Here is a 47,500-nt window from a genome sequence, read left to right on the forward strand (position 1 = left end):
ATGGGGTTAGCGCAAGCGAAGCTCTTGATCGAAGCCCCGGTAAACGGCGGCCGTAACTATAACGGTCCTAAGGTAGCGAAATTCCTTGTCGGGTAAGTTCCGACCTGCACGAATGGTGTAACCATGGCCATGCTGTCTCCACCCGAGACTCAGTGAAATCGAATTCGCCGTGAAGATGCGGTGTACCCGCGGCTAGACGGAAAGACCCCGTGAACCTTTACTACAGCTTGGCACTGAACATTGAACCTACATGTGTAGGATAGGTGGGAGGCTTTGAAGGCGTGACGCCAGTTGCGCTGGAGCCGTCCTTGAAATACCACCCTTGTATGTTTGATGTTCTAACGCAGGGCCCTGAATCGGGCTCGCGGACAGTGCCTGGTGGGTAGTTTGACTGGGGCGGTCTCCTCCCAAAGAGTAACGGAGGAGCACGAAGGTTGGCTAATCCTGGTCGGACATCAGGAGGTTAGTGCAATGGCATAAGCCAGCTTAACTGCGAGACGGACAGGTCGAGCAGGTACGAAAGTAGGTCATAGTGATCCGGTGGTTCTGAATGGAAGGGCCATCGCTCAACGGATAAAAGGTACTCCGGGGATAACAGGCTGATACCGCCCAAGAGTTCATATCGACGGCGGTGTTTGGCACCTCGATGTCGGCTCATCACATCCTGGGGCTGAAGTCGGTCCCAAGGGTATGGCTGTTCGCCATTTAAAGTGGTACGCGAGCTGGGTTCAGAACGTCGTGAGACAGTTCGGTCCCTATCTGCCGTGGGCGTTGGATGATTGAAGGGAGTTGCTCCTAGTACGAGAGGACCGGAGTGAACGAACCTCTGGTGTTCGGGTTGTCACGCCAGTGGCACTGCCCGGTAGCTAAGTTCGGAATCGATAACCGCTGAAAGCATCTAAGCGGGAAGCGAGCCCTGAGATGAGTCATCCCTGACCCCTTGAGGGTCCTAAAGGGCCGTTGGAGACCACAACGTTGATAGGTGGGGTGTGTAAGCGCGGCGACGTGTTGAGCTAACCCATACTAATTACCCGTGAGGCTTAACCATACAACACCCAAGAAGTGTTCTGGGCCTTGTAGCGAATGAACGAACTACTTAAAAAATTCAGTGATAGCGACAAGCATCAAGCAACATCGTTATTCACGTCAGCTTTCCAAGATTGAAGAATTTGCCTGGCGGCCATAGCGCCGTGGAACCACCTGATCCCATGCCGAACTCAGAAGTGAAACGCGGTAGCGCCGATGGTAGTGTGGCATTCGCCATGCGAGAGTAGGACACTGCCAGGCACCAATTAAACAACGCTGTGAGACATCACGACGTTGGCCGAGAGGATGACACCTCGTTGAAGCGGCAGACAATTTAGCGAAAAGCTAACCAGACAGCGGAGCGGTAGTTCAGTCGGTTAGAATACCGGCCTGTCACGCCGGGGGTCGCGGGTTCGAGTCCCGTCCGCTCCGCCACTAATTTGAAAGGCCTTCCTGACTAGGAAGGCCTTTTTGCTATGGGCGGTTTTTCCCACTTACCCCAGATTTGCACACCAGAACCAACACCAAAGCCCGGTCTCTCGACCGGGCTTTGGTGTTTTTAGCGAATTAAACAGCCAATGTTTGGTTTTTACCTGCCAAGAGAGTGCCAGATAGCCTGCTATTTCCACCATTGTTGAGCCATGCGGGCTTCATTCGCGACTATTTGAACGAGTCTACAGGCGGCCAAATCAGGCTTCTATCGCCTGCTGGCTACAGGGCAGTGCCATATTGACCACCCCGTCTTCCATCTGGACGTCGATCTTGAATCCCAGCCGTTTGGCGAGGTTGACCATGCCGCGATTGCTCGGCATGGTCATGCCGGATAGCTGGCCAATCCCCTGCTCTTTGGCATAACGGATGATCTTCTCCATCATCAGTTTGCCGAGCCCCACCCCTTTCAAGTCCGATCGCACCAGAATGGCAAACTCGGCATCGCTCAGGTCCGGAGTCGAGATAGCGCGCACCACGCCGAGGATCTGATCCTGCAGCTCGCCATCTTGCCCCACTGCCACAAAGGCCATCTCCCGGTCGTAATCGATCTGGGTCATACGAGCCAGCTCTTCATGACCCAGTTCACCCACATCGGCGAAGAAGCGTTTGTACCTGTCTTCATCGGAGACTTGCAGCACGAACTGCTTGTGAGCCGGTTCATCTTCCGGCCGGATCGGGCGCAGCAGGATATGGCGCTGATCTTTAAGCCAGGCGCCTTCCTCCAGTTCGGTTGGATAGGGGCGGATCGCCAGTCGGTTGCTGGCCGGGAGGGCGGGGTCAGCCAGCGTGAGGCTGGCATCCAGCACCACCATCTCGGCGCCGCACGCTTGCAGCGGGTGCAGGTCCAGCTCCTGAATCTCCGGAAAGGCGAGCAATAGCTCGGAGAGCTGGCAAAGCACTTGGCCCAAGGCATCGATATCCAGTCGCTCCGGCGTGGCCTGTTCGCGGATCTTGCGGCTCTTGAGGGCACCGATGATCTGGTAACGAGCCAGCGCCTGATTGAGCGGTGGCAAGGCTGCTACCATCTCCTGCGGTTCGGCGCCTGATTCCCCCAGCAGGATGACGGGGCCAAAGATGGCGTCTTGCTGGATCCGCACCCGTAGCTCCAGGCCACCGCTGCGGCGGGCCATCCGCTGCACCAGCAAGCCTTCGATGCGGGCGCCCGGATCGTGTTGTCTGACCCGATCCAGAATGGCATCTGCGGCTTGCGCCACTTCGGCCGAGGTACGTAGGTTGAGCACCACCCCGTGCACGGCAGACTTGTGCAGGATATCGGGGGAGCGCAGCTTCACTGCCACCGGATAGCCGATCTGCTCGGCGGTCAGGGTCGCCTCGATGGCGTCGGTAACGATCCAGGTTGGCAGGGTCGAGAGGCCGGCAGCCTGCAAAATTGGATGCACCAGATGGGTATCCAGCCTCAGCTGTTTGCGCTCCTGCGCCTGACGTATCAGCTGTTGGCACAGCTCGACATTGAGCTGGTTGCCGTGTAGTGACGCCGGGGTTTCCATCAACTGCTTCTGGTTGCGGCGGTATTCCACCATGTGCATGAAGGCGGCCATGGCGCTTTCCGGCGTGCGGTAGGTCGGGAACCCCGCCTCGGTAAAGAGTTTGCGCCCTTCCTGCGCCGAGTATTCGCCCGCCCAGTTGGTGAGGATGTTGAAACGGCGCGCCCTGGGGTGCTGTTTCAGATGGGCGATAAGATGGCTGGCCAGCGGTGCGCTCGGTGCCGTGAGCGAGGGGGCGTGGATGATCAGGATGGCGTCGATACCATCCTCCTGCAACACGCTGTCCAGCGCGTCCTGATAGGTGGTAATGGTGGCATCGCTGCCAATGTCGAGCGGCGGGCGAGCCAGTTTGCCGCCGCGCTCCAGCAGCACATCCACCGCCATATTGGCCAGCCCGCGGCCGTTGGAGATGATGGCGAGCCGCTCCCCCTTGAGGGTCATGGAGTGGCTCAGGGTTTCGACCGCGGCGAACAGTTCGTGGGTATCCCGCACCCGCAGCATACCGGCGCGGCGGATGGCGGCATCATAGACATTGTCGAGGCCGTGTACCGGATCGTGGCGCCCGCTTTTCAGCACCAGGATCGGCTTGTTGCGCGAGGCTGCCCGCGCCGCCGAGAGAAAGTGGCGGGCGTCGTGCAACTTGTCCATGTAGATCAAAATGGCGCGGGTGACGCTGTCGCGGGAGAGTTGGTCCAGCAGCTGGCCGAAGTCGATATCGCAGTGATCACCCAGCGAGATGAAGGCGGAAAAGCCCAGTTCATGCTGCTTGGCCCAATCCAGAATGGTGGTGCTGACGGCGGCGGATTGCGAGAGAAAGGCGACCTGCCCCGGCTTAGCAGCGATGGGGGAAAAGCTGGCGTTGATCCCCTGGCCGGGCAGCAGCATTCCCATGCTGTTGGGGCCGAGCAGGCGAATGCCATATTGTTGGCAGACCCGTTTCAGTTCCAGCCGTTCCTCGGGAGAAAAGTCGGCGGCCAGTATGATGGCCGCCCCCGCGCCCTTCTGGCCGAGCGCTTCCAGCAACGGCAAGACCCGCTCCCGCCTGGTGCAGATGATGGCGAGATCCGGAGTCAGCGGCAGGCTGGCGATATCGGGATAGGCCAGCACGCCGGCGATGGCCTTGTTGCGCGGGGCGACGGGGAGGATGGGCCCTTTGAACTGGCCTGCCAGCAGGTGGCGCACGATCACATGACCCGCCTTGAGCGGGTCGGTCGAGGCGCCGATCACGGCGATTGAGTGGGGTTTGAACAGCCGATCCAGACCGCTTGCTTTCATGGGCACTCCCGACAGAAGGGGGAAGATACCAGTCTAATACGCCTTTGTTGCGGGTTCTGTGACCGGATCCTGATCACCGTTTGTTCAGGGCATTGGCACGCAGATAAAAGCGCAGTTCGCCTTGCACCCGGCGAATGGCTCCCAGGTGGCGTTCCTGTAGATAGATATCCTGCTCCCGATCGAGCGCCGTGCTGGGTACGCCCATGCTTTGCAGATACTCGTCAAACAGGGTTGAACCCTTGATCTCTACCAGATGCTGTTTCATGGCTCTCCTCCCTGCGCCTTGGCGTATGTTGATGAACGTCCAGTCTGCGATGACCAGCCAAGTTTGCCTATTGTCACTTTTGACACGAGATTTGACACGAGAGTGCTCACACATCTTTCAGAGAGGGCACAGTGGAGGCGCTGGCTGGCGTTATAGTATGGCGAGGAGCACGAGGCACGGATGGTGCAAGGGATGATCAGAGTCTGGTGGTGGTGCATGGCACTGTGGACGGTTGGCGTATCGGCAACCGAGCAGCCTATCCGCGCCTGGAATCTGCTGCTGGATCACCCCAACCCCGCCGTCGTCCAGTTGCTGCGGCTCTCCCTCGATCTCACCGTGCCCGAATATGGCCCCTACCAGCTGGTATCCAGCCCGCAGATGGAGCAGGGGCGGGCGGTGAAAGAGTTGCGCAGCGGCGAGCTGGTTCAGGTCGGCGTCTTTGCCCCGGATGGCGAGCGAGAGCGGGAGTTGCTGGCAATCCACATTCCGCTGGCCAAGGGGCTGCTAGGCTGGCGGGTGTGCCTCATTCGGCAGGGCGATGAGGGGCGATTTGCCGCGATCGGGTCGTTGGCAGACTGGCATCGCGCCGGGCTCTCCATCGGTCAGCACAGATCCTGGCCCGATACCCAGTTGCTGCGGGCTAACGGCCTCAAGGTAACGGTGGGCAATCTCTATGAGGCGCTCTTCAACATGTTGCGCAAGAAGCGCTTTGACTGCTTCCTGCGCTCGGTCATCGAGGTCGAGGATGAGCTCAGGCAGCATCCGGATCTCGCCATCGAGCCCCGTCTGGTGTTTCGCTATCCGCTGGCGCTGCTGTTCTTCGTCTCCCCCAAATACCCGGAGCTGGCGCAGCGCATCGAGCTTGGCTTGCAGCGGGCGCGGAAAACAGGGGATTTTGACCGGATCTTCGAGGAGGGATTTGGCAGCACCATTCGGCGGTTGAAACTGGATGAGCGGGTGCGCCTCGAGCTGCACAACCCCGACTTGCCGCTGCCCAGCCGCATCATGATGGCCGATCCGGCCCTTATCTATAATCCGGTGTCAGCGCAATGAGCCCTGATTCTGTGCGGTATCCCAGAAGGCGCGGATCAGCGGCTCTTCCAGTCGCTTCTTGAGCACCCCAATACCCACATCAAATGGCTTGAAGGCGGGCTTGAGGTCGATGATCCGCACCTTGTCGCCGAGCGGGCTGTGGTCGATCACCGCAGCCGGTACCAGCCCCACACCACAACCGAGCGCCACCATGGCGACAATCCCCTCGTTGCCCGCCACTTCGGCGTAGATGTTGGGGGCTATCCCCTTGTTGCGAAACCACTGATCGCTGCGTTTGCGGGCCAAGCCCTGCTCGGAGAGGATGACCGGCAGCTGCTCCCAGTCCGGCTCGCCCTGGCGGAACCACTGGTTCAGCTGGGGGGCATTGCGCGGCGCGATAAACACCAGCGGCACCAGTTGCAGGCTGGCAAATTCCAGCTTGGCGGGCAGCGCATCGGGGCGGGCGGCGATGGCGAGATCGGCTTCGTCGGCCAGGATCTTGTCTACCGCCAGCGCCGGGTCGCCGGTCTCCAGCTTGATCTCCAGCTGGGGATAGCGGCGGCGAAAGCGCTCCAGCACCTCGGGCAGCAGGAAGTAGCTGGCAGTGACCGAGCAGAACACCCGCAATCGCCCCTGCAGCGGTTCGTCGCTGCGTTTGAGCTCTTGCTTGAGCTGACGCCACTCCTGCAACAGGCCACCGCCAAACTCGCGCAGCTTCTCGCCGGCGGGGGTGAGCCGCACCGAACGGTTGTCCCGCTCGAACAGGATGCAGCCGGTCTCTTGCTCCAGCCGCTGGATGGCGCGGCTCAGGGTGGAGGGGCTGACCGCCATGGCATCGGCGCTCTTGCCGAAATGAAGGGAGTCGGCGAGGTGGAGAAACAGCTCGAGATTGCGAAGGTCCATTGATCACTTCCTGCTGCAGTCAGGGCATTGCGTCATGCCGAACACTCCTGTTCAGGCAACTGCACCCCAGATAATTCATCTGCGATATTGCTAAAACGGGAGCACCCATGGGGTGAAATTGCCGAGAATCATCTTTCAATTATTGCAACGTACTGTTTCGAATATATCAGTTCAGGCAATAAGTGTCCCGCGCTATAGTGGTTCAGACAACGCCGCTATCCGGCATGGAATCAATCGAACGGAGCAATCACCATGGCTAACTATTTCAACACCTTGAACCTGCGTCAGCAGTTGGCCCAGCTGGGCAAGTGTCGTTTCATGCAGCGCGAAGAGTTCGCGGACGGCTGCAACGTGCTGAAGGGCAAGAAGGTGGTGATTGTGGGCTGTGGTGCCCAGGGTCTGAACCAGGGGCTGAACATGCGTGACTCCGGGCTGGATATCTCCTACGCCCTGCGCAAGGCCGCCATCACCGAGAAGCGCGCCTCCTGGCAGAAAGCTACCGATAACGGCTTCGCGGTCGGCACCTATGAAGAGCTGATCCCGACCGCCGATCTGGTGCTGAACCTGACTCCGGACAAACAGCACTCCAACGTAGTGAAAACCGTGATGCCGCTGATGAAGCAGGGTGCCGCGCTGGGCTACTCCCACGGCTTCAACGTGGTGGAAGAGGGTCAGCAGATCCGCGCCGACATCACCGTCGTCATGGTTGCTCCGAAGTGCCCGGGGACCGAGGTGCGTGAAGAGTACAAGCGCGGTTTCGGCGTACCGACCCTGATCGCCGTTCACCCGGAGAACGATCCCAAGGGTGAAGGCATGGCCATCGCCAAGGCGTGGGCCTCTGCCACCGGCGGCGACCGTGCCGGGGTGCTGGAGTCCTCCTTTGTTGCGGAAGTGAAATCCGACCTGATGGGCGAGCAGACTATCCTCTGTGGCATGCTGCAGGCCGGTTCCCTGCTCTGCTACGACAAGCTGGTTGCCGAAGGGACCGACAAGGCTTACGCCGGTAAACTGATCCAGTTCGGCTGGGAGACCATCACCGAAGCCCTGAAGCAGGGTGGTATCAGCCTGATGATGGACCGCCTCTCCAACCCGGCCAAGCTGCGTGCCTTCGAGCTCTCCGAGCAGCTCAAGACCCTGATGCGCCCGCTGTTCGAGAAGCACATGGACGACATCATCGCCGGTGAGTTCTCCCGCGGCATGATGGCCGACTGGGCCGAAGATGACGTCAAACTGTTCACCTGGCGTGAAGAGACCGGCAAGTCTGCCTTCGAAAACGCCCCGGCGTTTGCAGGCAAGATTGCCGAGCAGGAGTACTTTGACAATGGTGTGGTGATGGTGGCCATGGTCAAGGCGGGTGTCGAGCTGGCGTTCGAGACCATGGTGGCTTCCGGTATTTATGAAGAGTCTGCCTACTATGAATCCCTGCACGAGCTGCCGCTGATTGCCAACACCGTTGCCCGCAAGCGTCTGTACGAGATGAACGTGGTCATCTCCGACACCGCCGAGTACGGCAACTACCTGTTCGCCAACGCCGCTGTGCCGTTGCTGCGCGAGCACTTCATGCCGACCCTGAAAGCGGGCGATCTGGGTGCCAGCAAGGCGGAAGGGCAGAGCGTAGATAACCTGGCGCTGCTGGCGGCCAATGAAGCGACCCGCAACCATCCGATCGAGAAGATCGGCCAGGTACTGCGTGGTTATATGAAAGACATGAAGCGCATCGCCGTTGGCGGTTAAGTCAGCATCGAGCTGGATGATGAAGGGGCGGGGATGACGATCTCCGTCGCCGGTCGGACTGGACACCCGACCAGCCAGCCAGAAAACCCAGCCCGACAGCCATAAATAAAAAAGCCCCGCTCATCGAGCGGGGCTTTTGCATTCAGAAAGGCCGGATAAATCAGGCTTTCCACGCTTTCCAGGTGTTGATCAGACCGTTGGTGGAGCAGTCGTGGCTGGTGACAGCCTCGGCGGTGTTGAGCTCCGGCAGGATCTTGTTGGCCAGCTGTTTACCCAGCTCCACGCCCCACTGGTCGAAGCTGAAGATGTTCCAGATTGCGCCCTGTACGAAGATCTTGTGCTCGTACATGGCGATCAGGGCACCCAGGGTTTTCGGGGTCAGGCTCTTGAACAGGATGGAGTTGGTCGGACGGTTGCCTTCGAACACCTTGAACGGTACCAGATCCTTGACCTGCTCCAGAGTTTTGCCAGCAGCCAGGAACTCGGCTTCGACCTGTTCCTTGCTCTTGCCGAAGGCCAGTGCCTCGGTCTGGGCGAAGAAGTTGGCCAGCAGTTTCGGGTGGTGGTCACCGATCGGGTTGTGGCTGATGGCTGGCGCCAGGAAGTCACAGGGGATCAGCTTGGTGCCCTGGTGGATCAGCTGGTAGAAGGCGTGCTGGCCGTTGGTGCCCGGCTCACCCCAGATGATGGGGCCAGTCTGGTAGTCAACCGGCTTGCCATTGCGATCCACGTACTTGCCGTTGGATTCCATGTTGCCCTGCTGGAAGTAGGCAGGGAAGCGGTGCATGTACTGGTCGTACGGCAGGATGGCTTCGGACTCGGCACCGTAGAAGTTGTTGTACCACAGGCCAATCAGCGCCAGCAGCACCGGCACGTTCTGCTCATAGGAGGCAGTGGCAAAGTGCATGTCCATCTCGAAGGCGCCTTGCAGCAGGGCTTCGAAGTTTTCGAAACCGACGGAGAGGGCGATAGGCATGCCGATGGCAGACCAGGAGGAGTAGCGTCCGCCAACCCAGTCCCAGAACTCGAACATGTTGTTGGTGTCGATACCGAACTCGGCCACGGCCTTGCCGTTGGTGGAGAGCGCAGCGAAGTGCTTGGCAACGTGGGCCTTGTCACCGGCGATGTTGATGAACCAGTCGCGGGCGGTCAGGGCGTTGGTCATGGTCTCCTGAGTGGTGAAGGTCTTGGAGGCCACCAGGAACAGGGTGGTTTCCGGATCGATCTTCTTCAGGGTCTCGGCGATGTGGGTGCCATCGACGTTGGAGACGAAGTGCATCTGCAGGTGGTTTTTGTAGGGGCGCAGTGCCTCGGTGATCATCACCGGGCCCAGATCGGAGCCACCGATACCGATGTTGACCACGTGCTGGATCGCCTTGCCGGTGTAGCCTTTCCACTCGCCGGAGATGATCTTCTCGCAGAAGCCTTTCATCTTGGCCAGTACGGCGTTCACTTCCGGCATCACATCCTTGCCGTCGCATTCGATGGGGCGGTCGGAGCGGTTGCGCAGGGCCACGTGCAGTACCGAGCGGCCTTCGGTCATGTTGATCTTCTCGCCATTGAACATGGCGTCGATCGCGCTGCGAAGATCAGTCTCTTTGGCCAGATCAACCAGCAACTTGAGGGTTTCTTCGGTGATCAGGTTCTTTGAGTAATCAACCAGGATGTCGCCGCCGAAGGTGAGGGAAAACTTGTCAAAGCGCTTCGGGTCCTGCGCGAACAGATCCTTGAGTCGGGTCTCTTTGTTTGCTGCAAAGTGGGCTTCCAGTGCCTGCCAGGCCTGGGTTTGGGTTGGATTGATATTTTTCATAGGATTCCTGAAATGCCAAGTTGTGTTTGAACCTTGCAGGCAAGGTCCCGCCAAACCTTATTATCCGAGCATTATAGCGAGCCGATCGGGCGGCCCGTGTAACAGATTTTTACCGATTGTCTTTTACCGCAATGGGTCACTGTCGGGAGCATACAACCAGAACATTGGGATTATGAGTCACGAAAGCAAGGCGGATCTTGCGCTTGCTCATGATTGGGGCCACCCCGATGGCCTGAAATTGTTTTCATCCGGGTGGCGTGGTTATGCATCAAAACGGCCATGGGCTGGGGCCAGAAACGACAATGCCAGCCCGAAGGCTGGCATTGTGGGTTGCTGCAGAACCGCGATCACGCCTGCGGTTTTTGCATGTGCATCACCATCTGCGGGAAGGGGATCTCGACGCCTTCGGCATCAAAGGTCAGTTTTACCTTCTCGTGGAAGTCGAACCAGACACCCCAGTAATCGGCGGTTTCCACCCAGGGGCGCACCACGATATTGACCGAGGAGTCGGCCAGCGCGGCGACGGCGATGGTAGCGGCCGGATCTTTGAGGATGCGCGGCTCTTCGTTCACCAGACGCTCGAGGATCTGCTTGGCCTTGCGCAGGTCAGAGCCGTAGCCGATGCCGAAGGTCATATCGACGCGGCGGGTATCCATGCGCGAGTAGTTGACGATGGTGCCGTTGAGAATGGCGGAGTTGGGGACTACCACCATCTTGTTGTCACCGGAGGTGAGGGTGGTGGTAAAGAGCTGAACGGACTGTACTACACCGTTGGTGCCCGCTACTTCGATAAACTCGCCTGCCTTGATGGGGCGGAAGATGATCAGCAGGAAACCGGCTGCGAAGTTGGAGAGCGAGCCCTGCAACGCCAGACCGATGGCCAGACCGGCGGCACCGATAATGGCGACGAAGGAGGCGGTTTGCACGCCAACACGGCCCAGCGCGGCGATCACCACGAATACCAGAATGGCGTACTTGAGGATGCTGCCGACGAAGTGAGTGACGGTGGTGTCCAGCTTGCGGGCCTGCATCACCTTGACCACGCCACCGCTGAGGAGGTTGGCGGCGATATAACCGACCAGCAGGGTCAGCAGGGCCGCTGCGATATTGACGCCGTATTCGATCAGCAGTCCCTGATTATTGACCAGCCAGGTCTGCGCTTCGGTAATGATTTCGGGTTCCATAGGATGTCCTGTCAGGTTCTAAAAGGTTTATGGTGGATGAATCTAACACCGCAGCGCGACAGTCCGGGTCGCATCTGGTACTTCTTTTCTGCCATAAAAAACTGACACAAAAAAGAAGGGAGGCCAAGGCCTCCCTTCTTCATGCTCGCTGAAAAGCGCTTCCGATCAGCTCTGCAGCAGCTGACTGCGGATAAATTGCCACTGATCTTCGAATCCGGCGGTCGGTTTGAGCTTGAACTCGGAGCGCACAAACTGACTGATGCGACCTTCGGTGTAGGCCAGCAGCAGATTGGCCAGCATGGTCTCGTCGAGCTGGAAGCCCTGACCTTCGCGCAGCCGCTTCTCGCGCAGCACCTGTTTGATCTGGGTCTCCAGCTTGTCGAACAGGATGCTGATGCGATCCCGCAGCCGATCGTGCTCACCCAGCAGGGCGTCGCCGTTGAGGATGCGGGTGATGCCGGGATTGCGCTCGGCGAACACCAGCAGCAGCTGCAGGATGTGGTGGCAGCGCGCCATGGTGTCCTTCTCTTCCGCCATGATCAGATTGACCCGTGACAGCAGGGAATCCTCGATAAAGTCGATCAGCCCCTCGAACATCCGCGCCTTGCTGGGAAAGTGTCGATAGAGGGCTGCTTCAGAGACGCCGACCTCGGCCGCCAGACGGGCCGTGGTGATGCGCTGACCCGGACTGGTTTCCAGCATATGGGCGAGCGCTTGCAGGATCTGATCGCGCCGACTCTGTTTCTGATTACTGCTTGCCATGGATTCCCCTAAAAAAACAATGGCTTGATTCTGTTATTAAGCACCGCCACATCAGGCTGGTGTGGTCTGTTATTGGCGACCAGAAGAACCAAAACCGCCTTCACCCCGTTCGCTCTGATTGAACTCATCGACCAGTTGGAAGCTGGCCTGAACTACCGGCATGATCACCAGCTGGGCGATGCGCTCGCCGGGTTGCATGGTGAACTCATCTTTGCCGCGGTTCCAGACCGAAACCATCAGCTGACCCTGGTAATCGGAATCGATCAGACCGACCAGGTTGCCCAGCACGATGCCGTGCTTATGGCCGAGGCCGGAGCGGGGCAGGATGGTGGCACACAGACCCGGATCCTGGATGTGAATGGCCAGACCGGTCGGCACCAGGGTGGTATCACCCGGAGCCAGAGTCAGCGGCGCATCCAGCAGGGCACGCAGATCCATACCGGCAGAGCCCGGTGTGGCGTAGGCGGGCAGCGGGAACTCGGTACCGATACGGGCATCCAGAATCTTCAGTTCAATTTGTGTAGTCATGAATCGCTTTTTCAGTTGGATCTTGTGTTGGCACCCCTCTTGGCAAGGCGGGGCGCCGTGAGTCTTGTTCTTTCGGGACGCTCAGTGCCGGTAGTGGCGTGCAATCAGGGCGATCAGGTGACGGGCCAGCGTCAGCTTGTCGGCCAGCGGCAGCGGGGCCTGGCCCCCTTGCCAGAACACGGTCAGGGCGTTGTCATCGGCGTTGAAGCCTTGCCCCTCGCGGGACACATCGTTGGCGGCGATCATGTCCAGCCGCTTACGCTGCAACTTGTCGAGGGCGTATTGTTCCACATCCACGGTTTCGGCGGCAAATCCGACGGTGAAGGGTTTGTCTGAAAGGGCACCGACGGCCGCGATGATGTCGGGATTCTTCACCAGCTTCACCACCATCTGGTCGTTGTCGCCGGTCTTCTTGATCTTCTGGCTGGCGACCTGCTCAGGACGGTAGTCGGCCACGGCCGCGCAGCCGATGAAGAGGTCGCACTCGCCGACCCGGCTCATCACCGCCTGATGCATCTGCTCGGCGCTCTCGACATCGATGCGGGTGACTCCAGCAGGTGTAGCCAGCGTCACCGGGCCGCTCACCAGCGTCACTTCGGCGCCCGCTTCACGGGCAGCGCGAGCGATAGCAAAGCCCATCTTGCCGGAGCTGTGGTTGCTGATGTAGCGGACCGGATCCAGCGCCTCGCGGGTTGGTCCTGCGGTGAGCAGCAGCTTGACGCCCGCCAGCAAGGGCTCGGCGGCCAGCTGCTGGCAGCAGCGATCCACCAGTTCGAGGGGGTCCAGCATCCGCCCCGGGCCCACATCGCCACAGGCCTGGCTGCCGGCATCCGGCCCCCACAGCAGAATGCCGCGGCTGGCCAGGGTCTTGAGGTTGGCCTGGGTCGCGGCGTTGAGATACATCTGCTGGTTCATGGCAGGTGCCAGCGCGATGGGCGCCGGAGTGGCCAGACAGAGGGTGGTCAGCAGTTCGTCGGCCATGCCTGCAGCCATCCGCGCCATCAGGTTGGCGCTGGCGGGGGCGATCAGTACCAGATCGGCCCACTTGGCCAGCTCGATATGGCCCATGCCCGCCTCGGCAGAGGGATCCAGCAGGCTGTAGGCCACCGGATGACTGGAGACCGCCTGCAGGGTCAGCGGGGTGATGAACTCCTTGGCGGAGCGGGTCATCACCACCCGCACTTCGGCGCCCTGATCTTTCAGGCGGCGTACCAGCTCGGCACTCTTGTAGGCGGCGATCCCGCCACTGACACCCAACAGGATGCGTTTATCGGCCAATCTCATCTGCTGTTTCTCTATCCGGCTCATTCTGACTGGTCGGCTAAGATACCACAGGCAATGGATGACGACAGGGGTTGGCATCAAGGGGTGTGGTCGGGCACGCGCAATTTTTTGCTATGTTTTTTCTCAACAGGGATGAGGGAGAGACAAATGAGCATCAAAGAGTGGCCGGAAGATGAACGACCCAGAGAGAAGCTGCTGCGTCAGGGGCCTGCTGTGCTCTCCGATGCCGAGCTGCTCGCCATTTTTCTGCGCACCGGCGTCAATGGTCTGAGCGCGGTGGATCTCTCACGCAAGCTGTTGAATCAATTCGGCTCTTTGCGTAGCTTGCTGGGGGCGGATCAGCGCGCTTTCTGCGAGGCCCACGGCCTTGGCCCGGCCAAATATGCCCAGTTGCAGGCGGTGCTGGAGATGGCCAAACGCCATCTGGCGCAGCAGTTGCAACGGGGTGATGCCCTCACCTCGCCCCAGCTGACCCGCGACTATCTGCAAGCCCAGTTGCGGGATCGGCCGCGCGAGGTGTTTGCCCTGCTGCTGCTCGACAATCAGCACAGAGTCATTCAATTTGTTGAGCTTTTTTACGGCACAATCGATTCGGCGAGCGTCTGGCCAAGAGAAATCGTGCAGATCGCGCTCAAACATAATGCAGCCGCGGTGATTCTGGCGCATAATCACCCGTCCGGCGTCGCCGAGCCCAGTAGGGCCGACCGCCAGATCACGGATCGGATCACGGCCGCCTTGGCCCTGATCGATATCAGAGTGCTGGATCACTTGGTGATCGGTGACGGCATCACGGTTTCTTTTGCCGAGCGCGGTTGGTTATGACTGTGCTCTGGCACCGTATTAGTTGATCTTTGATCACGGATGCTGTATAAAATGCCGCCTTCTGTTTGCCCCGCAATCGAAGGCCAGCGGGGCAGATATTTGCTCGAGCAATGAAGTAAGATTTGGAGAGACTGACATGTCTAGAGTATGCCAAGTAACCGGCAAGCGCCCGGCAGTTGGTAACAACCGTTCGCACGCTAACAACGCCACCAAGCGTCGTTTCCTGCCGAACCTGCACACTCACCGTTTCTGGGTTGAGAGTGAAAAACGCTTCGTAAGCCTGCGCGTATCCGCAAAAGGCATGCGTATCATCGACAAGCGTGGCGTTGAAGTGGTTCTGGCTGAACTGCGCGCCAGCGGTGTTAAGGTATAAGGAATTAGATCATGGCTAAAGGTATTCGCGAGAAAATTCGCCTGAACTCCAGCGCCGGTACTGGTCACTTCTATACCACTACCAAAAACAAGCGCACCATGCCCGAAAAAATGGAGATCAAAAAGTTTGATCCCGTTGTTCGTCAGCATGTGATCTACAAGGAAGGCAAAATCAAGTAATTACTTGATGCTGCATTCCCAAAAACCCGGCTTCGTGCCGGGTTTTTTTATGCGCCGAATTCAGTACACTGCCGGTTCAAAGGGAGGCTTGCCATGTTCAAATTGAGCCGCAAAGGCTGGAATAACGTGATCATCGTGGTGGTGCTGATCGTGATCACCCTGTTGCATCGTATGGAGACTGCCCAGCAGGAGAACAGCGCCAAGCGGGCTCGCCCCTTGCTGCCTGATGCAGCAGTGGTGCTCACCTGGCAGGGGCCGAGCTGGCAGATTGAGCGGATCGGTCAGGGCTGGCGCAGCTTGCCGGATCTGGGGCTCGACACGGCGCAGCTGGATGCCCGTCTGGCGCGCTGGCAGGGCTGGTTGCTGCCCCCCGGCGAGGCGGTGCGCGGCACCCCGGTGGCCATCAAGGTGTGGATTGCCGGCCAGAGCGATCCGGTCGAGATCGGCCTCTATCAGAACAGCGGCCAATATGGCGCCCAGCTGCCCTCCGGTCTCTGGCTCGCCCTCACTGCCGAGCAGTATCGCGATCTGCTGCGTCCTGCCCCCTGAGTTCCTTTTCTTTGCGAGGTGCCCATGCCTGAATTGCCAGAAGTTGAAGTCAGCCGTCAGGGGATCTCCCCCTGGCTCACCGGTATCAAGGTGACGCGCGTGGTAGTGCGGGATGGCCGCCTGCGCTGGCCGATCCCCGGTGAAATTCAGGAGCTGGTGGACCTCACCATCCATCGGGTGCGTCGCCGCGCCAAATATCTGCTGCTGGAGACCGATTTCGGCACCGCCATCCTCCATCTGGGGATGTCCGGCAGCCTGCGGGTGCTGGATATCGGCACCCCGGCCGAGAAGCATGACCACGTGGATATCGAGCTGGAGAATGGCAAGTTGCTGCGGCTCAACGACCCGCGCCGCTTCGGTGCCCTGCTGTGGACCCGTGAACCGGCCGAAGCCCATGCGCTGCTCGCCAAGCTGGGGCCAGAGCCGCTCACCGATGCCTTCAATGCCGATTACCTGCAGGGGCGCGCCAAGGGGCGCAGCACCGCCATCAAGCAGTTCCTGATGGACAATCAGGTGGTGGTCGGGGTGGGCAACATCTACGCCAACGAGGCGCTCTATGCCGCCGGCATTCACCCCAAGCGGGCGGCGGGCAATATCAGCGCCGAACGACTGGGTACTCTGGTGGTCGAGATCAAGCGGGTACTGGCAGAGGCGATTCGTCAGGGCGGCACCACCCTCAAGGATTTCACCAGTGCCGATGGCAAGCCGGGCTATTTCGTGCAGCAGTTGCAGGTCTATGGCCGGGGCGGCCAGCCCTGTTTCCACTGTCACACCCTGCTGAGCGAGATCAGAATGGGGCAGCGAACCACGGTTTTTTGCAGCCATTGCCAGCGCTGAGCGCACTTTTTGCCCCGATCCGGGGGAAGTTGTAACAGCGTATTTCCACGCTGTTGAAGATTTGCACAGCGGTCACTAGTATCTCGTCCGTTCAGGCAGTATGAGAATCGGATCGTGATAAAAAAAGCAGTAACTTGGGGCAATTTATCTCAGTTTGGGCGTTATTGTGCCCAAAATATGGCTCGTTATTTGTATCCGGAGGATAACGATCGGAAGGTTTTTAATCGTGGCAAGTTCATTTTACGCAGTCTGCTGTATCGGCGACAATTGAGCAAGGTGTTTGACCTGTTTCAGGTGTCCCACCTGAATGCATTGCCAGCGAGTCATCCAGAGTTGCTTGATAAACCGATGCGCCCATATTGTTTTGCTGGATCTACCCCTTCCCAACGTGCCGAAATGCTGGAAAATCACTACCGGTTGTTGTTGGAGATCTACCCGCAGTTGATCAACCCGCTCTATCTGGGTGAGGGGATCGAGCTTGGGCGTTATCCCCTGAGCGGCTGTTACATTGTGTTGCGCTACGATGGCACCTTCCGCCGCGAGGCTGAGCTGGCGCTCTCCATCGTCAACGGTGAGGGACAGCGCCTCTACAGCTGCGCCTTTTCGCTGGCGGGCAGTGCGGAACGTTTGATGCTGATGATCGGCTCCATGCAGGGGCCGGAGCCTGCGGTCGACAATGCCCAGGAGCTGGTACGCGAGCTGACCAAAGAGGGGCACGGCCTGCGGCCCAAATCCCTGCTGGTGCAACTGGTGCTGCAACTGGCGCAGACCATGGGGGCGACAGAGGTGCTGGCGGTGCGCAAGCGGGCCCACGTGTTTCAGGCCAAGCGCTACAGCAGCAAGCAGAAAGCCAATTTGCAGGCCGATTATGACGAGCTGTGGCAGGAGTTCGATGCCCGGGATGTGGACGCCAACTTCGTCGCCCTGCAAGCCCAGCCGCGCAAGCCGCTGGAGGAGATCGCCTCCAAGAAGCGGGCCATGTACCGGCGCCGCTACGAGTGGCTCGATCTGCTGGTGCAGGAGATGAGCGAGCAGTTTGCCCGTCAGTAACCGGCAAGCAGGCTGACCTCTCCATAATGAGACAGATGCAACAAGGGCTACCCGCGGGTAGCCCTTGTTCGTTGTTGCCGTCGGGAATGGCGAGTGTAGAAGGGGATCACCCTTTCTGTTTGGCAGCGATGGCCCGGGCCACCACGGGATCGACAAACTGGCGGATATCGCCACCGTGCAGCGCCACCTCTTTCACCAGGGTGGAGGAGATAAAGGAGTTCTCCTCCGCCGGGGTGAGGAAGACGCTCTCCAGCTCCGGCATCAGGCGGCGGTTCATGTTGGCCAGCTGGAACTCGTACTCGAAGTCGGAGACGGCGCGCAGGCCGCGGATCAGCACGTTGGCCTGATGCTCTTTGGCGAAATCGACCAGCAGGCCGGAGAAGCCCACCACCTTGACGTTGGGCAGCTGGCTGGTCACTTGCTGGACAAGCTGGACACGTTCTGCCAGATCGAACAGCGGGCGTTTGCTCGGGCTGTTGGCGACCCCGACCACCACCTCGTCAAACAGCTTGGCGGCCCGGCCGATCAGATCGGCGTGGCCATTGGTAACGGGATCAAAAGTCCCGGGATAAATTACCCTGGTAGTCATCTTTGCGGTCCTGCAACCTGTAAATTTGGTCGCATTATAAGGTCGTCGCTTGAGAATAGCAGTGCATCAGGCAAGAATACGCCATCGCGCATCAAGCCTCCTTGCATTGGTGACAGGGAGCAAAGGGATTTTTTATGAAACGTATTCTGGTCGTTCGCAATGACAAGATTGGTGACTTCATGCTGGCGTGGCCGAGTTTCGCCATGCTCAAAGGCTCCATGGAGTGTCATGTGACTGCCCTGGTTCCGGCCTACACGGCGCCGCTGGCCCGGCTCTGCCCCTGGATTGACGAGGTGATCATCGATCCGGGCGTGCGGGCCGACAAGGAGCAACAGCGAGCGCTGCTGGCGCGGATCAAGGCGGCGGCGTTCGACGCGTCAATCTGCCTCTTCTCCAACTCCCGCAACGCCATGCTGGTGTGGAAGGCACACATCCCTTACCGGCTGGCCCCGGCGACCAAGCTGGCGCAGGTGCTCTACAACCAGCGACTGGTGCAGCGCCGCTCCCGCTCCCAGAAGCCGGAGTCCGAGTACAACCTGGAGCTGATCCGCCGCTTCCTGGCCGATCAGCAGGTGGCCGTGGTGGAGCCCAAGACCCCCTTCCTGCAGTTCGATGACGAGACCCTGCGGCAGGTACGTGAGCAGCTGGCACTCAAGCTCAAGCTCGATGCCAGCCGTCCCTGGCTGATGGTGCATGCCGGTAGCGGTGGTTCGGCCAACAACCTCTCCATCGAACAGTATGCCCGCATCATCATCAAGCTCAATCAGGCCTGCCCCGAGCTGCAGTGTGTGCTGACCGCAGGCCCGGGCGAGGAGAAGATGGCCGAACAGCTGGCGGCCGAGCTGCTGGCTCACGGCGGCAACGGCTGGATCTACCGCTCCAGCGACGGTCTGCCGATGTTCTGTCAGGTGCTGGCCAACGCCGCCCTGTTCGTGGCAGGCAGTACCGGGCCGCTCCATATCGCCGGTGCGCTGGATGTGCCGACCGTCGGTTTCTTCCCGATGCGCCGCTCCGCCACCCCGCTACGCTGGAAGCCCCTCAACAGCGAAGGGCGTCACCTCGCCTTCAGCCCTCCCGAGGACAGCGACCACCCGGAGGATATGAGCCAGCTCGATCCCAAGACCATGGTGCCGGTGATGGCCCGCTGGGCGGCGCCGTTCTGGCGCAAGTAAGGTATGCAGCAATGCAAACAGGGCCCGCGGGGCCCTGTTTCGTATGACGGTTATTCCGGCTGCTGCGGTTGCTGGCGCACCCAGAGGTCGGCGTATTTGACGAAGGTGGAGTGGGCGGAGAGGATCGCCAGCAGTAGCCCCTGCTTGCCATCGAGGAAGCCCGCTTTGAGCAGGTACATCTTGAGGAAGCAGCCGACGGCGTGGATCAGCCCCTGACTGAGGGAGCCCTTCTTGCCGCGGGCGGTGCGCTGATCGGCCCAGGCGCGGGCATAACCGGCGGATTTGACCAGATAGTGCTCCAGATCCCGATAGGTGAAGTGGAGCAGGTCGCCATGAATATTGACGATCTTCATGTTGGCGCGCACTTCGACCTTCTCGTGCACCAGCGCCTCGTTGTAGCTGGTGAGTGCCTTGGGGTAGAGGCGCAGCACCCGATCCGGATACCAGCCGCTGTGGCGGATAAAGCGGCCAAACACCCAGGAGAGGCGCGGGATCGAGTAGATGGTATCGCTGGCCGGATTGGCCATCACGTTGGCGATGGCGGTTTTCAGCTCGGGGGTGAGCCGCTCGTCGGCATCCAGCCACAGCACCCAGTCGGATTGCACGTGGGATTGGGCCAGCCGGCGCTGTTTGCCAAAGCCTGGCCACTTGGCGTTGACGAAGAAGCGGGCGCCAAATTCGGCGGCGATGGCCGGGGTCTCGTCCTGACTGCCGGAGTCCAGAATGACGATCTCGTCCACCAGTCCGTCGAGGGAGGCGAGGCACTTGCGCAGGTTGTCGGCTTCATTCTTGACGATCAGAACGGCAGCCAGAGTCGGTTTTTTCACGAATGTGGGCTCACGGTTATTGCCCGGCTGGCGGGTCGAATGCGTATTGATGGGCCATTCTAACGGAAAAACGGGCTAAAGAGAGAGCCGCCATTACCCGTTTCTGCCAGCTGTTTGCCTGCCCGGCTGGCGTTGCATCTCTTCAGAAGAGCTGTGGGAAAATGAGACGGCAGAGGCGATTGCCAAGGATCTTCTGTTATTTATCCGACCATTCTTGGGGCATAATCTCGCCCAGTGATGATTAACCGCCGGGCCAGTCCCGAGAGAAGACGCGTGATGAAAATATTGGTGATCGGCCCCTCCTGGGTCGGCGATATGGTGATGTCCCAGAGCCTCTACAAGGCGATTAAGGCCAACCATCCGGAGTGCGAACTGCACGTGATGGCCCCCGCCTGGTGCTGCGCCCTGCTGGAGCGGATGCCGGAGGTGGACAAGGCGATCACCATGCCCCTTGGCCACGGTGACTTCAAGCTGGTGGCGCGCCGCCGCCTCGGCAAGCAGCTGGCGGCCGAAAAATACGATCAGGCCATCGTCCAGCCCAACTCCATGAAGTCGGCGCTGATCCCCTGGTTTGCCCGCATTCCGGTCCGTACCGGCTGGAAGGGCGAGAGCCGCTACGGTCTGCTCAATGACCTGCGCAGCAACAAGTCCGCCTTCCCGCTGATGGTGGAGGGCTATCTGGCGCTCGCCTATCCCAAGGCGCAGATGAAGAGCCGGGCCGATATTCCGACTATTCCCCACCCTTCGCTCCACGTCGATCTGATCAACCAGAGCAAGGCGCTGGAGCGGCTGGGGCTGGATCGCGCCCGCCCGGTGCTGGTGCTCTGTCCCGGTGCCGAATTCGGCCCGGCCAAGCGCTGGCCGGAGGGGCACTACGCCGTGGTGGCCCAGCAGCATCTGGACGAGGGGTGGCAGGTGTGGATCTTCGGCTCCAACAAGGATGTGCCGGTCGGCAATACCATCCGGGATCGGGTCAATCTGCTGACACGCCCCAACTGCCATGTGCTGGCGGGCAAGACCAGCTTGCACGAGGCGATCGATCTGATGGCGCTGGCCAGCCGGGTCATCTCCAACGACTCCGGCCTGATGCACATCGCCGCCGCCCTCAACCGGCCGCTGGTGGGGGTCTATGGCTCTACCTCACCGCTCTATACCCCGCCGCTGGCGGATCGGGTCGAGATCGTTCACACCGACATCGAGTGCCGTCCCTGCTTCAAGCGCACCTGCAAGTTCGGCCATCTCAAGTGCCTGATCGACCTGGCGCCGGAGCAGGTGGTCGATGCCTGCAAGAAGCTGGAGCAGAGTCAGTAAGATGCCCTACCGTCTGCTCTACAACCTGCTGATCCATCTGGGATTGCCGCTGGCACTGCTGGCGCTCTACAAGCCAAAGAGGGGCAAGCCCGGTTTTGGCGAGCGCTGGGCCGAGCATCTCGGGCGACTGCCTGCCACCGGACAGGATGCACCGCTGTGGATCCATGCGGTGAGTGTGGGGGAGACGCTGGCCATCACGCCGCTCATTCGTGCCCTGAAAGCAGAGCGGCCCGATCTGCCGATCCTGCTCACCACCACCACCCGTACCGGCGCCGAGCAGGCCGCCAAGCTGGGTGATCTGGTGGTGCATCGCTACGCGCCGCTCGACTATCCCTGGGCTGTCGCGGCCTTTCTCGACACCTTCAAGCCGCGCGCGCTCTGGGTGATGGAGACCGAGCTGTGGCCGAACTGGCTGGCCGCCTGCGAGGCGCGCCACCTGCCGGTGACCATCATCAACGCCCGCCTCTCCGAGCGATCCTGCCAGCGTTATGCCCGCTTCCACGGCGCTTTCGACACCCTGAGCCGGCCGCTAACCCATCTGCTCTGCCAGCATCAGGATGACGCCGACCGCTTCGCCCGTCTCGGCATCGATCGTTCGCGGTTGGCGGTGACCGGCTCCATCAAGTTTGATATCCAGTTTGGTGACGAGGTGCAGGCCAAAGGTCGCGCCCTGCGCCAGCAGTTGGGGGCGGATCGGCCGGTCTGGATCGCCGCCAGCACCCATCAGGGTGAGGACGAGCAGGTGCTGGCCGCCTTCGATCTGCTGCTCAAACGCCATCCCGCTGCACTGCTCATTCTGGTGCCGCGCCACCCCGAGCGGTTCGATCGGGTGGCCGAGCTGTGTGCCCCTTATGGCTGTGTGCGGCGCACCAGTCATGCTGCGGTTGGGGTCCAGGATAAGGTCTATCTCGGCGATACCATGGGCGAGCTGCCGCTGATGTTGGCGGCGGCCGATGTGGCCTTCGTCGGTGGCAGTCTGGTGAAGATCGGTGGTCACAACCTGCTGGAACCGGCGGCGCTCGGCAAGCCCTGCCTGACCGGTCCCGCCTACTTCAACTTCAGCGACATCACCCGCCAGCTGGTGGCTCAGGGGGGCGCTGTCATCGTGGCCGATGCCGCCGAGCTGGGCGAGCGGGTGAGCCAGCTGTTTGCTGACGGGAGCGCCCGCCGCGAGATGGGCGAGCAGGCCCGCGCCGTGGTGCTGCGCAATCAGGGGGCGTTGGCCCGCACCCTCTCTCACTGCTTGGCTGCGCTGGAAAACGACTGAGTTTCAGCCTTTCATACAGCCCGCCATCCATCATCGATGGCCGACCATAAAAAAACGGAGCGCAATGCGCTCCGTTTTGTTGTTGGCGGTTGCCGGGATTAGCGGACGATCAGCCCCAGCAGGATGCCCAGCACCCCGAAGTCGGAGTCGCTGAAGGTGGTGTTGGCAAAGCCGAGGTCGCCCAGTACCGGCAGCAGGAATACCGGCAGAATGGTGAGCAGCAGCAGGCCGTTTGCGAAGGAGCCCAGAATGGCACCACGACGGCCACCGGTGGCGTTGCCGAATACCCCGGCGGCCGCGCCGACGAAGAAGTGCGGTACCACGCCCGGAATGATGACGGTCAGCTCCATCACGTAGAGCAGCGCCATCCCCACCAGACCGGCGGCAAAGCTCGACAGGAAGCCGATCAGTACAGCGTTGGGGGCGTAGGGGAAGACGATGGGGCAGTCGAGCGCCGGTTTGGCGTTCGGCACCAGCTTGTCGGAGATCCCCTTGAAGGCCGGTACGATCTCGGCGATGACCATCCGCACACCCTGCAGGATGACGTAGACGCCTGCCGCGAAGGTGATGGACTGCATCAGGGAGAACATGAACCAGTGCTTGCCCTTGGCGACGCTGGTGACAAACTCGGGGCCGGCGAAGGCGGCAGTCACCAGGAAGATGATGCCCATGGTGAAGGAGATGGCCACCGGTGTGTCGCGCAGGAACAGCAGGCTCTTGGGCACCTGCACATCTTCACAGCTGTGGGCCTTGTTGCCGAACTTGGCACCGATCAGGGCGGAGAGCACGTAGGAGCAGGTGGAGAAGTGACCCAGCGCTACGTCGTCGGAGCCGGTGATCTGCTTCATGAAGGGGTGGGCGATGGCCGGGAAAAAGACCATGGCGACGCCAACTACCAGACTGCCCACCGCGATCAGCGGCACGCCGCTCATGCCACCGGCAGAGAGGATCACCGCCACCATCATCGACATGAACAGGGTGTGGTGACCGGTCAGGAAGATGAATTTCCACGGGGTCAGGCGGGCGATCAGGATATTCACCAGCATGGCGAAGAACATGATCATCGCCATCTCCTTGCCAAACGAAGTCTGGGCGATGGAGACGATGGCTTCGTTGTTGGGCACAACGCCCTTGATGCCGAAGGCGTGCTGGAAGATGACGGCGAAGTCACCCAGCGAGTTGATCACCAGGGTGGCACCGGCCCCCAGAATGACGAAACCCATGATGGTCTTGACCGTGCCCTTGATGCACTCGGTCACCGGTTTCTTCTGGGCAATCAGGCCGATAAGCGCGATCAGGCCGACCAGCACGGCGGGCTCGGACAGCACGTCAAACATCAGAAAGTTGAAAAATTCCATGGTCAGCTCCTGGCAATGGAAGATGCGGCCCGCAGGCCGCATGGAGGATTCTTAGAGGGCACCCAGTTCGCGCAGGGCGGTGGAGAGCTGCTCTTTCATCGCGACCTTGTCGACCATGTTGGCGAGGCTCACCAGTCGACCATTGACGCCCATGGATTGCAGCTGCTCGGCGATGTCGCGGGTGGCGATAAAGATTTCGGCGGTTTCGCTACCGGCGGAGGCCAGATCGCGGTGATCCACGTCGGCGGTGACCGCCAGCTCTTTCAGGATGCTCTTGATGCTCATTTCCATCATCAGGCTGGTGCCCAGACCGTGACCGCATACAACCAGAATTTTCATTGTCTCTTCCTTCGTCAGGTGCGCCTTGGCGCAGATCAGTAGCGCGCCAGTATGCGCAGGATGTCGTCTTTGGTGTCGGCCGCGATGATGGCCGCCACGTCCTCTTCATTCATAAACAGCTCGGCCAACTGGGCGATGGTCTCCACGTGGGAGTTGCTGTCGCTGGCCGCCAGTGTCACCAGTAGCTGGATCGGGTCGTTGCCCTCGGAGTCGAAGTTGACTCCCTGCTTGATGACGGTCAGCCCCAGCCCCAGCCGGTTGACGCCGTCCTCGGGGCGAGCGTGGGGCATCGCCAGACCGGGGCCCAGCACGTAGTAGGGGCCGAGCTCTTCATGAGAGCGAAACAGCGCCGCCACGTAGGAGGGCTCGATGGTGCCGTTGGCCAGCAGGGGCGCCGTCGCCAGCTCGATGGCGTGGCGCCAGTCGCGGGCGGCGGGTTCGATGCGGATGACATCCTCGGTCAGCAGTTGAGTCAGCATGGTGGTGATCCGGCTAGTTAAGATGGGGCCAATTTATCGATCTTGCGGTGGTGAAACTGTGAGGCTGATCCCGAAAGTTAGCGCTATCAGATAGCGCTAACATGAAACTGTGATAGCGCTATCACTTCATTCATTAACGGGAGTCATCTTGCCCCCGTGATCCGGGAAAGAGGGTAGAATCGGCCCTGAGCAAATAGTCAGTGCCGCACTTTTGCCTTAAAGTGGGCAGCCGCAAGTCGAGGATGGGATGGATGTCAGAAGCAAAGAAGCGCCGTAGCACGGGTCGGGTGACCCTCAACGATGTGGCTCAGTTGGCTGGCGTGGGGGCCATGACGGTCTCCCGTGCCCTGCGCACGCCGGAGATGGTCTCCGACAAGATGCGCGAACGCATCGACGCCGCGGTGGAAGAGCTCGGCTATATCCCCAACCGGGCCGCCGGGGCGCTGGCCTCTGCCACCTCCCAGACCATCGTAGTGATCGTCCCCAGTCTGGCGGAAGCGGGCTGTGGCGAGATGATCGCTGGCCTGCAACAGACCCTGCTGGACGAGGGTTACCAGATCATGCTGGGGGATGCCCAGCATCTGAAGCAGCAGGAAGAGCGCCTGCTGACCAGCTTTTTGCAGCACAATCCGGCTGCGGTGGTGCTGTTTGGTGGCGATCCCGGCGAGACGATCCGTACCCGCCTGAAAGCCTCCCGCCTGCCGGTGGTGGAAGTCGGCGCCATGGCGCGCAGCCCCATCGACATGAATGTGGGGGTCTCTAACTTCGATGCCGGTTATCAGCTGACCCGCCACCTGATCGAGCGGGGCTACCGCAACATCGGTTTTCTCTGTGCCCGTCAGGAGCAGTGGATGCTGCAACAGCGGATGCAGGGCTGGCAGAAGGCGCTGCTCGATAACTACCTCTCACCCGATGCCATCATCAACACCTCGGAACGGCCCAGCTTCAGCACCGGTGCCACCATGCTGGGAGAATTTCTGCTGCGCTGGCCCGAGCTGGACGCGCTGATCTGCGTCAACGACGAACTGGCGGCTGGCGTGCTGTTCGAGTGCCAGCGTCGCCATTTGAATGTGCCGGGCAAACTCGCCATCGCCGGATTTGACGATCTGGATGTGGCGCGCGCCTGTTATCCGACCCTTACCTCGGTCAGGATCCCCTATCGAAAAATGGGGCAGGAGGCCGCCGAACTGATCCTGCGCCAACTGGCCGGGGAGCCCGTGATGGGCACCGCGCTGGCCCTCGATTTTCAACTGCAAAAGCGCCAAAGCAGCTGATCCCCGTTTCACACGTCATCAAAGAGGCAACCATGTTCAAGGCTCTGTTACTGGAAAACCAAGACGGCAAGACTGTTCCAACCCTGACCCGACTGACCGAGAGCCAGTTGCCGGAAGGTGAGGTGCGGGTGGCCGTTGCCTACAGCTCCATCAACTACAAGGATGGGCTGGCCATCACCGGCAAGGGCAAGATCGTGCGTCAGTGGCCGCTGGTGCCCGGCATCGACTTTGCCGGTACCGTGCTCGAATCTGCCGACAGCAGTTATCAGCCCGGCGACAAGGTTGTGCTGACCGGTTGGGGCGTGGGCGAAGGCCACTGGGGCGGCATGGCTGAACAGGCGCGGGTCAAGGGGGACTGGCTGGTGCCGTTGCCCGCCGGGCTGGATGAGCGCCAGGCCATGTGCATTGGTACCGCCGGTCTCACCGCCATGCTCTGCGTACTGGCGCTGGAAGAGGCGGGCATTACTCCCGAAAGCGGCGAGGTGCTGGTCACCGGCGCGGCAGGCGGCGTGGGCTCCACCTCGGTTGCCCTGCTGGCAGCCCTTGGCTATCAGGTGGCTGCGCTGACCGGTCGTCCCGAAGAGCAGGGCGCCATGCTCACTGCGCTGGGTGCCAGTCGTATCGTGCCGCGCAGCGAACTGCTGGTGCCCGCCAAGCCGCTGGAGAAGCAACTGTGGGCAGGCGCCATCGACACCGTTGGCAGTCAGGTGCTGGCCAAGCTGCTGGCCCAGATGAACTATGGCGGCGCCGTGGCAGCCTGCGGGCTGGCAGGCGGTTTCGATCTGCCGACCAGCGTGATGCCCTTTATCCTGCGCAATGTGCGACTGCAGGGTGTCGATTCGGTGATGTGCCCATTTGCACGTCGCCAACTGGCGTGGCAGCGACTGGCGCGGGATCTGCCCGCCAGCTTCTTCGAACAGGCGGTTACCGAGATCGGGCTGGAGCAGGTAGTGGCGGCCGCCGAGGCCATCACGCTGGGCCAGATTGCCGGTCGCACTCTGGTCAAACTTTGAACGATCTCTGACTGGCGAGCCTGACAATTCCGGATAAAATTGGAGTGCGGGTGAACTATCCAAGGAGAGTGAAGATGGGTGGACACAAGCCGGATTACGACTCATCTGATGACGAGTGGGATCCGGAATCCTGGGAAGAAGAGCTGGATCAATGGGAAGATGAAAGCTGGCAGGATGATGACCCTTTCGATGACCAGTGAACCACAGCATGAATGAACAGGCGGGCTTTGAGCCCGCCTGATTTTTTTGCCGCGCTCACACGGCTGAGTGTTGGCCCTTGGTCAGGGCCGGGCCGCTGGGTAGAATGAACTGCCCAAATGACACTCAAGGATGATTATGCGACTCACCATCATATTGTTGGCTGCCCTGCTGGGTGGCTGTGTCTCCAACGATGATCCCTGCGAGAAGGTGTGGAGCGAGGTCGGGGAGGCGGATGGCAAGCTGGGCTTCACCGCCGAGCGGGTCGAGTTCCATCAGGGCCAGTGCGGTAAAAAGGTGGATACCGAACTGTGGGAGCAGGGACGCCAGAAGGGGTTGGCATGGTATTGCCGTCCCGAGCATCTCTATCTGGCTGGCCGTTCCGGCGAGGAGTATCGCGGCGTTTGCCCGAATGATACCCAGGCGCGCAGGTTGTTCGAGCAGGGGCGTCAGGGGTGGACCGATCAATAGTGCCCTGACAGGAAGGGGCTACTCCTCTTTCAAGCGCAGCGGCTGGCAGAGGTAACCCTTGTCATTGGCGCTGCGGGCGCACTTGCCGCAGACAAACTTGGGTTTGCGGACTATCTTGCGCAACGCCTTGAGATCGGTGGGGATCTCGTGACGGCGCCATTCACACAGGGTTTTGCTGCCCATAACGACTACCTCTACGACTCGACGGCCGTATTGTAATCGATTTTCATTTCGAATAAACCGGCAAAGCTCGCTTATTGGCCGATATGCCAATAAGCGACTGTTTCGGTAGGGATTACTGGTAGAGGAACTTGGTGAAGATGAGCTCGCGCACCGCTTTCTTGCCGGTCTCTTTCACCAGCAGTTCGTTGACCTTGGTCTCGCACTCCTTGCGCAACTCTTCGCGGCTGACCAGGGATTTGATCTGCTCGGCGCTCTTGCTGCCCATCAGGCGGATGATGGTATCGCGGATCAGCGGGTCATGCTGCTCGAGCAGCTTGAGATCGGCCTCGTTCTCCGCCATCAGCTCCACCGTGACCCGGATATAGCCGAGGGTTTTGCCATCGCTCAGATAGTTGGTGATGATGTCGGGATCGAGCGCGTGGTAGGAGAAGCCCGGTTTGGCGGCCGCGGCCGCGTCTTCTCCCTCTGCGGGCGGCTCTTCTTCGGATGAGGCCTGCACATGCAGCGCACCACAGCTCAGTAACAACACCAGCAGAATTTTGAAGATCTTCATATAGATGGCTCATCAGCAAGAGATAACCCATTTTTGATGTTGCCATCGGGGCCGTCAAGCACGGATGTTCTTACATTTCGCTATTGATTTACGGATAATAAACCGGATTTTAACCTGAACACGGAAATCTCTGGATGGTGAAGCTGTGAAGTCCGAGTTGACTGTTCCCCTCACGCCGTTAAGCGGGTGGCTGGCCCCCGAATGTTGCGAGTTGCCCGCCAGCTTGCGCCCCTGGCTGCTGGAGACCGGCTCCATGACTCGGCGCCTGCGTCAGCACAATCGCCACTTTTCGGTGGAGTGGCTGGGCAATCACCCGGTCGCCCTCACTGCCGATGAGCAGTGGCTGGTTGATTCGGCCTCGCCGGCCGGTACCTGCCGCGAGGTGATCCTGCATGGGGATCAGGGGCCCGCCGTGCTGGGCTGGACCCTGTTTGCCGATGGCGCGCTGCAAGGGAGCGGCATCGCCGAGCTTGGCGAGCAGCCGCTGGGTGAGCGGGTATTTGGCCATGAGCCTGCCCGCCGCGATCACCTGCAGCTGGCCCGTTTCGATATTGCCGCCAATTCCCGGTGCCCTGCCGCCACTGTCTGGGGGCGTCGTTCCCGTCTGTTTCTGGGGCAGTGGCCACTGCTGGTGCACGAGCTGTTTCTGCCCTCTCTCGTCTGTGACAAGGAGCTGGAGTGAATCTGTTAACCAAGGAGCGGGGACTGGCCTACATGCAGTTGGCCCGCGTCGACAAGCCCATAGGCACTCTGTTGCTGCTGTGGCCAACTCTGTGGGCGCTCTGGCTGGCCGCCGGTGGCCTGCCCAATCTCTGGGTGCTGACCGTGTTTGTGGTCGGGGTCTTTCTGATGCGCTCGGCCGGGTGCGTGATCAACGACTATGCGGATCGCAACTTCGATGGCCACGTCAAACGAACCGCTGGTCGGCCCTTGCCCACGGGCAGAGTCAAACCATGGGAGGTGCTGGCGCTCTTCTTCGTGCTGGCAATTATCTCGTTTGCTCTGGTGCTGACCATGAATCCGCTCACCATCGGTCTGTCGTTTGTCGGCCTGCTGCTGGCAGTGAGCTACCCCTTTATGAAGCGCTTTATCTCCAACCCCCAGCTGGTGCTCGGGATGGCCTTCTCTTGGTCGATCCCGATGGCCTATGCGGCGCAGGCGGATGCCCTGCCGCTGGTGGCCTGGCTGCTCTTCTTCGCCAACCTGCTCTGGACCGTGGCTTACGACACCCAGTACGCCATGGTGGATCGGGATGATGATCTCAAGCTCGGCCTCAAATCCAGCGCCATCCTGTTTGGTCGTCATGACAAGCGGATCATCGGCGTACTGCAACTCTCGGCACTGCTGCTGTTGCTGGCGGTCGGGCATCTGATGGCGCTAGGGGCTTGGTATTACTGGGGATTACTGGGGGCGGCGGTGCTGTTTGTCTATCAGCAGCGGCTCATTCGCGAGCGGCAACGGGAAGCCTGCTTCCAGGCGTTTCTCAACAACAACTATGTGGGGGCACTGGTGTTTGCCGGTCTGGTGCTCGACTACCTGCTGGCGTGATAACGTACTGAGTCACGCTGAATAAAAAAGAGGGTCGCGTGTTGGGGTGCTGTTGTTTGCCGGTCTGGTACTCGGCTACACACTGCTGCCGTGATAGCGCGTTGAGTAACACGGGATAAAAAGAAGGCCGCATGATGCGGCCTTCTTTGTTTGCGTTGCAGATTAGAGCTGGTTGCCCGCCTGAATGGTACGGCGGATCTTGTTGCTCAGCAGCGGCACTATGTTGTCGGCCAGCGCCTGGAAGCGGCCGAGATCCGGTTTGCACTCGGGGGAGAGGTAACCCTCCTTGCGCAAGGTGTGGATCAGGGTGCTGAACAGCTTCTGGTCGAAGAACTCGGGGGCGTTGATGCCGTGCAGGGTGCCGAGGCGCTCTGCCATCATCAGGCCGTCCGCCTCCAGCTGCTCCGCTTCGATGTAAGGCTGGGCCAGCACTCGGGTCAGCACGATGGCGTAGCGTTGCAGGGTCTCCTGAATGCTCTCCGCCAGCAGCAGCAACCGCATCTGGTTGGCCGGATTGACCCAGTAGCCGTCATCGCGGGTCTCGATCAGTTGCTGGGTTTGCAGGGCATCGAGCAGGCTGTCGACCAGCGCCGGCAGCTCCTCCTCTTCATAACGCAGGAACAGCTCGGTCTTGAGCAGCGGATAGATGTCGATGCAGCGGGCCATGATCTCGCTGCGGGAGATCCCCTCGCACCGTTCGATCAAGGCCGCCACCAGCGAGGGCATGGCGAACAGGTGGAGGATGTTGTTGCGGTAGTAGGTCAGCAGGATCGCCTGATAGCGGTCCAGACTGATGATCTGCCCCAGCTTGTCCTCGCTCACCTCGAACTTGTTGAGCTCCATCGCCTGATCCAGCAGGGTTTTGGCATCCTCATCCGGAATGGTGCTCTGCGGGCTGTAAGGCACCGCCTTGAGCAGATCCAGATAGGTGTTGAGCTGGGCCTGCAACTCGTCGCGGGTCAGTGCGTGGCGCTCGGCGGCCAGCAGTGCCAGCGCGCTCAGGGTCAGGCCATTGACGGCGGCCGCATCGTTGATGCGGGTCATCAGCAGTTCGGCCAGATCGTTGACGGTGCCCGCCATCCACTCCGGACGCTCCTCTTCCCCGATGTGCTTCTTCCAGTCCGGAATATGTTCGCTCAGGTAGCTGTTGAGGGTCAGCGGCTCGCCGAAGTTGACGAAGCCACGGCCGTAGTTGCGCAGCTTGCGCAGGATGCCGAGCACCTGCAGGAAGCTCTCTTTTTCCTTGCGGCTGCCCTTGAGCTCGTTGTGGTAGGTGTTCACCTCCATCACGTGCTCGTAGCCCAGATAGACGGGCACCAGAGTGACCGGACGATCCAGTCCGCGCATCATCGCCTGCAGAGTCATCGCCAGCATGCCGGTCTTGGGTGGCAGCAGACGGCCGGTACGGGAGCGGCCGCCTTCGGTGAAGAACTCCACCGAGTAACCCTTGGCAAACAGCAGGTTGAGGTATTCACGGAACACCGTGCTGTAGAGCGGGTTGCCCTTGAAGGTACGGCGAATGAAGAAGGCGCCACCGTGGCGGAAGATCGGGCCAGCTGGCCAGAAGTTGAGGTTGATGCCTGCCGCGATATGGGGCGGCACCATCCCCTGGTGGTAGATGACGTAGGAGAGCAGCAGGTAGTCCATGTGGCTGCGATGGCAGGGGACGTAGACGATCTCGTGCCCTTCCTGCGCCAGCTGGCGTACCTTCTCGGCGCCATTGACCGACAAACCGCGGTAGAGCTTGTTCCACAGCCAGCCGAGGAAGCTCTCGCCAAGGCGGATCAGCCGGTAGGAGAAGTTGGAGGCGATCTCGTCCATGTAGCCATGGGCGCGCTTTTGCGCCTTCTCGAGGCTGATGCCCTCGCGCTGGGCTTCTTCTTCAATCGCCTGCTGGATCACCGCGGAGTCGAGCAGCTGTTTGAACAGCAGGTTGCGGTTCGGCAGTTTCGGGCCGGTGGCGGCCAGCTGCTGACGGCTGAAGTGGGTACGGGCAACTCGCGCCAGCTTGTGGGCGATGGCCTCGTCGGTGCCGTGCTTGTCGGCCATATGACGCAGGGAGAGCGGCGGCGAGAAGCGCACCAGATTCTCGCGACCCTTGAGGATCACGATAAGCGCCTTCTTCAGCCGGTTCGGCGCCAGACTGCTGATGATGTTGAGGCCGGAGGCTTCTTCCCCTTCCCGACCCGGAGCGCGGCCCCAGAACAGGGTCACGGGCACCACCTGGATATCCAGCTCGGAATCCTGCTTGTGCAGATCCAGCAGCTGGTGGAACTCCTGCAGGAAGGGCAGCGGCTTGCTGCGTTTGCCAAACAGGGGAGGCGGACGATCCAGACAGACATAGCGCGGCAGCAGCTGGCCGTTAAGTTCCAGCGGCGTGAAGGGGCCGGGCAGACCGAGATCCTCGCAGCACTGCTGCAGGGTCATCAGGTCGGTGATCGAACTGGTTTTCAGGGCATAGACGATGGGTCTGGCCGGATCCAGATTGAGTTCTGTGATGGGATTTTCCGGCAGGCTCTTGTGATTGACCAAGCCGCTGACCGGCCATTGCAAGATGGCTCTGGAAATCTTCTGTCCTAGGGACATGTGCGTCTGCTCTCCAAAAAAATGCGGCGTGAGCATAGCAAATCGGCAGCCCCTTGTCGCCGAGAGGTACGATGAGTCGGCTGCGCAGGATCAAAACAGCAGTAAATGAGGGATTGGTTGCGACAAATGTCAGCTGCGCCTTGCCTTGGCCACTGCACTGTATATACTGCCAGTGTGCTGTATAAAAAGACAGGTGCCAATGCTATGAAACCCCTTACCCCCCGCCAGGCCGAAGTGCTGGAGCTGATCAAGGTGAACATGAGCGAGACCGGCATGCCGCCGACTCGTGCCGAGATTGCCCAGAAGCTTGGTTTCAAGTCGGCCAATGCGGCCGAAGAACATCTGAAGGCCCTGGCCAAAAAAGGGGTCATCGAGATCATGCCGGGCACGTCCCGCGGCATTCGCCTGTTGCTCGAAGAGGAAGAGGTGCTGGAAGAGAGTGGCCTGCCGCTCATCGGCAAGGTGGCCGCCGGTGAACCCATCCTGGCGCAGGAGCATATCGAGAGCCACTACCAGGTGGATCCCGCCCTGTTTCATCCGCGCGCTGATTTTCTGCTGCGGGTGCAGGGGATGAGCATGAAGAACATCGGCATTCTGGATGGTGACCTGCTGGCGGTGCACAAGACCCAGGAGGTGCGCAACGGTCAGGTGGTGGTCGCCCGTCTCGATGAGGATGTCACCGTCAAGCGCTTCCAGCGCAAGGGCAGTCAGGTATGGCTGCTGCCGGAAAACGAAGAGCTCGCCCCTATCGAGGTGGATCTCTCCTGCCAGCAGCTCACCATCGAGGGACTGGCGGTCGGGGTGATCCGCAACGCCGACTGGATGTAATCATCCCCGCCACCTGCGTTTGCCACACGGCCTCCTTCGGGAGGCCGTGCTGTTTCTGGCGCACTTTCCCTGTCATATCAAACAGATCATCGGCGGCAGCATTTTGTCCCGTGCGATCGGTTACCAATCATCCATTTCAGATATATGCTCAGATCAGTGCCCTGTCGCCGAGACAGGGCTTGGCGCCTCCCTCTGGCAACCGCAATGCGCCGTGACGGGAGGGGCGGCAATAACGAGAATCGGGCAGTACACCTTCACGGGATATGAAGGGGGAGTGGGGAGATCCCGAGCCTGGTCGGGCAAAGGGGACCACTCGTAGTGGTTGCAGAGAGTCGTGACGGGCCTGACGCCAGTTCAGGCCGACGAAGCAACATGACCTGTCGGTCAAGGAGGACTGGTATGGCATCAAGATCGCCATGGGATTCAGAGGCTGCGGCTGCGCCAGCGGAATCGTCTATTACCCGTTTTGTCAAAGGTAGCCGGATGACCTGGTTTTACGGTCTCTGGTTGCACCATCGTGGGTCGCACTGGACGCTCTGGCTGGGATGCCCGAAAGAGAAGGTGGTGCGTCTGGTGTTGCTGTTCAAGCGAGGTCACGGCGATCGCCAGGGGGAAGAGGGCTGGCTGGCCCCCGTCATTCCCATCGGCGTGCGGGCCATCGGCAAGATGTTGCAGCAGGGGCGCAACGCTCGCCCCTGAGCAGAAGAGGCAAACAAATACACCCATAACCGGTACCCGAAGTGCCGGTTTTTTTATGGCCGCAACTGGCGATCAATTGTGCCAAATGGTCGACTCCTGACAGGGTGTTGCACAAGGTTGACCCCCCTTGGTGGCTCGCTGGGGTACAATGACCCCTCTTGTCCGGTCACTGCTGGCCATCTGCCTCGAACTGAAAGGGTCTCTTGTTATGATGAAGCTCCGCTATCCCCTGCTCTTTCTGCTGCTGACAGCCTGTCTGATCCTTGCGTTCTGCGCCACGCAGCCAGAGCAGCCACAGCAGGCCGACTACTATCCGGCGGGGCGGGACATCAACGATTTTGCCTTTACCGATGCGGACAACAAGCCGTTCACCCCTGCCAACCTGAAGGGGCATTGGACCTTCCTGTTCGTCGGTTACACCTTCTGCCCCGATATCTGCCCCACCACCCTGGCAGATATGCGATCCGTTTATGATCAGCTGAAGAAGATGGCGCCCGACAGCCAGGTGGTGTTTATCTCGGCGGATCCCCAGCGTGACGACATTCCCCGCCTCAAGACCTACACCGCCTTCTTCAATCCCGAGTTCAAGGCGGCCACCGCCCCCCACGACAAGCTGTTCCCGTTCGTGCGCAATCTGGGGCTGATCTACTCCATCGCCAATCAGGGGGAGAAGGATTACCTAATCGATCACTCAGCCTCCATCGTGCTCATTAACCCCACGGGCAAGCTGCAGGCGGTGTTCCGCCCGCAGGTGGCGCCGGGTCAGGTGCCACGAGTGCAGATGGCCACCATGCTCTCTGATTTCTCCCGCATTCTGAAGCTGACAGGCCACTGAGCGTGACCCCATCTGTTGCCCCCTGGTGGCGAGATCCCTCTCGCCACCGCGCTGTTTTTGCTCTTGCCCTGCCCATGGTTTTCTCCAATATCACCACCCCCTTGCTGGGGCTGGTGGACACCTGGGTGATCGGTCATCTCGGTCAGGCCTGGTTTCTGGGGGGCGTCTCGGTTGGTGCAACCCTGATCAACCTCATCTTCTGGTTACTCGGCTTTTTGCGGATGTCGACCACCGGGCTGACGGCGCAGGCGCACGGCGCCGCCGATGGTCGCGCCCAGCTCGATACCCTGCTGCGGGCACTGGGGCTGGCAATTGCCCTCGGCCTGGCGCTGCTGTTGTTGCTCTTCCCCCTGTTGCCACGATTGATCGCCCTGAGTGGCGGCTCGGCCGAGGTGCAGCTCTATGCGGGCCAATACGTGGCGCTGCGGATCTGGAGCGTCCCGGCGGCGCTCTGCAATCTGGTGATCATGGGGTGGCTGTTGGGCATGCAGGATGCCCGCAGCCCCATGGTGATGCTGATCCTCACCAATCTGGTCAACATGGCGCTTGATGCGCTGTTTGTGCTGGGGCTTGGCTGGCAGGTGCGGGGTGTGGCGGCGGCCTCGGTCATGGCTGACTACTGCGCGCTGGCCGCTGGCATCTGGCTGGTGCGCCGTCAGCTGCGGCAACTGGCACCAACGGTGTGGCAGGATGGCTGGCAGCGCTGGCGGCAACTTGCCCCCATGGTGCGGCTGCTCGGCCTCAACCGCGATATTTTCCTGCGCTCCCTCTGCTTGCAGCTCTGTTTCGCCTTTATGACCCTGCAAGGGGCGCGGCTGGGGGATGTGGCAGTGGCCGCCAATGCGGTGCTGCTCAACTTCCTGATGCTCATCTCCTACGGGCTCGATGGCTTTGCCTACGCGGTGGAGGCCATGGTAGGGCGAGCCATCGGTTTGCGGGATCGGCAAAAACTGCGGGAGGCCATCGTGCTCAATCTGGGCTGGGCCGCCCTGATTGCGACCGCATTTACCTTTGGGTTTGCCCTGCTGGGCAGCTGGCTGGTGGGGCAGATCACCGACATTCCGGCAGTGGTGGCGGAGGCAAATCGTCAGCTTCCCTGGTTGATCGCCATGCCGTTGCTGGCGGTCTGGTGTTTCCTGCTGGACGGGGTGTTCATCGGGGCGACCCGGGCGCGGGAGATGCGCAACAGCATGTTGCTGGCCGCGTTTGGCGGCTTCTTCCCGATCTGGTGGCTCTGTCAGTCGTGGGGCGTGGCCGCGTTATGGGCGGCGATGGCGGCGCTGATGGTGGGGCGCGGTCTGTCGCTGGGGGTTACTTGCTGGCGGCTGGAGCGCAGCGGGCATCTGCTCGACGCCCGCCACTGAGCCGCGATGACGCTTACATGGCGCCGTCGTAGCCGAGCTGGCGCCAGCTCTCGTAGACGAACACCGATACCGCGTTGGAGAGGTTCATGCTGCGGCTCTGGGGCACCATCGGAATGCGCAGCCGCTGCTCGAACGGCAGGCTCTCGATGATCTCGATGGGCAGGCCGCGACTCTCCGGGCCAAACAGCAGGGCGTCGCCAAGGGCATATTGTGCTGCCGAGTGCGCGGTGCGGCCCTTGGTGGTGCAGGCGAACACCCGCTTGGGCGCCACGGCTGCCAGAAACGCCTCATAGCTCGGCCAGCGCTTCACCTCGGCAAACTCGTGATAGTCGAGTCCTGCCCGCTTTACCCGCTTGTCATCCCACTCAAATCCCAGCGGCTCAATCAGATGGAGCCGGTAACCGGTATTGGCGCAAAGCCGGATGATATTGCCGGTGTTGGGCGGAATTTCCGGCTGGTAGAGGACGATATCGAGCATGACGAGTTCCTGCAAAGAGATGTAAAGCCAAGAAGGGGCGCCAGCATACCCAGCGCCCGTCCGGATGAAAAGGATCAGGCGATGGGCAAGCGGATGGTGATGGTCAGCCCGGTCGGGTGATTGTTGCTGGCCGCAATGGTGCCGCCGTGGCGCTGGATCGCCTCCGAGGCGATGGCCAGCCCCAGCCCGGTACCGCCGGTCTTGGCGTTGCGGGCATCATCGACCCGGAAGAAGGGCTGGAACAGCAGCGCCTGCTGCTCGTCAGGCACTCCGGGGCCGTCATCCCGAATGGTCATCACCCACTCCTGCCCCTCCCGATACCAGTCCACCTTGATGAACTCGCGGGCATATTTGAGGGCGTTGCGCAGGGGGTTCTCCACCGCCCTGGCCAGCAGCTCGGGCCACATCTGGATCGATTCGGCGGGTAGCGGCGGCAGTCTGAGCTGCTTGCTGCTCTGGTTTGCTTCGAACATGGCATCTTCGAGGATGGGCTCCAGCAGGTCGGCTAGCGGGTGCATCACCGGCGCCTCCACATGCTGCTGCACCCGCGACAGATCCAGCAGATCGCCGATCAGCTTGTCCAGCCGCCCGATCTCCGATTCGATCCGCGCCAGCTCGGCGCTGTCACCCTGTTTGCGGCGGATCAGCGCCTGCGCCAGCTGCATCCGGGTGAGGGGGCTGCGCAGCTCGTGGGAGATGTCAGAGAGCAGCTGTTTCTGCTTCTGGATCATGCTCTTGAGCGTCTCCACCATGCGGCTGACGTTATCCGCCAGCTGGCCGATCTCGTCGCCCCGTCCCAGATTGGGGATCTGCACCTCCAGATTGCCGGCCGCCAGTTGGGAGACCGACTTCTGCAATTGCAGGATGGGGCGGGTCAGCCGCCAGGCGAGCAGCAGGCAGAGCGGGGTGCTGACCAGCATCGAGATGCCCAGAATGCGGATCGGGTGATCCAGCACCTGAATGAACAGGAACAGGTAGGGGTTCTCGGCATTGAGGCCGAAATAGACGTGATAGCGATGGCCGTGGTGCTCCATCAGGAAGGGGCCGGCGATCGCCTTGCGATCCTCGTTGCCCAGCATGGGGTTGGCCGGATCGTCGGCATCCACCATGAAGCGCACCACGAACTTGCGTGGATGGGTGGTGGACTGGATCTGTCCCCGCTCATCGCGCAGATAGACGTTATCCACCGGCAGCATGGCGATATTGTCCATCGCTTTGGCCAGATCGAAATCCTGATCCGGATCGGCGGCATTGAGCAGGGCCTGAACATTATTCTGCATCCGCGCCACCTCGTGGGTCGGTAGCGGGATCTGGTTACGGGGATCCAGGGTCGGCAGGCTGATCACGGCGGCCAGGATCACCAGCAACATGAGCCAGAACCAGAGGAAGATGTGGGTCGAGATCCCGTTGAGGGAGCTGATGCGCTCTATTCTTGCTCTAGCCACAGGTAACCGCGCCCCCGTACGGTTTTGAAGCGGGGCTGGCCATCGGTGCGATCCGGCAGCTTCTTGCGCAGGTTGCTCAGGTGCATGTCGATGGCCCGATCGAAGGGTTCCAGCTTCTTGCCCAGCACCTGCTCGGAGAGATGACTCTTGCTGACGATCTGGCCGGGATTGCGCAGCAGGCACTCCAGCAGGCCAAACTCGGTGGCGGTCAGCTCCAGCAGCTGTTCGCCGCAGCGGGCCTGCTGCAGGCCGGGTTGCAGCACGATATCCATGAAGTGCACTTCGTCGGAGGAGTTGCCGCGCTGGGGCGGGGCGCTCTGGGTGCGGCGCAGGATGGCGCGCACGCGGGCGAGCAGCTCCCTATCATCGAACGGCTTGGCCAGATAGTCGTCGGCGCCAGCCTCCAGACCGTTGACCCGATCCTGGCTGTCACCGCGCGCGGTCAGCATCAGTACCGGGGTGTCGTGGGTCTTGCGCAGCTTGGTCAGCATGGCAAAGCCGTTGAGCCTGGGCATCATCACATCCAGCAGCACCAGATCGAAGCTCTGCTCCGCCAATCGTTGCAGCCCCTCTTCACCATCCTCGGCGACCGTGACCTGAAATCCCTCCAGGGTCAGAATTTCGGTGAGCAGTTGGGTCAATTCAAGATCGTCGTCGACCAGGAGTATTCTGTTCATCTGGTGTTATTCCGCAGATTTTCGCGCCAAACTGACGCCGGGGTCAGGGTATAATAAGTTTTTCATCGCCAGAGGAAAGCCGGTTTTGAGCCATCAACAATATTCCCGTTGGGTCACCTTTGCCAGCATGGCGGCGGTCACCACCGCCACCCTGCTGATCATCGGCAAACTGATCGCCTGGCTGATGACCGACTCGTCGACCCTGCTGGCATCGCTCACTGACTCCTTCATGGATGTGAGTGCCTCCATCATCAACCTGCTGGCCATTCGCTATGCGCTGGCCCCCGCCGATGACGAACACCGTTTCGGTCATGGCAAGGCGGAGTCGCTGGCGGGGCTCATTCAGTCAGCCTTTATTTCCGGTTCCGCGCTGTTGCTGGTGATGCACGGAATCTCTTCGCTGCTCAAACAGGCGCCCATCGAGCGGCTGGAGGCCGGCCTCTGGGTCAGTGGTGGTTCCATCGTGCTGACCCTGCTGCTGGTCAGCTTCCAGAGCTTGGTCATTCGCAAGACCAACAGCGTGGCCATCAAGGCCGACATGCTGCACTACCGTTCCGATCTGCTGCTCAATGCCGGTGTCTTGCTGGCGCTGGTGCTGGCGGGGCAGGGGTGGTACTGGGCCGACGGCCTGTTTGCCATCCTGATCGGGCTGTTCCTGTTGTGGGGGGCGGGACACATCGGCTACGAGTCGGTGCAGGCCCTGCTCGATCGTCAGTTGCCAGCCGAAGAACAAGCGAGAATAATGGCGCTCTGCTGTGCCGTAGAAGGTGTACACGGCGTACATGACCTGCGCACCCGTCAATCCGGGCCGACCCGATTCGTACAGTTGCATCTGGAACTGGATGATCAGATCCCCCTGGTCAAGGCCCATCAGATCGCCGATGAAGCCGAACTGGCGGTACGCCAGGCATTCGAGCGGATGGATGTCATCATCCACATGGACCCCATCTCGGTGCTGACAAAAGAACAACAGAGCCCTCACCCAGAACAACAGTAGGCTGCAACATGGATGAACTGGTTGCCAAAACCTGGCACAAAATTCAGCAAGAAGCGGAGTGCATGGCGGCCCAGGAGCCGATGCTGGCCAGCTTCTTCCACTCCACCATTCTCAATCACAAGAATTTGCGATCGGCCCTCAGCTTCCAGCTGGCCAACAAGCTCGACAGCGCCACCATGCCCGCTATTGCCCTGCGCGAAGTGATCGAGCTGGCCCTGCGCAGCGAACCCGAGCTGCTGGCGGTGGTGGCGGCCGACATCTGCGCCGTGCAGGAGCGCGATCCGGCGGTCGATCTCTTCTCCACCCCGCTGCTCTACCTCAAGGGGTTCCATGCCCTGCAGGGTTATCGGGTCGCCAACTGGCTGTGGCGTCAGGGGCGCCGCTCGCTGGCGCTCTATCTGCAAAACCAGATCTCGGTGGTGTTCGGGGTGGATGTGCACCCGGCCGCCCGTATCGGCAAGGGGATCATGTTTGACCACGCCACCGGCATCGTGGTTGGCGAGACGGCGGTGATTGAAGATGATGTCTCCATCCTGCAGAGCGTGACCCTCGGCGGTACCGGCAAGGAGAGCGGCGATCGCCATCCCAAGATCCGCGAAGGGGTGATGATAGGGGCGGGTGCCAAGGTGCTCGGCAATATCGAAGTGGGCATGGGCGCCAAAATCGGCGCGGGTAGCGTGGTGATCAACCCGGTGCCACCTCATACCACGGTCGCTGGCGTACCCGCCAAGATCGTCGGCCGTCCGGAGTGCGACAAGCCTTCACTGGATATGGATCAGTGTCTCTGATCTCCTGACCGGAGGCGTCGATGGCCAAACGCTGGTCGGGTTATCTGATTTTGGGGATGTGGCTGCTCAACCTGCTGCATCTCTATCTGGGACTCTCCCCCTGGCCCGCGGCCATCGCGGCCTGGGGGGCGTCACTGCTCACCTGGCCCTGGCTGGTGGGGGCCGCCAAGCGGCAGGCGCTGGCCCTTTATGGCGCCGCCCTGTTGCTGTTGATCTTCTCCTGGTGGCGGGGCGCGACCCTCATCGCTGGTGACTGGCTGCTGCCCAACATCAATATGCTCACCATGTTTGCCGCGGTGAGCACCCTCAACCTCGCCACCTCGGGTCTCTTGACCGGCACCACCTCCTGGACCGGGCGCAAGGGGCTGTGGAGCACCATGGCCAGCCTCAATCTGCTGGGAGCGGTCATCAACCTCTCGGTGCTGTTTATCATCGGCGATCGGCTGGAGCGGGGCGGCACCCTGGAGCGGCGTCAGGTGATGGTGCTGAGCCGGATCTTCTGTGCCGCCGCCTTCTGGTCACCCTTCTTTGTCGCCATGGCGGTGGCGCTCACCTATGCGCCGGGTTTGCAGCTCTTCCATATTCTGCCGTTCGGGATCCTCGCCGCATTGCTGGCGATGGGGCTGACCGCCTGGCAGGTGGAGCGGATCGGAGTGGCTGACTTTGCCGGTTATCCGCTGCGGCTGCAGACGCTGGGATTGCCGGTCACGCTGGCGCTGCTGGTACTGCTCATCAAGCAGATCTGGCCCCAGCTCGGCATTCTGGCGGTGATCGCGCTGGTGGCCCCGCTGCTGGCGCTGCTCTTTATGCCGAGGGTCGGGCGCAAGGCGGCCCTCAAGCGGCAGGTGGTGGAGCGCTTCCCCGCCATCGGTGGTCAGCTGGTGCTGTTTCTGGGGGCCGGTTTGCTGGCGGCAGGGATCAACAGTGCGCTGTCGGTCATCGATCTCGGCGCGGGCCACGGCCTGCCGCTGTTCAACCACTTTGGCTGGCTTGAAGCGTCCCTCACTCTGCTGTTGATCCTGCTGGTGGCCATCGTCGGGGTGCATCCGCTCATCAGTATCTCCGGATTGGCGCCGCTGCTCTGGCCGCTGGCGCCGGATCCCAGCCTGCTCGGCATGTGTTTCCTGCTGGGATGGGGGCTTGCCACCGGTACCAGCCCGCTCTCCGGCTCCAATCTGGCGCTGGCCTCCCGTTACAGCCTCAGTGCCGGGCTGATCCTGCGTTGGAACCTGCTCTACGGTCTGTTGATGTATGTCGTCGCCTGTCTGTTGCTGGGGGCTTATATCGCCTTGCATGGATAACGGTGGCGCCGTCAGGAGGGTGCAAATGATGCACGGGTGGCGGGGCCTTTTACGCACGGTTCAGTGTGTTGTCGCGGCTCGGGCGCAGGATGCGAGAAAAATAGACGCATATTTAGACAATACATCTATGGAAGGCGCATTTTACAGCGCACTGGCTTGTTTGTGCCGATGCGCTCGGGGTATGCTGGCTTCACGCGCTTGAATCGCCCTCTGTGGGGCATCGCAATTGAACAAACAGGTATGCATATGTCACTAGAAGTCCTTGAGCAACTCGAATCCAAAGTACAATCCGCCGTCGACAACATCTCCCTGCTGAAGATGGAGCTGGACGAGCTGAAAGAGCAGAACAGCAAGCTGCAAGACGAGAACCATCAGCTGCGCAACGAGCACGTTGCATGGCAGGAGCGTCTGCGTGCCCTGCTGGGCAAAATGGATCAGATGGGCGAAACCATCTAATTCATCGCCTTCAGGCAGAATTGAAAACGGGCCGCTCGATGAGCGGCCCGTCTGTTTTTGGCTGGGCGGGGATTACAGCGCCAGCAGCTGTTTGACCGTCTTCTCGATGCCGTCTGCCGCTTCCACTATGTTGCTGGCCAACATGTAGGCGGGGGTGGAGATCACCTTGCGCTCCTGATCCACCACGAACTCGTTGACCGGGCAGTTGAGATGGCTGCCGCCCATCGCCTCAATGGCGTTGGCGGTGCCCTCGTCATGGCCGATGGTCGCCAGCGTCCCGGCACCGTAGATCAGCGGGATCATGGCGGGCGCGATGCAGATATAGGCGGCCGGTTTGTTGGCTTTGGCAAAGCTCTGGCACGCTTTCAGCACATCGGGCTGGATCTGGCACTCGGCGCCCCTGATGGCGAAGTCGCACAGGTTTTTGGCAGCGCCAAAGCCGCCGGGTACCAGCAGAGCGTCGTAATCGGCCGCATCCAGCTCGGCCACATCCTTGATCTGGCCACGGCAGATGCGGGCCGCTTCGACCAGCACGTTGCGGCTCTCTCCCTCGCTTACTTCACCGGTCAGGTGGTTGATCACATGGAGCTGCGCCACGTTCGGCGCGAAGCACTGGACGGCGGCTCCCTGACGGGCCAGCGCCAGCAGGCTGATGACGGCCTCGTGGATTTCAGCTCCGTCAAAGACACCGCAGCCACTCAAAATCACGGCCACTTTTTTCATGGCAAACTCCTTGTTGTTGAAAATGTGAGCCAAGATGGATTGTTGTACTTTTGTATGGTTATCGCTCGCCATCCGCTGGTCAAGTCATCTTGCTGTGCTAGGATTGTTTCGTTTTGGATCCTGCCGTACCTACTCCCTTAAATCTTTTTCCACATTGATCGAGATCATTCTAACTGTCTCGCGATCGGTTTTTGCGATCTCAATGTATTGTTTTTAATGGCTTTTTATATTCTTATGCACAGCTTTGTCACTGTGCGCTCTGATGCGCCCCATTTTTGAACACAGAGTTATCCACAGTCTGAGTCCCTTTATAAGGGCATTTGTGCTGTTGCTGCGCCCCTTGGTGTGAGGGGGGCCCTGTGGCATCCTAGCGGCTGTTTATCTCTGGCAGGACGATTTCATGGCCCCTAGCAATCCCCTTATTCTGGTCGACGGCTCCTCTTATCTTTACCGCGCCTTCTTCGCCTCCCAGCAGGCCGATCTGCGCACATCGACCGGTTTGCCGAGCGGCGCCGTCCGTGTCATGGCCAACATGATGCGCAGTCTGCGCAAGCAATATCCTGACTGTCATGTGGCCGTGGTGTTTGATGCCAAGGGCAAGACTTTCCGCGACGACATCTATCCCGAGTACAAGGCGACCCGTGCCAGCATGCCGGACGATCTGCGCAGCCAGGTCGCCCCCATCCATCAGATGATCAAGGCGATGGGCTTCCCCTTTTTGATGGTCGAGGGGGTCGAGGCCGACGACGTGATCGGCACCCTGGCCCGCCAGGCGACCGAGAAGCAGCTACCGGTGTTGATCAGTACCGGCGACAAGGACATGGCGCAGCTGGTCTCCGACCATGTCACCCTGATCGATACCATGAAAGATGTGAAGACCGATCGGGAAGGGGTGATCGAGAAGTTTGGCGTGCCGCCCGAGCTCATCATCGACTATCTGGCCCTGATGGGTGACAAGGTCGATAACATTCCCGGCATGACCGGTGTCGGCGAGAAGACCGCACTGGCCCTGCTGCAGGGGATCGGCAGCATCGACGAGATTGCCGCCAACCTCGACAAGGTGGCTGCGCTCGGCTTCCGAGGCTCCAAGGCGTTCGCCGACAAGTTCCGCGAGCAGGAAGAGCAGGTTCGTCTCTCCTATCGACTGGCGACCATCAAGACCGACGTCGAGCTGGAACAGAGTCTGGAGCAACTGCAGCTCCAGCCGGTCGACAAGGAGTCCCTGCTGGCCGTCTATCGCGAATACGAGCTGCGCAACCTGATCAAGGAGCTGGAGTCCGGTGGTGAAGAGGGCCGCGAGAGCGCCGGACAGGACGAGGCTGGCGATGAGAGTGCAGCTCCGGTTGTCACCATCGAAACTGACTACCGCTGCATTCTGGACGAAGCCGAGTTTGACGGCTGGCTGGAACAGCTGAAAGCGGCACCGCTGTTTGCCTTCGATACCGAAACCACCAGTCTCGACTATATGGAGGCACGGATCGTCGGCGTTTCCTTCGCAGTTGAGCCGGGCAAGGCCGCCTATGTGCCGTTTGGCCACGACTATCTCGGGGCACCGGTGCAGCTGACTGAAGCCGTGGTGTTGGGCAAGCTCAAGCCGCTGCTGGAAGATCCGACCCGTCTCAAGGTGGGGCAGAACCTCAAGTACGATCGCAACGTGCTGCTCAACCACGACATCGACCTGCAAGGTATCGCCTACGACACCATGCTCGAATCCTACGTGCTTAACTCCACCGCCAGTCGCCACGACATGGACTCGCTGGCCAAACGCTATCTCGGGGTCGAGACCACCTCCTTTGAAGATATCGCGGGCAAAGGGGTGAAGCAGCTCACCTTCAACCAGATCGAGCTGGAGCAGGCCACTCCCTATGCGGCGGAAGATGCCGATATCACCCTGCGTCTGCACCAGACCCTGTGGGGGCAGCTGGAGGCCGTGCCGGGCCTCGCCAAGGTATTTAGTGAAATCGAACTGCCCCTGCTGCCGGTACTGGCGCGGATGGAGTTGCTCGGCACCACTATCGATCCCAAGCTGCTGCACCAGCAGAGTCAGGAGATCGAGCTGCGGTTGGCAGAGCTGGAGAAGCAGGCTCACGAGCTGGCCGGACAGGAGTTCAACCTCTCCTCGCCCAAGCAGCTGGGGGAGATCCTCTTCACCAAGCTGGGCCTGCCGATCATCAAAAAGACTCCCAAGGGAGCGCCGTCCACCGCAGAAGAGGTGCTGGCCGAGCTGGCGGAGACCTACGAGCTGCCGCGCCTGCTGATGGAACATCGAGGCCTGGCCAAGCTCAAGTCCACCTACACCGACAAATTGCCGCTGATGATCAAGCCGCAGACCGGGCGGGTACACACTTCCTATCATCAGGCGGTGGCGGCTACGGGCCGTTTGTCATCATCTGATCCCAACCTGCAGAATATCCCGGTGCGCAACGAGCAGGGGCGCCGGATCCGTCAAGCCTTCATTCCTAGCGCCGGTTACAAGCTGGTGGCGGCGGACTACTCCCAGATCGAGCTGCGCATCATGGCGCATCTTTCCGGTGATAAGGGCTTGCTGACCGCCTTCGCCGAGGGCAAGGACATCCACAAGGCGACCGCCGCCGAGGTATTCGGCGTGGCGCTCGATGCGGTCACCACCGACATGCGCCGCAGCGCCAAGGCGATCAACTTCGGCCTCATCTATGGCATGAGTGCCTTTGGTCTGGCCAAGCAGCTGGGGATCGGCCGCGCCGAAGCGCAGAAGTACATGGACCTCTACTTCGAACGCTACCCGGGCGTGCTGGAGTATATGGAGCGCACCCGCCAGCAAGCGGAAGCCCAGGGTTATGTCGAGACCCTGTTCGGCCGTCGCCTCTATCTGCCGGACATCAAGTCCCGCAACGCCGGTCTGCGCAAGGCTGCCGAGCGGGCCGCCATCAACGCCCCGATGCAGGGCACTGCTGCCGATATCATCAAGCGCGCCATGATCAACGTGGACAGCTGGATCCGCGGTATCGAGGATGAGTCGATCCGTATGCTGATGCAGGTACACGATGAACTGGTGTTCGAGATCCGCGAAGAGAAACTGGAGGAGTACACCGCCATCATCAAGGAGAAGATGTCGGGCGCTGCCGAACTGCATGTGCCGCTGCTGGTTGAAGCGGGCACCGGCGATAACTGGGATCAGGCCCACTGATTTCCAGCCTGCCTTTCTGCACTGCTATATAGCTATATAAGAAGCGAAGCCCGGCATCATGCCGGGCTTCCTGTTTCTGCCTGCCCTATCAGGTCTCTTGCAGATACTCATCCTTGAGCAGGACATAGTTGTCGGCCGAGGTCTTGAGAAACGCGATCTCGGCGGGTTTGAGCGGGCGAGCCTGTTTGACGGGATTACCTATATATAGAAAGCCCGATTCGAGTCGCTTGCCTGGTGGCACCAGCGAACCTGCGCCGACCATCACGTCATCCTCGACCACTACCCCATCCAGAATGATTGCCCCCATGCCGACCAGCACCCGGTTGCCGATGGTGCAGCCGTGCAGCATCGCCTTGTGGCCGATCGTCACATCTTCTCCGATCAACAGCGGATAGCCATCAGGGTTGCTGGCACTCTTGCGAGTCAGGTGCAATACAGTGCCATCCTGAATATTGCTGCGGGCGCCGATGCGGATATGATTCACATCCCCCCGTGCCGCCACCATGGGCCAGATGCTGGCATCGTCGGCCAGCTCGATATCGCCCACCAGTGTCGCGCAGGGATCTACATATACCCGTTTGCCCAATTGCGGGCGTTTTCCCTTGTAGGGTCTCAGTCGCAAGTCCATCTTGGCCTCCTTGTTTTCGGCCATTCTAGCAATCCGGAACCTGTTTCTGTGGATAAGTTTGTATAAAAGCTGTGGTTGGATATGAATAACTAAAAAAGTGCCCTTTTTTGCAATTTTATTGCCGATGAGGGGTTGCCAGAAAGAATCTGTTCCCTATAATGCGCCTCCATCGACAGGGCAAGCGGCAACGCAGAAAGCCAAGTCGATAACCTCGAAAAGCCTTTGAAAATAAGGCTTGACTCGAGAAGGCGGTTGAGTAGAATTCCACTCCCGCAGCAACGAACTGTTGCGTCGCTCTTTAACAATTTGAATCAAGCAATCTGTGTGGGCACTCACA

At 60.6% G+C, this 47,500-nt stretch carries 47 protein-coding genes, 1 tRNA gene and 2 rRNA genes (1 of these 50 cut by a window edge); 29 read left to right on the plus strand and 21 right to left on the minus strand.

Annotated elements, in window-relative coordinates; genetic code table 11:
* The 3 genes from I6G90_RS16395 to I6G90_RS16405 all read left to right on the plus strand — a co-directional run.
* Nucleotides 1-1,048 (plus strand): 23S ribosomal RNA (locus tag I6G90_RS16395) (it extends 1,842 nt beyond the left edge of the window).
* A 124-nt stretch (nt 1,049-1,172) separates the two neighbouring features.
* Nucleotides 1,173-1,287: ribosomal RNA gene (rrf, locus tag I6G90_RS16400) — 5S ribosomal RNA — on the plus strand.
* Between the two features lie 97 nt (nt 1,288-1,384).
* Nucleotides 1,385-1,461 (plus strand) — tRNA-Asp (locus I6G90_RS16405).
* 254 nt (nt 1,462-1,715) lie between these two features.
* Here the strand turns inward: I6G90_RS16405 and I6G90_RS16410 are convergent.
* Both I6G90_RS16410 and I6G90_RS16415 read right to left on the minus strand, forming a co-directional pair.
* A complete protein-coding gene (locus I6G90_RS16410) occupies nt 1,716-4,298 on the minus strand; it encodes a bifunctional acetate--CoA ligase family protein/GNAT family N-acetyltransferase (protein WP_197928342.1) in 2,583 nt (860 codons plus the stop codon).
* Nucleotides 4,299-4,371: 73 nt separating this feature from the next.
* Nucleotides 4,372-4,563, minus strand: a complete 192-nt coding sequence (locus I6G90_RS16415) for a hypothetical protein (protein WP_005339486.1) — start codon at nt 4,561-4,563, stop codon at nt 4,372-4,374.
* Nucleotides 4,564-4,755: 192 nt separating this feature from the next.
* On the opposite strand from I6G90_RS16415, the gene I6G90_RS16420 reads away from it, so the two are divergent.
* Nucleotides 4,756-5,616 (plus strand): type 2 periplasmic-binding domain-containing protein, encoded by an 861-nt coding sequence (locus tag I6G90_RS16420; protein ID WP_197928343.1) that lies wholly within the window; start codon nt 4,756-4,758, stop codon nt 5,614-5,616.
* Here the strand turns inward: I6G90_RS16420 and ilvY are convergent.
* Nucleotides 5,605-6,498 (minus strand): HTH-type transcriptional activator IlvY, encoded by an 894-nt coding sequence (gene ilvY / locus I6G90_RS16425; protein ID WP_005342097.1) that lies wholly within the window; start codon nt 6,496-6,498, stop codon nt 5,605-5,607. The genes I6G90_RS16420 and ilvY overlap by 12 nt on opposite strands.
* 252 nt (nt 6,499-6,750) lie before the next feature.
* Between ilvY and ilvC the strand changes: the two genes are divergently transcribed.
* On the plus strand, nt 6,751-8,232 hold the full coding sequence (gene ilvC, locus I6G90_RS16430) for a ketol-acid reductoisomerase (protein WP_197928344.1): 1,482 nt from the start codon (nt 6,751-6,753) through the stop codon (nt 8,230-8,232).
* Between the two features lie 160 nt (nt 8,233-8,392).
* Here the strand turns inward: ilvC and pgi are convergent, their stop codons facing one another.
* The 5 genes from pgi to coaBC all read right to left on the minus strand — a co-directional run bounded on the left by pgi (nt 8,393) and on the right by coaBC (nt 13,800).
* Nucleotides 8,393-10,042, minus strand: coding sequence for a glucose-6-phosphate isomerase (gene pgi, locus I6G90_RS16435; RefSeq protein WP_197928345.1), 1,650 nt, complete (start codon nt 10,040-10,042; stop codon nt 8,393-8,395).
* A gap of 347 nt (nt 10,043-10,389) precedes the next feature.
* A complete protein-coding gene (locus I6G90_RS16440; RefSeq protein WP_197928347.1) occupies nt 10,390-11,226 on the minus strand; it encodes a mechanosensitive ion channel domain-containing protein in 837 nt (278 codons plus the stop codon).
* 165 nt (nt 11,227-11,391) lie between these two features.
* Complete coding sequence (gene slmA / locus I6G90_RS16445) at nt 11,392-11,988, minus strand: nucleoid occlusion factor SlmA (protein ID WP_005339495.1); 597 nt, start codon at nt 11,986-11,988, stop codon at nt 11,392-11,394.
* 69 nt (nt 11,989-12,057) lie between these two features.
* A complete protein-coding gene (gene dut / locus I6G90_RS16450) occupies nt 12,058-12,516 on the minus strand; it encodes a dUTP diphosphatase (RefSeq protein WP_005355985.1) in 459 nt (152 codons plus the stop codon).
* An 81-nt stretch (nt 12,517-12,597) separates the two neighbouring features.
* Nucleotides 12,598-13,800 carry a bifunctional phosphopantothenoylcysteine decarboxylase/phosphopantothenate--cysteine ligase CoaBC gene (gene coaBC, locus I6G90_RS16455; RefSeq protein WP_197928350.1) on the minus strand — a complete coding sequence of 401 codons (1,203 nt, stop codon included), beginning with the start codon at nt 13,798-13,800 and terminating at the stop codon, nt 12,598-12,600.
* Between the two features lie 147 nt (nt 13,801-13,947).
* Here coaBC and radC point away from each other — a divergent pair, with 147 nt between their 5' ends.
* From radC to I6G90_RS16485, 6 genes are all read left to right on the plus strand, one after another.
* Nucleotides 13,948-14,622, plus strand: a complete 675-nt coding sequence (radC, locus tag I6G90_RS16460; protein WP_197928352.1) for a RadC family protein — start codon at nt 13,948-13,950, stop codon at nt 14,620-14,622.
* A 136-nt stretch (nt 14,623-14,758) separates the two neighbouring features.
* Nucleotides 14,759-14,995: a 50S ribosomal protein L28 gene (gene rpmB / locus I6G90_RS16465; RefSeq protein ID WP_005307492.1), complete on the plus strand. Its 237-nt coding sequence runs from the start codon at nt 14,759-14,761 to the stop codon at nt 14,993-14,995.
* 11 nt (nt 14,996-15,006) lie between these two features.
* Complete coding sequence (gene rpmG, locus I6G90_RS16470; protein WP_005307500.1) at nt 15,007-15,174, plus strand: 50S ribosomal protein L33; 168 nt, start codon at nt 15,007-15,009, stop codon at nt 15,172-15,174.
* 93 nt (nt 15,175-15,267) lie between these two features.
* Nucleotides 15,268-15,723: a hypothetical protein gene (locus I6G90_RS16475; RefSeq protein WP_139407946.1), complete on the plus strand. Its 456-nt coding sequence runs from the start codon at nt 15,268-15,270 to the stop codon at nt 15,721-15,723.
* A 24-nt stretch (nt 15,724-15,747) separates the two neighbouring features.
* A complete protein-coding gene (mutM, locus tag I6G90_RS16480) occupies nt 15,748-16,560 on the plus strand; it encodes a bifunctional DNA-formamidopyrimidine glycosylase/DNA-(apurinic or apyrimidinic site) lyase (protein ID WP_139407944.1) in 813 nt (270 codons plus the stop codon).
* A gap of 177 nt (nt 16,561-16,737) precedes the next feature.
* The gene (locus I6G90_RS16485; RefSeq protein WP_197928354.1) at nt 16,738-17,610 is read left to right on the plus strand and encodes a VirK/YbjX family protein; all 873 of its coding nucleotides are present in this window, start codon (nt 16,738-16,740) and stop codon (nt 17,608-17,610) included.
* A 106-nt stretch (nt 17,611-17,716) separates the two neighbouring features.
* Here the strand turns inward: I6G90_RS16485 and coaD are convergent, their stop codons facing one another.
* Complete coding sequence (gene coaD / locus I6G90_RS16490) at nt 17,717-18,199, minus strand: pantetheine-phosphate adenylyltransferase (protein WP_058053275.1); 483 nt, start codon at nt 18,197-18,199, stop codon at nt 17,717-17,719.
* Nucleotides 18,200-18,333: 134 nt separating this feature from the next.
* Here coaD and I6G90_RS16495 point away from each other — a divergent pair, with 134 nt between their 5' ends.
* Entirely contained in the window at nt 18,334-19,371 is a 1,038-nt protein-coding gene (locus I6G90_RS16495; protein WP_182970141.1) for a glycosyltransferase family 9 protein, read from the plus strand.
* A 50-nt stretch (nt 19,372-19,421) separates the two neighbouring features.
* Here the strand turns inward: I6G90_RS16495 and I6G90_RS16500 are convergent, their stop codons facing one another.
* On the minus strand, nt 19,422-20,198 hold the full coding sequence (locus tag I6G90_RS16500) for a glycosyltransferase family 2 protein (RefSeq protein ID WP_005339515.1): 777 nt from the start codon (nt 20,196-20,198) through the stop codon (nt 19,422-19,424).
* Nucleotides 20,199-20,474: 276 nt separating this feature from the next.
* Between I6G90_RS16500 and waaF the strand changes: the two genes are divergently transcribed.
* Entirely contained in the window at nt 20,475-21,509 is a 1,035-nt protein-coding gene (gene waaF / locus I6G90_RS16505) for a lipopolysaccharide heptosyltransferase II (protein WP_197928356.1), read from the plus strand.
* Between the two features lies 1 nt (nt 21,510).
* On the plus strand, nt 21,511-22,776 hold the full coding sequence (waaA, locus tag I6G90_RS16510) for a lipid IV(A) 3-deoxy-D-manno-octulosonic acid transferase (RefSeq protein ID WP_197928358.1): 1,266 nt from the start codon (nt 21,511-21,513) through the stop codon (nt 22,774-22,776).
* A gap of 98 nt (nt 22,777-22,874) precedes the next feature.
* Here the strand turns inward: waaA and I6G90_RS16515 are convergent, their stop codons facing one another.
* Genes I6G90_RS16515 through I6G90_RS16525 form a run of 3 tightly spaced genes read right to left on the minus strand, consistent with a single transcriptional unit; the run spans nt 22,875 to nt 24,952 of the window.
* On the minus strand, nt 22,875-24,134 hold the full coding sequence (locus I6G90_RS16515) for a PTS ascorbate transporter subunit IIC (protein ID WP_197928360.1): 1,260 nt from the start codon (nt 24,132-24,134) through the stop codon (nt 22,875-22,877).
* 51 nt (nt 24,135-24,185) lie between these two features.
* Entirely contained in the window at nt 24,186-24,473 is a 288-nt protein-coding gene (locus I6G90_RS16520; RefSeq protein ID WP_058053271.1) for a PTS sugar transporter subunit IIB, read from the minus strand.
* A gap of 35 nt (nt 24,474-24,508) precedes the next feature.
* On the minus strand, nt 24,509-24,952 hold the full coding sequence (locus I6G90_RS16525; RefSeq protein ID WP_042061176.1) for a PTS sugar transporter subunit IIA: 444 nt from the start codon (nt 24,950-24,952) through the stop codon (nt 24,509-24,511).
* A 251-nt stretch (nt 24,953-25,203) separates the two neighbouring features.
* On the opposite strand from I6G90_RS16525, the gene I6G90_RS16530 reads away from it, so the two are divergent.
* From I6G90_RS16530 to I6G90_RS16540, 4 genes are all read left to right on the plus strand, one after another.
* Entirely contained in the window at nt 25,204-26,226 is a 1,023-nt protein-coding gene (locus I6G90_RS16530) for a LacI family DNA-binding transcriptional regulator (protein WP_042657795.1), read from the plus strand.
* A gap of 32 nt (nt 26,227-26,258) precedes the next feature.
* Nucleotides 26,259-27,239 (plus strand): acrylyl-CoA reductase (NADPH), encoded by a 981-nt coding sequence (acuI, locus tag I6G90_RS16535; protein ID WP_197928362.1) that lies wholly within the window; start codon nt 26,259-26,261, stop codon nt 27,237-27,239.
* A 74-nt stretch (nt 27,240-27,313) separates the two neighbouring features.
* Nucleotides 27,314-27,439 carry a hypothetical protein gene (locus I6G90_RS21435; RefSeq protein WP_265328520.1) on the plus strand — a complete coding sequence of 42 codons (126 nt, stop codon included), beginning with the start codon at nt 27,314-27,316 and terminating at the stop codon, nt 27,437-27,439.
* Between the two features lie 136 nt (nt 27,440-27,575).
* Nucleotides 27,576-27,908: a DUF2799 domain-containing protein gene (locus I6G90_RS16540; protein ID WP_197928364.1), complete on the plus strand. Its 333-nt coding sequence runs from the start codon at nt 27,576-27,578 to the stop codon at nt 27,906-27,908.
* Nucleotides 27,909-27,926: 18 nt separating this feature from the next.
* On the opposite strand, the gene I6G90_RS16545 is transcribed toward I6G90_RS16540, so the two are convergent.
* Both I6G90_RS16545 and I6G90_RS16550 read right to left on the minus strand, forming a co-directional pair.
* Nucleotides 27,927-28,091 carry a hypothetical protein gene (locus I6G90_RS16545; RefSeq protein ID WP_098971330.1) on the minus strand — a complete coding sequence of 55 codons (165 nt, stop codon included), beginning with the start codon at nt 28,089-28,091 and terminating at the stop codon, nt 27,927-27,929.
* Between the two features lie 112 nt (nt 28,092-28,203).
* Entirely contained in the window at nt 28,204-28,644 is a 441-nt protein-coding gene (locus tag I6G90_RS16550) for a flagellar basal body-associated protein FliL (protein WP_058053267.1), read from the minus strand.
* Nucleotides 28,645-28,789: 145 nt separating this feature from the next.
* Between I6G90_RS16550 and I6G90_RS16555 the strand changes: the two genes are divergently transcribed.
* The gene (locus I6G90_RS16555) at nt 28,790-29,326 is read left to right on the plus strand and encodes a chorismate--pyruvate lyase family protein (RefSeq protein ID WP_197928366.1); all 537 of its coding nucleotides are present in this window, start codon (nt 28,790-28,792) and stop codon (nt 29,324-29,326) included.
* Nucleotides 29,323-30,192, plus strand: a complete 870-nt coding sequence (gene ubiA, locus I6G90_RS16560) for a 4-hydroxybenzoate octaprenyltransferase (protein WP_197928368.1) — start codon at nt 29,323-29,325, stop codon at nt 30,190-30,192. Before I6G90_RS16555 ends, ubiA begins: the two co-directional genes overlap by 4 nt.
* 162 nt (nt 30,193-30,354) lie before the next feature.
* Here the strand turns inward: ubiA and plsB are convergent, their stop codons facing one another.
* On the minus strand, nt 30,355-32,778 hold the full coding sequence (plsB, locus tag I6G90_RS16565; RefSeq protein WP_197928370.1) for a glycerol-3-phosphate 1-O-acyltransferase PlsB: 2,424 nt from the start codon (nt 32,776-32,778) through the stop codon (nt 30,355-30,357).
* Between the two features lie 204 nt (nt 32,779-32,982).
* On the opposite strand from plsB, the gene lexA reads away from it, so the two are divergent.
* The 4 genes from lexA to I6G90_RS16585 all read left to right on the plus strand — a co-directional run bounded on the left by lexA (nt 32,983) and on the right by I6G90_RS16585 (nt 36,504).
* Nucleotides 32,983-33,606: a transcriptional repressor LexA gene (gene lexA, locus I6G90_RS16570; RefSeq protein ID WP_033136389.1), complete on the plus strand. Its 624-nt coding sequence runs from the start codon at nt 32,983-32,985 to the stop codon at nt 33,604-33,606.
* 483 nt (nt 33,607-34,089) lie between these two features.
* Nucleotides 34,090-34,305, plus strand: a complete 216-nt coding sequence (locus tag I6G90_RS16575) for a hypothetical protein (RefSeq protein WP_019446524.1) — start codon at nt 34,090-34,092, stop codon at nt 34,303-34,305.
* Between the two features lie 208 nt (nt 34,306-34,513).
* Nucleotides 34,514-35,140 (plus strand): SCO family protein, encoded by a 627-nt coding sequence (locus tag I6G90_RS16580; RefSeq protein ID WP_042061159.1) that lies wholly within the window; start codon nt 34,514-34,516, stop codon nt 35,138-35,140.
* A 74-nt stretch (nt 35,141-35,214) separates the two neighbouring features.
* A complete protein-coding gene (locus tag I6G90_RS16585; protein WP_232254464.1) occupies nt 35,215-36,504 on the plus strand; it encodes an MATE family efflux transporter in 1,290 nt (429 codons plus the stop codon).
* Between the two features lie 13 nt (nt 36,505-36,517).
* Here the strand turns inward: I6G90_RS16585 and trmL are convergent, their stop codons facing one another.
* From trmL to I6G90_RS16600, 3 genes are all read right to left on the minus strand, one after another.
* On the minus strand, nt 36,518-36,982 hold the full coding sequence (trmL, locus tag I6G90_RS16590) for a tRNA (uridine(34)/cytosine(34)/5-carboxymethylaminomethyluridine(34)-2'-O)-methyltransferase TrmL (protein ID WP_005339545.1): 465 nt from the start codon (nt 36,980-36,982) through the stop codon (nt 36,518-36,520).
* Nucleotides 36,983-37,056: 74 nt separating this feature from the next.
* Nucleotides 37,057-38,427 carry an ATP-binding protein gene (locus I6G90_RS16595; RefSeq protein ID WP_197928374.1) on the minus strand — a complete coding sequence of 457 codons (1,371 nt, stop codon included), beginning with the start codon at nt 38,425-38,427 and terminating at the stop codon, nt 37,057-37,059.
* Complete coding sequence (locus I6G90_RS16600) at nt 38,409-39,104, minus strand: response regulator (protein ID WP_042061153.1); 696 nt, start codon at nt 39,102-39,104, stop codon at nt 38,409-38,411. Before I6G90_RS16600 ends, I6G90_RS16595 begins: the two co-directional genes overlap by 19 nt.
* Nucleotides 39,105-39,189: 85 nt before the next feature.
* Here I6G90_RS16600 and fieF point away from each other — a divergent pair, with 85 nt between their 5' ends.
* From fieF to I6G90_RS16620, 4 genes are all read left to right on the plus strand, one after another.
* Complete coding sequence (gene fieF, locus I6G90_RS16605) at nt 39,190-40,101, plus strand: cation efflux pump FieF (RefSeq protein WP_042061152.1); 912 nt, start codon at nt 39,190-39,192, stop codon at nt 40,099-40,101.
* 8 nt (nt 40,102-40,109) lie between these two features.
* A complete protein-coding gene (gene cysE, locus I6G90_RS16610; RefSeq protein WP_058053260.1) occupies nt 40,110-40,889 on the plus strand; it encodes a serine O-acetyltransferase in 780 nt (259 codons plus the stop codon).
* 20 nt (nt 40,890-40,909) lie between these two features.
* A complete protein-coding gene (locus tag I6G90_RS16615) occupies nt 40,910-42,190 on the plus strand; it encodes a hypothetical protein (RefSeq protein WP_197928376.1) in 1,281 nt (426 codons plus the stop codon).
* Nucleotides 42,191-42,436: 246 nt separating this feature from the next.
* Nucleotides 42,437-42,646 (plus strand): cell division protein ZapB, encoded by a 210-nt coding sequence (locus I6G90_RS16620; RefSeq protein ID WP_033136398.1) that lies wholly within the window; start codon nt 42,437-42,439, stop codon nt 42,644-42,646.
* Nucleotides 42,647-42,718: 72 nt separating this feature from the next.
* Here the strand turns inward: I6G90_RS16620 and elbB are convergent, their stop codons facing one another.
* Complete coding sequence (gene elbB / locus I6G90_RS16625) at nt 42,719-43,369, minus strand: isoprenoid biosynthesis glyoxalase ElbB (protein WP_197928378.1); 651 nt, start codon at nt 43,367-43,369, stop codon at nt 42,719-42,721.
* Nucleotides 43,370-43,769: 400 nt separating this feature from the next.
* Between elbB and polA the strand changes: the two genes are divergently transcribed.
* Complete coding sequence (polA, locus tag I6G90_RS16630) at nt 43,770-46,535, plus strand: DNA polymerase I (protein WP_197928380.1); 2,766 nt, start codon at nt 43,770-43,772, stop codon at nt 46,533-46,535.
* Between the two features lie 88 nt (nt 46,536-46,623).
* Here polA and I6G90_RS16635 read toward each other — a convergent pair whose 3' ends face one another.
* On the minus strand, nt 46,624-47,163 hold the full coding sequence (locus I6G90_RS16635; RefSeq protein ID WP_042061206.1) for a gamma carbonic anhydrase family protein: 540 nt from the start codon (nt 47,161-47,163) through the stop codon (nt 46,624-46,626).
* Nucleotides 47,164-47,500 lie beyond the last annotated feature (337 nt).

It is taken from the genome of Aeromonas allosaccharophila, assembly GCF_016026615.1.
Taxonomy (GTDB): domain Bacteria; phylum Pseudomonadota; class Gammaproteobacteria; order Enterobacterales; family Aeromonadaceae; genus Aeromonas; species Aeromonas allosaccharophila.

Bases quoted from the DNA above. Each gene is read 5' to 3' on its own strand.
- I6G90_RS16410 (WP_197928342.1), bottom strand. From the start codon at position 4,298: ATGAAAGCAAGCGGTCTGGATCGGCTGTTCAAACCCCACTCAATCGCC.
- I6G90_RS16415 (WP_005339486.1), bottom strand. From the start codon at position 4,563: ATGAAACAGCATCTGGTAGAGATCAAGGGTTCAACCCTGTTTGACGAG.
- I6G90_RS16420 (WP_197928343.1), top strand. From the start codon at position 4,756: ATGATCAGAGTCTGGTGGTGGTGCATGGCACTGTGGACGGTTGGCGTA.
- ilvY (WP_005342097.1), bottom strand. From the start codon at position 6,498: ATGGACCTTCGCAATCTCGAGCTGTTTCTCCACCTCGCCGACTCCCTT.
- ilvC (WP_197928344.1), top strand. From the start codon at position 6,751: ATGGCTAACTATTTCAACACCTTGAACCTGCGTCAGCAGTTGGCCCAG.
- pgi (WP_197928345.1), bottom strand. From the start codon at position 10,042: ATGAAAAATATCAATCCAACCCAAACCCAGGCCTGGCAGGCACTGGAA.
- I6G90_RS16440 (WP_197928347.1), bottom strand. From the start codon at position 11,226: ATGGAACCCGAAATCATTACCGAAGCGCAGACCTGGCTGGTCAATAAT.
- slmA (WP_005339495.1), bottom strand. From the start codon at position 11,988: ATGGCAAGCAGTAATCAGAAACAGAGTCGGCGCGATCAGATCCTGCAA.
- dut (WP_005355985.1), bottom strand. From the start codon at position 12,516: ATGACTACACAAATTGAACTGAAGATTCTGGATGCCCGTATCGGTACC.
- coaBC (WP_197928350.1), bottom strand. From the start codon at position 13,800: ATGAGATTGGCCGATAAACGCATCCTGTTGGGTGTCAGTGGCGGGATC.
- radC (WP_197928352.1), top strand. From the start codon at position 13,948: ATGAGCATCAAAGAGTGGCCGGAAGATGAACGACCCAGAGAGAAGCTG.
- rpmB (WP_005307492.1), top strand. From the start codon at position 14,759: ATGTCTAGAGTATGCCAAGTAACCGGCAAGCGCCCGGCAGTTGGTAAC.
- rpmG (WP_005307500.1), top strand. From the start codon at position 15,007: ATGGCTAAAGGTATTCGCGAGAAAATTCGCCTGAACTCCAGCGCCGGT.
- I6G90_RS16475 (WP_139407946.1), top strand. From the start codon at position 15,268: ATGTTCAAATTGAGCCGCAAAGGCTGGAATAACGTGATCATCGTGGTG.
- mutM (WP_139407944.1), top strand. From the start codon at position 15,748: ATGCCTGAATTGCCAGAAGTTGAAGTCAGCCGTCAGGGGATCTCCCCC.
- I6G90_RS16485 (WP_197928354.1), top strand. From the start codon at position 16,738: ATGGCTCGTTATTTGTATCCGGAGGATAACGATCGGAAGGTTTTTAAT.
- coaD (WP_058053275.1), bottom strand. From the start codon at position 18,199: ATGACTACCAGGGTAATTTATCCCGGGACTTTTGATCCCGTTACCAAT.
- I6G90_RS16495 (WP_182970141.1), top strand. From the start codon at position 18,334: ATGAAACGTATTCTGGTCGTTCGCAATGACAAGATTGGTGACTTCATG.
- waaF (WP_197928356.1), top strand. From the start codon at position 20,475: ATGAAAATATTGGTGATCGGCCCCTCCTGGGTCGGCGATATGGTGATG.
- waaA (WP_197928358.1), top strand. From the start codon at position 21,511: ATGCCCTACCGTCTGCTCTACAACCTGCTGATCCATCTGGGATTGCCG.
- I6G90_RS16515 (WP_197928360.1), bottom strand. From the start codon at position 24,134: ATGGAATTTTTCAACTTTCTGATGTTTGACGTGCTGTCCGAGCCCGCC.
- I6G90_RS16520 (WP_058053271.1), bottom strand. From the start codon at position 24,473: ATGAAAATTCTGGTTGTATGCGGTCACGGTCTGGGCACCAGCCTGATG.
- I6G90_RS16525 (WP_042061176.1), bottom strand. From the start codon at position 24,952: ATGCTGACTCAACTGCTGACCGAGGATGTCATCCGCATCGAACCCGCC.
- I6G90_RS16530 (WP_042657795.1), top strand. From the start codon at position 25,204: ATGTCAGAAGCAAAGAAGCGCCGTAGCACGGGTCGGGTGACCCTCAAC.
- acuI (WP_197928362.1), top strand. From the start codon at position 26,259: ATGTTCAAGGCTCTGTTACTGGAAAACCAAGACGGCAAGACTGTTCCA.
- I6G90_RS21435 (WP_265328520.1), top strand. From the start codon at position 27,314: ATGGGTGGACACAAGCCGGATTACGACTCATCTGATGACGAGTGGGAT.
- I6G90_RS16540 (WP_197928364.1), top strand. From the start codon at position 27,576: ATGCGACTCACCATCATATTGTTGGCTGCCCTGCTGGGTGGCTGTGTC.
- I6G90_RS16545 (WP_098971330.1), bottom strand. From the start codon at position 28,091: ATGGGCAGCAAAACCCTGTGTGAATGGCGCCGTCACGAGATCCCCACC.
- I6G90_RS16550 (WP_058053267.1), bottom strand. From the start codon at position 28,644: ATGAAGATCTTCAAAATTCTGCTGGTGTTGTTACTGAGCTGTGGTGCG.
- plsB (WP_197928370.1), bottom strand. From the start codon at position 32,778: ATGTCCCTAGGACAGAAGATTTCCAGAGCCATCTTGCAATGGCCGGTC.
- lexA (WP_033136389.1), top strand. From the start codon at position 32,983: ATGAAACCCCTTACCCCCCGCCAGGCCGAAGTGCTGGAGCTGATCAAG.
- I6G90_RS16575 (WP_019446524.1), top strand. From the start codon at position 34,090: ATGACCTGGTTTTACGGTCTCTGGTTGCACCATCGTGGGTCGCACTGG.
- I6G90_RS16580 (WP_042061159.1), top strand. From the start codon at position 34,514: ATGATGAAGCTCCGCTATCCCCTGCTCTTTCTGCTGCTGACAGCCTGT.
- I6G90_RS16585 (WP_232254464.1), top strand. From the start codon at position 35,215: ATGGTTTTCTCCAATATCACCACCCCCTTGCTGGGGCTGGTGGACACC.
- trmL (WP_005339545.1), bottom strand. From the start codon at position 36,982: ATGCTCGATATCGTCCTCTACCAGCCGGAAATTCCGCCCAACACCGGC.
- I6G90_RS16600 (WP_042061153.1), bottom strand. From the start codon at position 39,104: ATGAACAGAATACTCCTGGTCGACGACGATCTTGAATTGACCCAACTG.
- cysE (WP_058053260.1), top strand. From the start codon at position 40,110: ATGGATGAACTGGTTGCCAAAACCTGGCACAAAATTCAGCAAGAAGCG.
- I6G90_RS16615 (WP_197928376.1), top strand. From the start codon at position 40,910: ATGGCCAAACGCTGGTCGGGTTATCTGATTTTGGGGATGTGGCTGCTC.
- I6G90_RS16620 (WP_033136398.1), top strand. From the start codon at position 42,437: ATGTCACTAGAAGTCCTTGAGCAACTCGAATCCAAAGTACAATCCGCC.
- elbB (WP_197928378.1), bottom strand. From the start codon at position 43,369: ATGAAAAAAGTGGCCGTGATTTTGAGTGGCTGCGGTGTCTTTGACGGA.
- polA (WP_197928380.1), top strand. From the start codon at position 43,770: ATGGCCCCTAGCAATCCCCTTATTCTGGTCGACGGCTCCTCTTATCTT.
- I6G90_RS16635 (WP_042061206.1), bottom strand. From the start codon at position 47,163: ATGGACTTGCGACTGAGACCCTACAAGGGAAAACGCCCGCAATTGGGC.